This is a genomic window from Paraburkholderia sp. IW21 (assembly GCF_041321145.1).
Lineage (GTDB): Bacteria > Pseudomonadota > Gammaproteobacteria > Burkholderiales > Burkholderiaceae > Paraburkholderia.
The window spans coordinates 228,640-286,310 of the sequence record NZ_JBGGWA010000004.1; the positions used below are offsets into that span (position 1 = coordinate 228,640).

The following is a 57,671-nucleotide window of genomic DNA, read 5'->3' on the forward strand; positions in this document are numbered from 1 at the left end:
ATCTCCGATGCGCCCGCAACGAAAGGCGCGAAGGTTCGCACCACCGGAATGAAACGCGCCAGCACAATAGTCTTGCCACCATGCTTTTCATAGAAGTTATGGGTCTTCTGCAGCGCGGCGCGATCGAGGAAGCGTTCAAGGAAAGGGATGCGCGAATTGAACACCCGCGGTCCGATGGCCCGCCCGATCATGTAGTTGACGGTATTTCCGCCGACCGCCGCGACGAGCAGCAGCACGATCAGCAGACCGATATTCATTTCGCCAGATGCGCAGAAAGCGCCGCCGATAAACAGCAACGAATCGCCAGGCAGAAACGGCAGGACGACCAGCCCGGTTTCGCAGAACACGATCAAAAACAGCACCGCGTAGACCCAGGCGCCGTACACGTGAATAAAGTCTCCCAGAAACTTGTCGATGTGCAGGACAAGGTTGGCGAAATGTAGCAGCGTGTCCAAAAGGCGTCCTTTATTAAGCGAATGTGAGCGTAGCGGGATCGGTGGCGCGAACAGGCCTGCGAGCGACGAGCAGCGAGGGCACGCTCGCCGCCCGAAATTGACCGCGTCATGATACCGAAAGTGCCCGGCCGCGATTAAAAATCTGCGGCGCGCTTCCCGCCATGGGCTCGCATCCGGCCTGCTCGCGTCGAATCGATATAATTTCGCCATGTCAGAATTCTCCGAAACGCCTGCCGGCACCGCCGCAGCGACCGTAATTTCCGCCGCAACGCCCGTCCCACGCCCGTTGCGGGCGATCCAGCCCCTTCCCGATCAGCTGATCAGCCAGATTGCCGCCGGCGAAGTCGTCGAGCGGCCGGCCTCGGTGGTCAAGGAGTTGCTGGAAAATGCGCTCGACGCGGGCGCGCAGACGCTGCGCATCCTGCTCGACGAAGGCGGCGTCAAACGCATCTCGATCACCGACGACGGCTGCGGCATCCCCGAAAACGAACTGGCGCTCGCGCTGATGCGTCATGCGACGAGCAAGATCCGCTCGCTCGCCGAACTGGAAGCGGTTGCCACCTTGGGGTTTCGCGGCGAGGCGCTGGCATCGATTGCATCGGTTGCTCAGATGGCGATCACGAGCCGCACGGCCGACGCGCCGCACGCCGTGCGCGTCGACGCGCAAACCGGTGTGCTGAGTCCCGCCGCCGGCACGCAAGGCACCACGATCGAAGTCCGCGAGCTGTACTTCAACACGCCTGCGCGCCGCAAATTCCTGAAAAGCGAGCAAACCGAACTCGGGCATTGCCTCGAACAGATTCGCCGTGCTGCGTTGGCGCGCCCGGACGTGGCGATTTCGGTGCTGCACAACGGCAAAGCGGTTGAACACTGGAACGCCTGCGAGCCGCCCGTGCGGGTCGCGAAGATTCTTGGCGAGACCTTTGCGACGGCCCATCTACCGCTCGACGAATCTGCCGGACCGCTGGCCGTCTATGGCTGCGCCGGACTGCCGACCGCGAGCCGCGGGCGCGCCGACCAGCAGTATTTCTTCGTCAACGGCCGTTTCGTGCGCGACAAGCTGCTTACGCACGCCGTGCGCGCTGCCTACGAAGACGTTCTGCACGGCGACCGTTACCCGTCCTACGTGCTGTTTCTCGATCTGCCGCCTGAAGCGGTCGATGTCAACGTGCATCCGTCGAAAATCGAAGTCCGGTTTCGCGATTCGCGTTCGATTCACCAGTTCGTGTTCCATGCAGTACAGCGCTCCCTGGCGCGGCACGCGGGCGCGTCGCCGGAAACGACGGCCGGTGGGCATGCGGCGCATCTGGAACCGTCGGCGGGCGGGGCGGCATCGTTTGGCGCTACGCAGCCTGGCGGTGCCGGATTTGGTGGCGGCAATAGCTTCGGCACCGGCGCAAGTGCAGGCGCAGGCAGCCTCGGTGGCGGCATGGGTGGCGGATTCGGTTCATCGCAGCCGGGCAATACCTGGATGCGCCAGGCGCGCATGACGCAAGGCACGTTGCCGGTTGCGCAACCCCTGGCGTTTTACGACGCGCTCTTTGGCCGTAGAGACACGAACACCGGAACAGCGGAAGGCGCGACGCTCTTCGAGGCGCGCGACTCGGCCGCCGAAGCGCTGTCACCGTACAACACGTCCGCGCCTTACGGATCGCCCGCTTTCAATGCTGCCGACGAGCAGCCGCTCGGCTTCGCGCTCGGCCAGATCCACGGCATCTATGTGCTGGCGCAGAACGCGCACGGGCTGGTGATCGTCGACATGCACGCCGCGCACGAGCGCATCCTGTACGAGCAGTTCAAGAACGCGCTGGCCGATCGCACGATTGCCGTGCAGCCGCTGCTGATCCCGCAGACGATGCAAGCCGATCCCATCGAAATCGGCACGGTCGAAGAAGAGCGGGACACGCTCGACGCGCTCGGTTTCGACCTCGCCGTGCTGTCGCCGACGACGCTCGCGATCCGCGCGGTGCCTGCGTTGCTGAAAGACGCCGATCTGCAGGCACTGGCGCGCGCGGTCCTGTCCGACCTGCATGCATTCGGCGGTTCACGCGTGTTGACCGAGCGGCAGCACGAGTTGCTCGGCACGCTGGCATGCCATCACGCGGTGCGGGCGAATCGGCGTCTGACGCTCGATGAAATGAACGCGTTGCTGCGTCAGATGGAGGCGACCGAGCGCGCCGACCAGTGCAATCACGGGCGTCCGACGTGGTATCAATTGACGCTGTCCGATCTCGATCGGCTCTTCATGCGTGGACAGTGACGGTGCGCCTGATTACGCTGATTCAACGCGCGCCGGCTTGCCTATGACTTCACACACGCCCACGCCAGTCCCTTGCCTGCTGGGCCCGACTGCCTCCGGCAAAACCGCTGCCGCGTTGGCGCTGGCCGCGCGGCGCCCGGTGGAAATCATCAGTATCGATTCAGCGCTGGTTTATCGCGAGATGGATATCGGCACCGCCAAGCCGACGCCGGAGGAACGCGCGGTCGCGCCGCATCATCTGATCGATATCGTCGATCCGGCTGATGCCTATTCGGCGGCGCAATTTCGCGCCGACGCGTTGCACCTGATCGGCGAGATCAACGCACGCGGGCGGGTGCCCTTGCTGGTCGGCGGGACCATGCTGTATTACAAGGCGCTCACGCAAGGGCTGAACGACCTGCCTGCCGCCGATGCCGACGTTCGTGCGACGCTCGACGCCGAGGCCGCACGCGATGGCTGGCCGGCCATGCATGCACGGCTGGCTGCCGTCGATCCCGTTACTGCGGCGCGGTTGGCGCCGAACGATTCGCAGCGGATTCAGCGCGCGCTCGAGGTTTTCATGCTGACCGGGCAAGCGATGTCGGCTTTGCTGGCCGCGCCCGCCCGAGTGGATGACGCCGCTTTGGCGTGGCGATTCGTGCCGATTGCGCTGGAGCCTTCCGATCGAAGCGTGCTGCATGCACGCATCCAGAAACGGTTCGATTCGATGCTGGCCACCGGCTTTATCGATGAAGTGGTGAAGTTGCGCGAACGCGGGGATTTGTTGCCCGAGATGCCGTCCATGCGATGCGTGGGATATCGGCAGGTCTGGGAATATCTCGACGGAGCGGTCGATTATTCGACCATGCGGGATAAAGGGGTCTTTGCGACCCGACAGTTGTGCAAGCGGCAGCTTACGTGGCTGCGGAGCATGCCGGAGCGGGTTGTTGTCGACTGCTGCGATCCCAACGCTACCGCGCGAGTCGTCAGCTTGATTGAAGAACTGATTTGAAGTTTTTGCCCGCGCGGCGCTGTTGTCTGTACGCCGCGCGGGCAAATCCGCCTTTTGGTTAAGCGGGTTAAACCACTACCGTTTGAGCTTCACCGGCCGCGCTCTCGCGAATCACGCCAATCTTCCATACCTGCTCGCCGGCAGCCGACAAAAGCCCGATCGCAGCATCCGCATCAGCAGCGGACACCACCACCGCCATGCCGATCCCGCAATTGAACACGCGATGCATTTCAGCATCGGCCACGCCACCCTGCTTCTGCAGCCACGAGAACAGCGGCGGCATCGGCCAGCCACGATGATCGAGCTCGGCCGTCAGACCATCACGCAAAACGCGCGGAATATTCTCGACGAGGCCGCCGCCGGTGATATGCGCCATGCCCTTCACAGCGATCTGCTGCATCAGAGCCAGCAACGGCTTCACATAAATATGCGTAGGCGCCATCAGCGCATCAGCCAGCGAGCGCCCGTCAAAATCCGCGTTCAGATCAGGCTGGGCACGCTCAATGATCTTGCGCACCAGCGAAAAACCATTCGAATGAATGCCGCTGGAAGCCAAACCCAGCACCACGTCGCCCGGGGCGATCGTGCTGCCGTCGATAATCTTGCTCTTTTCCACCGCGCCGACCGCGAAACCGGCCAGATCGTACTCGCCGTCGGGATACATGCCCGGCATCTCAGCCGTCTCGCCGCCGATCAGCGCGCAACCCGCCAGTTCGCACCCCTGCGCGATACCCTTCACGACCGTTGCCGCAGTACCGACGTCCAGCTTGCCGCAAGCGAAATAATCGAGGAAAAACAGCGGCTCGGCACCCTGCACGAGAATGTCGTTCACGCTCATCGCCACCAGATCCTGGCCAACGGTGTCGTGCTTGTTCAGTTGAAAGGCGAGGCGCAGCTTGGTGCCCACCCCGTCCGTGCCCGAAACCAGCACCGGTTCCTTGTATTTCTTCGGCACTTCAAACAACGCGCCAAACCCGCCGATGCCGCCCAGCACGCCGTCGCGCATCGTCTTTTTGGCAAAAGGCTTGATCGCGTCGACGAGAGCGTCGCCCGCGTCGATGTCCACGCCGGCGTCGCGATACGACAAACCTTGGGCCGAATCAGTTGAATGCAGGGCGGATTTCGGTTGATTCATGGGGAAGAGCTCGAAGGTCGGTAAAATGCGATTTTACCCGATGCCGGCCGGCTGGCTGGAATTTGAATCATCCGGTTCCGACGACACCAGAGAAACAATTTTGCAACAGAACTCCTCGATTCTGACACCCGTTCAGCGCCGCGCCTTTATCTGGCTGGCGATCGGGCTGGGCGTCAGCATCCTGCTCTGGCTCCTGAGTCCGGTGCTTACGCCGTTCCTGCTAGGCGCCATTCTCGCGTACATTCTGCAACCGGGAGTCGCGTGGATGGTGCGCCGGCGTGTGCCGCGCGGACTCGCCGCGTTGCTGATGATGCTGCTCTTCACGCTGCTGATGACTTTGCTCGTGCTGCTGGTGCTGGCCGTCATCCAGAAAGAAGGCCCGCAGCTCAAGCAGCAGGTGCCGGTGCTGTTCGCGCACGTGAGCGCGTGGCTGCAACCCAAGCTCGCCATACTGGGCCTCGCGGATTCGCTCGATTTCGCCAGCATCCGCGATCTCGTGACGGGACAGCTGGAAGGCAGCGCGCAGACCGTCGCACTGTACGTTTGGACCTCCATCCGCACGAGCGGCAACGTGATGATGACGGTGGTCGGCAACGCGGTGCTGGTGCCGCTCGTGCTGTTCTATCTGCTGTATGACTGGAACCGCATGCTCGCTCGCATGCAGATCGTGGTGCCGCGCCGCTGGCTCGAAAAGACGCGGCAACTCGCGCGCGACATGGATCAGATGCTCTCGCAATACCTGCGCGGCCAGTTGCTCGTGATGGCGGTGCTCGCGGTCTACTATGCGATTGCGCTGACCGTCGCCGGCTTCGAAATCGCGCTGCCGGTGGGTATTTTCACCGGCCTCGCAGTGTTCATCCCGTACATCGGATTTGCGACCGGTCTCGCGCTGGCGCTGCTCGCGGCATTGCTGCAGTTCGGCGATTGGTACGGCTTCGGCGCGGTCGCGGTGATTTACGGCATAGGTCAGATCGTGGAAAGTTTTTATCTCACGCCGCGCCTGGTGGGCGAACGGATCGGCCTGCACCCGCTCGCGGTAATCTTCGCGTTGCTCGCGTTCGGTCAGCTGTTCGGCTTTTTCGGCGTGTTGCTTGCGCTGCCGGTCAGCGCGATTCTGTCGGTAGCGATGCGCGAGTTGCGCCAAAGCTATCTGGCGAGCACGCTTTACAACAACTGACCGCTCACGAACGTTCAGGGCCCGAGGTTCGGGCCATTTGCGGACCAAGCCTCATTTTCGGCATTAACCTACTGTGCTTCGTCAATTGACGCTCGATCTCGGCACCCCGCCGCCATCGACATTCGACAACTTCTTCGCCGGCGCCAACGCCGAGCTGGTCACGCGGCTGCGCGAGCTGGATAACGCGCTGGCAGCCGGCCCGGTGGCCGATCGCACCTTCTACATCTGGGGCGAGGCCGGCAGCGGCCGCACCCATCTGTTGCAAGCGCTCGTGCATGAAGCACCGCCGGGTCATGCACGCTTTGCCGGCCCGCAGAGCAGTCTCGCCGCCTTCTCCTTCGACCCGCGCGTCGCCCTGTATGCGATCGACGATTGCGACACCTTGTCGGCCGCGCAGCAGATCGCCGTGTTCAACCTGTTCAACGAAGTGCGCGCTCATCCCACCAGCGCGCTGGTCGCCGCCGGCAACGCGCCGCCGATCGGCATGACAGTACGCGAGGATCTGCGCACGCGCCTCGGCTGGGGTCTCGTGTTCCATCTCGCGCCGCTGCCGGACGAAGGCAAGGCCGCGGTGCTGAAACACGCGGCGCGCGAACGCGGCATCGCGCTCGCCGACGACGTCCCCGCTTACCTGCTCACGCATTTTCGCCGCGATATGCCGAGCCTGATGGCGCTGCTCGACGCGCTCGACCGCTTCTCGCTCGAACAGAAACGCGCCGTCACGCTGCCGCTGCTGCGCACCATGCTGGCATCGCCCGACGCCGAGGAACGGCGAACGGCACCCGCCTCATCCGCTTCACCCGCCGCTTCAAGTAAAATAGGCCCCCATGGCTAACCTCGCACTCTTCGATCTCGACCACACACTCATTCCCACCGACAGCGACCACGAATGGGGCCGCTTCATGGTGAAACAGGGCATGGTCGACGCCGAAAATTTCGCCCGTGAAAACGACCGCTTTTTCGCCGACTACAAGGCCGGCAAGCTCGACATTCACGCTTATCTGATCGCCATGCTCACGCCGCTCGCAAAATACACGCGCGCGCAGCTCGCCGACCTTCACGCGCAATACATGCATGAAGTCATCACGCCGGCCATCTTTCCGGTCGCGCTGGAGCTGGTCAGAGAGCATCGCGAAGCCGGCGATCTCTGCTGCGTGGTCACCGCAACCAACGAATTCATTACCCGCCCGATCGCTCAGGCATTCGGCGTCAACGCGCTGATCGCCTGCGAAGCGGAAACCGTCGACGGCGAGCCGCATTCGCCGTACACCGGCCGCCCCACCGGCACGCCGAGCTACAAGGAAGGCAAGATCGTCCGCACCGAGGCGTGGCTGGCTTCGCTCGGCAAGACTTTGAGTGACTTCGAGCACAGCTATTTCTATAGCGACTCGCACAACGACATCCCGCTGCTCGACAAGGTCACCGATCCGATCGCGACCAATCCCGACGACACATTGCGCGCCCATGCGCAGGCCAAAGGCTGGCGCATCCTCGAACTCTTTCAACCCACGTGATCAAAAAACTTATCCGCAAGCTATTCGGCCAGAACCCGGCGCCCGCTGACGACACCACGCCCGCCGAAGCCGAAGCAGACGAAGCCGGCGAGGCACCGGCACGCAACGCGTCCAGCGCCAGCAAAGCGCGCCGCAAGCCGGCACGCCAGCCCGCTGCCAAAGCGGTGCGTGATCCCGACGTGCCGGTCATCATTCCGCACGACGTGCATGGCATCGATCAATCGCTGATCTCGAGGAACGCGATTCGCGTCACCGAGGGCCTGCAAGAAGCGGGGCATCGCGCGTTCATCGTCGGCGGTGCGGTGCGCGATCTCCTGCTCGGCATCAAGCCGAAAGACTTCGACGTCGCGACCGACGCCACGCCGGAGCAGGTGCAAAAGCTGTTCCGCCGCGCACGTATCATAGGCCGCCGGTTTCAGATCGTGCACGTGCAGTTCGGCCAGGAAATCATCGAAACGTCGACGTTCCGCGCGCTGGTCGATCCGCCCGCAGCCGATGCAGCACCGCCGCACCGTCTCAAGCGGGGCGAGCTCGATCGCCGCACGCATGCGGTGGACGCCAGCGGCCGCGTGCTGCGCGACAACGTGTGGGGCGAGCAGCACGAAGACGCCACGCGCCGCGACTTCACGATTAACGCGATGTACTACGATCCGGCCACGCAAACCGTGCTGGACTATCACAACGGCATGGCCGACATGCGCGCGCGTCTCTTGCGCATGATCGGCGACCCGGCCACGCGTTATCGCGAGGATCCGGTGCGCATGCTGCGCGTGGTGCGTTTTGCCGCCAAGCTCGACTTCGAAATCGAAGACACAACCCGCGCGCCGATCGCCAACATGGCCGATCTGATCAACAACGTGCCCGCGGCGCGTCTGTTCGACGAGATGCTCAAGCTGATGCTGTCCGGCCACGCGCTCGCCTGTTTGAAACGTCTGCGCCAGGAAGGCCTGCATCACGGCCTCTTGCCGCTGCTCGACGTGGTGCTGGAGCAGCCGATCGGCGAGAAATTCATCACGCTCGCGCTGACCAGCACGGATACCCGCGTGCGCGCCGGCAAGCCGGTTTCGCCAGGCTTTCTGTTCGCCACGCTGTTATGGCACGACGTCCAGACGCGCTGGCAACAATTTGAGGCGAACGGCGAATATCCGGTGCCCGCCCTGCATCGCGCGATGGACGAAGTCCTCGACATGCAAACGGAGAAACTCGCCATCCACAAGCGCTTCTCGTCGGATATGCGCGAGATCTGGGGCCTGCAGCTGCGCCTCGAAAAGCGCTCGGGAAGAGGCGCGCTGAAGCTGCTGGAACACCAAAGATTTAGAGCGGGGTATGATTTCCTCCTGTTGCGCTGCGAATCGGGCGAACTCGACGAGTCGGTCGGTACGTGGTGGAAGGAGTTCATCGAAGGAGACGTCGTCGCGCGCGAGACATTGCTCACGCAAGGCGGGAAGGACCGAAGCCCCAGAAAACGACGGCGGCGCAGCAGCGGCGCCAGAAGCCGCAAACCGGGCGACGGAATGGAGGACGGCACGCCGGCCGAACGCACAGCCAACGACGCGGGCCATGACGGCTCGCCCGAAGACTGACATAGCGTTGGCTGTTGCCGTCGAACGATAGTCGCAGGAAGTTATGCCATGACGGTTGCTTATCTCGGCCTCGGCGCGAATCTCGGGGACGCGCGCCAGACCCTGAAAGACGCGGTGGTGTGCCTGGCACAACAGCACACCATCACCGTGCTCGCCAAGTCGAGCCTGTATCGCACCGCCCCGATCGACGCGGGCGGTGACGATTATTTCAACTGCGCGGTGAAGATCGAAACGACGCTTCCCGTGCGACAGCTGCTTGCGCTGTGCCACAAGATCGAGCATCAGTTCGGCCGTGAGCGGTCGTTTCGCAACGCACCGCGCACACTCGATTTAGACATCCTGCTATTCGGCGATCAATCGATCGACGAAGCCGATCTGATCGTGCCGCATCCGCGTTTGATCGAACGCGCCTTTGCGCTCGTGCCGCTCGTCGAAATCGACGCGGCGCTGATCATCCCGCAACACGGCCGCGCCGACGCGCTGCTCGGCGGCGTGCGCGATCAACGCATCGAAAAGGTGAAGGGAGCCTGCCAGTGTCCAATGCTCAGTGCATTGACCGCCGGCGCCCCTGCCGGGGACAAAGGCCGTTGCGAATGAATTCGCCGCCGCTCACTGTCACCGCGCCACAACTGCGGCCACCCTTCGGCTACCTCGCGATCGAAGGCCCGATCGGCGTTGGCAAGACCTCGCTGGCACGGCGCCTGGCTCAGCGCTGGTCGATGCAGGAACTGTTCGAGCGGCCACAGGACAATCCCTTTCTCGAACGCTTCTATCGCGACACCGCGCGTTATGCGCTGCCCGCGCAATTGCACTTCGCGCTGCAACGCGCGCAGCAGGCCCAGGACGTCGTGGCCGCACATGTGTCGGGCACGACGCTGATCGCCGATTTCATGACGCAGAAGAATGACATCTTCGCGCGTCTGACGTTGCAGGAAGACGAATGGCAGTTGTATCGCGCGCTCGCTGCGCGGCTCGAGGTGAGCGCACCCGCGCCGGATTTCGTGGTGTACCTTCAGGCCAGTCCCGAAGTGCTGTTCGCGCGTATCCAGAAGCGCGCGGTGCCGATGGAGCTGCAGATTTCCGATGCGTATCTGCACGCGTTATGCGACGCCTACAACGAGTTTTTCTATCACTACGACCGCGCGCCGGTGCTGACGGTCAACGCTGAACATCTGAATCCGCTCGACTCGGACGCGGACCTTGCGCTACTCGCCGAACGCATCGAAACCATGCGCGGCCGCAAGGAATTCTTTGTCAAAGGCACGTCGCTCTAAGCGGCGCGGCCTCTCTTTCCCCAACGGATTCTCCCCATGACCTATTTGCAGGAAGCGAGCCGGAACGCTATCACCGTGCCGAAACTGCAGGCGATGCGCGACGCCGGCGAAAAGATCGCCATGCTCACCTGTTACGACGCGAGCTTCGCCGCGCTGCTGGATCGCGCGGGCGTCGACGTGCTGTTGATCGGCGACTCGCTCGGCAACGTGCTGCAAGGCCAGCCGACCACGCTGCCGGTGTCGCTGGCCGATATCGCGTATCACACCCGCAGCGTCGCGCGGACGCGGCCTTCGGCGCTGGTGGTGGCGGACTTGCCGTTCGGCACCTACGGTACGCCGGAAGACGCCTTCAGGAGTTCGGTGGAACTGATGCGCGCCGGTGCGCAGATGGTGAAGCTCGAAGGTGGTGAATGGCTGGCTGACACGGTGCGCTTTCTGGTCGAGCGGTCGATTCCGGTGTGCGCGCACGTCGGCCTCACGCCGCAATCCGTGCATGCGTTTGGCGGCTTCAAGGTGCAAGGCAAGTCCGAAGCAGGCGCGACCCAGGTGCTGCGCGACTCGCTCGCCGTACAGAATGCGGGCGCCCAACTGATCGTGATCGAAGCAATTCCGACGCTGCTCGGCAGTGAAGTGACGAAGCAATTGCGGATTCCGACGATCGGTATTGGCGCGGGCCTGGACTGCTCGGGTCAGGTACTGGTGCTGCACGACATGCTGGGGATTTTCCCCGGCAAACGGCCGCGCTTCGTGAAGGATTTCATGCAGGGACAGCCCAGCATTCAGGCTGCGGTTGAAGCGTATGTGCGTGCGGTGAAGGACGGCTCGTTCCCTGGGCCTGAGCATACGTTCTGAGCACCCTGTCTGATGGCGGACCGCGTGGCATGCGGGAATCCACATGCCACGCACGCCTGACGGAATGGATTGCTCGCGTACGGCACGTTTGCCACTGTTAGCCGCCGCGGGAGCACGTGCCGCTCAAAACCGGCGGCGTGAAGCTTTCGGCTTCAGTCCACCACCCGTGCGTGTACCGCGCCTCGCAGTGCATTGCACACCAGCAGCGCTTCGGCGTTGCGCACGTCGACTCGGGTCAACACGCGCTCAGCAGCATGAAAGTCGGTGTCCTCGAGAAGCACACCCCGCATGATCCCGGGCAGCACGCCCGACGCTAGCGGCGGCGTCCACCACTGCCCCGCCAGCTTCACAAACACATTCGACCGGCCACCTTCGGTCAACTCGCCTCGCTCGTTGAAGAACAGCATGTCGAACGCGCCCTTCGCTTCCGCTTCGCGCCAGCCGCGATCGTATTCGGCGCGGCGCGTGGTTTTGTGGCGCAGCAGCGGATCGTTGGCTTCGGTTGCGGGGAAGTCGTGGTCTGGCCCGAGCAGCACGCCGACGGTCGAATCGGCTAGCGGCGTCAGCACTGCGGAGGTTATCTGTGCCGTGCCGTTTTTGCTCAGCGCGAGGCGCATGCGGTGCGGGGTTTGCGCCGGCAGCAGCTCACATTTTTCTGCGATTTGCGCGCGGATTCCGTTTTCGTCATCGAGTTTGAAACCCAGCGTCGCGGCGCTCGCCGAGAGTCGCGCGAGATGGCGCGACAGATATCGCACGCCGTCTTCCCGCGTCGCGCGCATCGTTTCGAAGAGATCGAAACCCGGCTCGGCACCGGTCAGAAAGCTGGCCTTCAATTGGCACTCCGCATATTCGTCGGCGGCGACACTGTCGAGTACGATGCCCGCGCCGACGCCCATCTTGCCGTGCAGTTCGCCGGGCTGTTCGGCCGGGCTTAAGGTCAAGGTGCGGATTGCGACGGACAGGCAGAAGTCGCCGCAAGCGTTTTCGCTTTCGCTTTCGCTTGCAGTGGCTGACGACGTGGCGGCTGAAGCAGCGGCAGCGGCAGCGGCAGCGGCGGTAACACCAGCGGCCCCCGCGGCAGTGTTGTTCTTCGTACTGGCGCCGGCACTGGCGGCGACTTCAGCAGCGACCGCCGGCGCATCGAGCCAGCCGATCGCGCCGGTGTAAAGACCACGCGGCGTGCTTTCGAGCGCGTCGATCAATTGCATCGTGCGATGCTTCGGTGCCCCGGTGATCGAGCCGCACGGGAACAGCGCGCGCAGGATGCCGGCGAAAGTCGTGCCGGCGCGCAACGTCGCATGCACCGTCGACGTCATCTGCCAAACCGACGCATACGGTTCGACCGAAAACAGCGCCGGCACACTGACCGAGCCCGTCTGCGCGACGCGCGACAAATCGTTGCGCAACAGATCGACGATCATCACGTTTTCGGCGCGGTTCTTCGGATCGTTCGCGAGGAACTCGGCAGCATGCCGATCGGCCACGGGATCTGCTGAACGCGGCGCCGTGCCTTTCATCGGCCGGGCGCGCAACATGGCGCCTTCTTTCTCGATGAACAACTCCGGCGAGCACGACAGCACCCAGTTGCCGCCCGGCAACGCGATCAGCGCACCATATGGAACCGGCTGACGGGCCCTCAGGCGCCGATAGAGCGCGGTTGGCGAGCCGAATACATCGAAATCAAGCCGATACGTGTAGTTGACCTGATAAGAATCACCCGCACGCAGGGCGGCATGAATCGCATCGATCGCTTCGTTGAATTGCTTTGGATCGACGCTCGCGCGCACGTTCGCCGTACCCGCCACCGACGCCTCGGCCGCGCCGCCGTCGCGCTTCATGAGCCACGCGTCGACCTCGTCGCGCGACAGCTTCTCGCAACGTTCGAACAATAAAAAACGCAGCATGGCATCGCCAGGCTGCGTTTTCAAAGACCGATGGGAATCTTTGTCGAGAAGATTCCGGCCAAACTCATAGTCGGCGAGCACGACAGCATGCAAACCACGCCGTGCGTCCGCCGTCACGGTCTCGCACACGACTTCGAGTTGCGCGGCGTCCGCACAAACCCGTTCGTGCACAAAACCCGTGTACAGACGGCTCGAACGGCGCGCCGCCGTCGCGTCGCAATCGTCGAGCAACGCGAAAACAGCGCCGCGCTCATCTGCCGTCATGCTGATTGCCAACCTCAAACTGCCATTAATCGAAGAAGCTCTTCACCCGGTCGAACCAGCTCTTGCTTTGCGGGCTATGCCGCGCACCGCCTTCCACGAGTGCCTTCTCGAACTGCTGAAGCAGTTCGCGCTGCGGCTCGGTGAGCTTGACCGGTGTTTCGACTTGCACGTGCACATACAGATCGCCGGCAATACTCGAACGCAGCCCCTTGATGCCCTTGCCACGCAGACGGAACGTCTTGCCCGACTGCGTGCCTTCCGGCACCGTGAAGCTGGCGCGCCCCGCGAGGGTCGGCACTTCGATTTCACCGCCGAGCGCCGCCGTGGTGAACGGAATCGGCATCTGGCAATGCAGGTCGTCGCCGTCGCGTTCGAACACCGAGTGTTGCTTGATGTGAATCTCGACGTACAAGTCGCCCGACGGACCACCGTTGATGCCCGGTTCGCCGTTACCGGCCGAGCGGATGCGCATGCCGTCGTCGATACCTGCCGGAATTTTCACTTCCAGCGTCTTGGTTTCCTTCACCTTGCCCGCGCCGTGGCAGTGGCCGCACGGATCAGGGATATAGGTGCCGGTGCCGTGACATTTCGGGCAAGTCTGCTGGATGCTGAAGAAACCCTGCGACATCCGCACCTGACCCGAACCGCTACAGGTCGGGCAGGTTTCCGGTTTGGTACCGGGCTTCGCGCCCGAACCATGACAGATTTCGCACGACACCCAGCTCGGCACGCGAATTTGCGTGTCGTAGCCGTGTGCGGCCTGTTCCAGCGTGATTTCCATGCTGTAGCGCAGATCGGCGCCGCGATACACCTGCGGGCCTGCGCGGCCGCCGCCGCCGCGTGCGGCGCCCCCGGCCGCCTGGCCGAAGATGTCGCCGAAAATATCGCCGAACGCATCGGCAAAACCGCCGAAACCTTGCGCACCGGCTCCGCCCATGTTCGGATCGACGCCGGCGTGGCCGTACTGATCGTACGCGGCACGCTTTTGCGAGTCCGAGAGCATTTCATAGGCTTCCTTCACCTCTTTGAAATGCCCTTCCGCATCCTTGTTGCCCGGGTTGCGGTCAGGGTGGTGTTTCATCGCAAGTTTGCGATAAGCCTTCTTGATTTCCTCGTCGCTCGCGTTCTTTGCGACGCCCAGGCACTCGTAGTAATCCCGTTTCGCCATATCGGTTCAACGCCACTCGCGTAATGGGGCGCGGTGGCTCCTCTTGAATGCTGGAGTCTTGCGACTCGTCCGGCCGCTGTTTCCCGCCGCATTTACGCGACTCGAAACCACGCCCTCCATAAAACAAATGTGCCCGGAGAGCCCCAAAAGGCTCACCAGGCGCGATAACCGCTTGCAGGTTCATGCACCCGGACGGGCGCAAACCGTTGTGCAGCCGGGCCGCACACATCGCTGTGTGCGGCTCTACGGTCAAAATGCGACCTGGCTTTAGTCTTTCTTCACTTCCTTGAACTCGGCGTCGACCACGTCGTCCTGCTGCTGGTGGCTCGCGCCACCTGCCGATGCGCCCGCACCTGCCGCACCCGCTGCCGCTGCTTCGGCACCTTGTGCCGCCTGCATGTCGGCGTACATCTTCTCGCCCATCTTCTGCGAGGCGGTCGCCACCACTTCGATCTTGGCTTCGATCGCAGCCTTGTCGCTCGAACCGCTCTTCAGCGTTTCCTCGAGGTCCTTCAGCGCGGTTTCGATCGCTTCCTTCTCAGCGGCGTCCAGCTTGTCGCCGTATTCGGTCAGCGCCTTCTTCGTGCTGTGGACCAGCGCGTCGCCCTGGTTACGGGCATCGGCCAACTCACGCAGCTTGTGATCTTCTTCCGCGTTCGCTTCGGCGTCCTTCACCATCTTTTCGATTTCGGCCTCGGACAGACCCGAGTTCGCCTTGATCGTGATGCGGTTTTCCTTGCCGGTCGCCTTGTCTTTCGCGCCGACGTGGAGAATACCGTTCGCGTCGATGTCGAAGCTCACTTCGATCTGCGGCGTGCCGCGCGGTGCCGGCGGAATGCCTTCGAGGTTGAATTCGCCCAGCAGCTTGTTGCCCGCTGCCATTTCGCGTTCGCCCTGGAACACCTTGATCGTCACGGCGCCCTGATTGTCGTCAGCCGTCGAGTAGACCTGTGCGTGCTTGGTCGGGATCGTGGTGTTCTTGTTGATCATCTTCGTCATCACGCCGCCGAGCGTTTCGATGCCGAGCGACAGCGGGGTCACGTCGAGCAGCAGAACGTCTTTGCGGTCGCCCGACAGAACCTGACCTTGAATCGCGGCGCCAACGGCCACGGCTTCGTCCGGGTTCACGTCACGGCGCGGTTCCTTGCCGAAGAATTCCTTGACCTTGTCCTGCACCTTCGGCATACGCGTCATACCGCCGACGAGGATCACGTCGTCAATTTCGCCGACCTTCACGCCTGCGTCCTTGATCGCGATGCGGCACGGCTCGATCGTGCGTTCGATCAGCTCTTCAACCAGCGCTTCCAGCTTGGCGCGCGTGATTTTCAGGTTCAAGTGCTTCGGACCCGACGCGTCGGCCGTGATGTACGGCAGGTTGATTTCAGTCTGCTGGCTCGACGACAACTCGATCTTCGCCTTTTCAGCCGATTCCTTCAGGCGCTGCAGCGCGAGCACGTCTTTCGACAGGTCGACGCCTTGTTCCTTCTTGAACTCGCCGATGATGTAATCGATGATGCGTTGGTCGAAGTCTTCACCGCCGAGGAACGTGTCGCCGTTCGTGGACAGCACTTCGAACTGCATTTCACCGTCAACGTCAGCGATTTCGATGATCGACACGTCGAACGTACCGCCGCCCAGGTCATACACCGCGATCTTGCGGTCGCCCTTTTCGGCCTTGTCCAGACCGAATGCCAACGCGGCTGCGGTCGGTTCGTTGATGATCCGCTTCACTTCCAGACCGGCGATGCGGCCTGCGTCTTTGGTAGCCTGACGCTGGCTGTCGTTGAAGTACGCCGGAACCGTGATCACAGCTTCCGTGACCGGCTCGCCGAGGTAGTCTTCAGCGGTTTTCTTCATCTTGCGCAGCACTTCCGCCGAGATTTGCGGCGGTGCCAGCTTGTCGTCGCGCACCTGGACCCATGCGTCGCCGTTGTCGGCCTTCATGATCTTGTACGGCATCAGACCAATGTCTTTCTGCACTTCTTTTTCTTCGAAGCGGCGGCCGATCAGGCGCTTGACGGCGTACAGCGTGTTACGCGGATTCGTGACCGACTGACGCTTAGCCGGCGCGCCGACGAGAATCTCGCCGTCTTCCATGTAAGCGATGATCGACGGCGTGGTGCGCGCACCTTCCGAGTTCTCGATCACTTTGACCGAGTTGCCTTCCATGATCGCCACGCACGAGTTGGTCGTGCCGAGGTCGATGCCGATGATTTTGCCCATTTTCACTAATCTCCTGACTTTGATCGCTGCGGGAATCGCCTGATTTGCCCATCTGGCGGTAAGGCGACCCGCTCTCAATTCATACCTGCACTCAACATAAGTGCATCCGCATCGTTTTCAAGACCTCTTTTACGATGCGGTCTTTAATTTTTTTCAATCAGCCGAACTTTTGCCGCTTTTTTCGTCAGATGGCGCACTGCCGCCTGCATTGGCCGGCCGGATTTTTTCCCGGGCAGCCGCGACTGCCGCCTCGAACTGCCCAAGGCCGTGCCAGCCGGTTGCCCGGCCGAGCCGCTTGCCGCGGTAAAAGAAGAACCAGGTGGGCACGCCGTGAAGCATGAAGCGCCGGCCTAGTTCGCGATGCTCGCATACGTTGCTGTGAAACCAGCGGAGGCCGAGCGCGCGAATTGCGTCCGGCTGCGCCAGCATCGCCTTCTTGGCAATCTCGCAGTTGAAGCAGTCGAGACCCCAGAAAAACACCACGGCCAGATCATCCCCGGCTTCGGCAAGCGCGGCGTCGAACGACTCGGCGCTAAGCGCCTGCATGTCGAAAACGGCGAACGCGGTGGCGTCGACGTGAATGTTGGCCATGATGGCGCCGGTCAAGCGGAACGGCTGATAATCGGCTTGTAACGCGGCCTGCGAGGCTTACTTAGGCGCCGCGACGGTCACAAGGGCCGGACGCAGCACCCGGTCGGCGATCACGAAGCCTTTTTGCAGCACGGCGACGACGGTGTTCGGCTCCTGCTCGGCCGGCACCATCGAAATAGCCTGGTGACGATGCGGGTCGAACTTCTCGCCGACCGGATTCAGGGCGACGACGCGGCCCTTCTCCAGCGCACCCGTGAGCTGGCGCAGCGTGAGTTCGACGCCTTCACGAACTTTCTGCAGATCGTCGGACGAGTGGGTAACCGCTGCTTCGAGGCTATCGATCACAGGCAGCAGATGCTCGGCGAAGCTTTCGATCGCGAACTTGTGAGCCTTGGCGACATCTTCCTGGGCGCGGCGGCGTACGTTTTCAGTCTCTGCCTTCGCCCGCAGGAAGCTTTCCTGCAGCTCGGCGATCTTCGCCTCGGCTTCGGCCAATGCGGCTTCCGCGCCGGCTACCGGCGAGTCGGTGGCGGCGTTTGCGGCCACGTCCTGCTGGGGTGCTGTGGCCTCGGCGGCCTGGTGCGCGGTGTCGTCCGCGGGCGTGGGATTCTGGCTCGTCGGGTTCTCTTGCGTGTTTTCCATGTCGCTGAAAGTCGTTAAAAAGGTAAAAGCCAACGGTGGCGGCGGTATGCAAAGCAAGCGCGATTTGTGCGTTGCAAAATTGCGACAGATAACTTCGTGCGTTACCGCGTATCGAGACGGCAGATGGGGCCGGAAAGACCCAATTCAAGCGCCTCTGCGGAACTTTTCGCACCTCGGATGTGCGGCAGAAATGCGCGGTTACAACCATTATCGAGTCGCAATCAGATTGAGATTGAGTGCGATCAACAAGTGGCCTATGCTCCACTAAAGCATCGGAAAAGACACGTTAACCCTAATCTGACGTAAGCCTTTCCGACATTGTGCAATTCCACCCGATTAGCCCGTTTCCGTCCTGCAGCATCTTCCCAAGGGGGCCACCGTGAAACTGACCTTTGCAATATCGGTGGTCGCATTGGTACTGATCGCGGGCACCACGACCATCTGCCTGTCCGGGGCCGTCAACGACCACACCACCGAGTACGGCGGTGTGCACGCCACGATGGAACAGCTGTTCAATCCCCACCTGAAAGTTTGTCGATAGTGCGCCGGTCACGCTTGGTCGGCCTGCCGTGCAAAGCGGCGGCCGGTTCGCGATAGGTCTTGCGCCGCTCCTGCTCGACCTGCCGCTTCACCTTGCTCTCTTCGGTTTCCGCATAAAGCGTCTGCGCCACACTGGCCGGGCCACGCACATCGCACACGCCCAGCACCTCCACCTGCCACACAATCCGCTCGATCTCGATCTCAACCAGGTCGCCAACCCGCACCTCTTTGGCCGGCTTGACACTAGCGCCGCCGATGCGCACATGGCCTTTGTCGACCGCATCCGCCGCGAGTGAGCGCGTCTTGAAGAAGCGCGCCGCCCAAAGCCATTTGTCGATGCGTAGCTTCGCGCCCGGTTCGGTTGAAATTCTGTAGTTCATGAGCCTGCTCAAGCCCCGGTCGCGTGCGGCACCGGCACCGCTTGCACGGGCCAGCCTTGCAGATTCTGCGCGACGATTTCGCCAAGCGCGGCAATCCATGGCTGCGAGGCGTTCACGCAAGGAATCCGATGAAACTCCTTGCCGCCTGCATGCAGGAACTCGTCGCGCACTTCCATGCCGATTTCTTCGATCGTTTCAAGGCAATCGGCGGTAAAGCCTGGACAGAACACGTCAGCACGCCGCACGCCTGCCGAGCCCAATTCCTTCAGCGTGGGCGCGGTGTACGGCTGCAGCCATTCGGCCTTGCCGAAGCGCGACTGGAAAGTGATGCGGCATTCCACCTGCGTCAACCCTAGCGCCTGCGTCAGCAATGCACCGGTCTGCTGGCATTGCGCGTGGTACGGATCGCCGAGATCCAGCGTGCGCTTGGGCACGCCGTGAAAACTGAGCACCAGCTTGTCGCCCGCCGCGAAGTCGGGCCGACCGTGTTGATGCCAGTACTGATGCACCTGGGCGGCGAGCGCGGCGATGTATGCCGGGTGATCGGCGTACTCACGCACCGTGCGGATTTCCGGCTGGTTGCGCATGCGCTTGAGGGCGGAAAAGGCATCGTCGAAGGCTGTGGCCGTGGTCGAAGACGAATATTGCGGATACATGGGCATCAGCAGCACACGCTCGGCGCCCGCCAGCTTAAGCTGGTTCAGCATGGCCGGAATGCCGGGCGTGCCATAGCGCATCGCGTAGTCGACCAGCACCGTGTAGTCGTTCAATTGCAGCAGATGGCGCAAGCCCTCCACCTGCTTCTCTGTATTGACGCGCAGCGGCGAGCCCTCGGGCATCCAGACCGCTGCGTACTTCTTCGCTGAGGCGCGGCCCCGAAACGGCAAAATCACCAGCCGCAGGATCACCTGCCAGACCAGCGCCGGAATTTCGACCACGCGAGGGTCGGACAGAAACTGCGCGAGATAGCGGCGGACCGCACGCGGCGTCGGCGCGTCCGGCGTGCCGAGATTGATCAGCAACACGGCGACACGGTGTGACGTGGCGTTCTGTGAAGGCCGCTCGAGGTCAAAGCGCATAGGCAGCAGGAGTAACCGCTTTAGGCGGAGAGTCGGTTCAGGTGGAATTCATTATAGCGGCGCGGTCCATGGCGGGGTCCGCCATGGACCCCTGGCCATTCGGCCAATTGGCAAGCCGCGCGCCGTCGCGCATCATTTGCAGCATCAGGACCCGCAGCAAGCCGTGACCGCTGGGGTTACTGCTGGCTGAGGGTCAGGGAAAGCAGCCGCGCGGTGATATCCACAATCGGAATCACGCGGTTGTAGGCCATGCGGGTCGGCCCGATCACGCCGAGCGTGCCGACGATCTTGCCGTTTACCTCGTACGGCGCGGTCACGACGCTCATTTCCTCGATCGGCACGAGATTCGACTCGCCGCCAATGAAAATCTGCACGCCCGCCGCGTGACTCGATACGTCGAGCAACTGAAGGAGACTGGTCTTTTGATCGAACACATCGAACAGCTTGCGCAAGCGCGCCATGTCCGACGAAAGGTCGGCGACTTCAAGGAGATTGCGCTCGCCGGAGATCAGCACGGTCTCGCCAGTGTCGGATTCATCCGTGCTGGCCGTGACCGCCGCGTGCATCAGCGTGGTCATGTCGCCGCGCAGTTCGTCGATTTCTTCGCGCAAGCGGCGGCGCACGTCGTCGAACGAGAGACCCGCGAAGTGCGCGTTGATGTAATTGGAGGCCTCCACCAGCTGCGACGGCGAAAAGTCGCGTTGGGTCGCCATGATGCGGTTCTGCACGTCGCCTTCGGGTGTCACGATGATCAGCAGGATGCGCTTGTCAGACAGGCGCATGAATTCGATCTGCTTGAACACGTGACTGCGCCGCGGTGTCAGCACCACGCCCGCGAACTGCGACAGGTTGGACAGCACGCTGGCCGCCGCGGCGACGATTTTCTGCGGTTCGCCCGCCTGCAGCGTAGTCTTGACGGTACGCGTCACCGCCTCTTCGTCCGCGGCGGATTCCACCGTCAGCATGGTATCGACGAACAGCCGGTAGCCGCGCGGCGTCGGAATGCGGCCCGCGGAAGTATGCGGACTGATCACGAGTCCCAGATCCTCGAGATCGGACATCACGTTGCGGATCGTTGCCGGGCTCAGTTCGAGGCCGGAATAGCGTGACAACGTGCGCGAGCCGACCGGCTGACCTTCGGCGATGTAGCGCTCGATCAGCGTTTTGAGGAGGGTTTGTGCGCGAGGATCTAGCATGACGGAAAATTTTAGCTCAATGACACGACTACAGCGAGCGCTAATGGCGCTAATCACTCACGATCGCGCTGCCTCTCGGCAACGCGGTGCCTGGAATTCGGTGCGGTGCTTCGCCTGCCGCGCTGTCCAGCGTGTTTGCCGGCACTTTGTCCAGCTCCGAGCCCTGCGCCTCGCCGCCCACTCTTCTGGCAAGTCCGCTGGCGCCGCGCCGCCGCACGACAACCGGCGCACATGTCATCAAGGCTTCACCATTCTAACGATAATCGCGCAATGCGCTGGCAGCCCGCGTGCGCCGGCCCGCTACCGTGTCTGTCCACGGTTCTTTTCAGGCCCTACCTATGGTGTAATGCCGGCATGCAAGTGACCAGCCAGTTCAAGACCGTCGCGCTCGTCGGGCGCAACAATACGCCGGGCATCGGCGAGCCGCTGACCGCGCTCGCCTCGTGCATCGCGAAGCGCGGCTTCGACGTCGTGTTCGAAGCCGACACCGCCGCCGAAATCGGCGTCACCGACTACCCGGCGCTGCGTCCCGCCGAGATCGGTGCGCGCGCCGACGTCGCCGTGGTGCTAGGCGGCGACGGTACGATGCTCGGCATTGGCCGCCAGCTTGCGCCCTACCGCACGCCGCTGATCGGTATCAACCACGGGCGGCTCGGCTTCATTACCGACATTCCGATCTCCGACATGCGCGAGATCGTGCCGCAAATGCTCGCCGGCAACTTCGAGCGCGAAGAGCGCACGTTGCTCGAAGCGCGCATCATGCGCGGCGGCAATCCGATCTATCACGCGCTGGCCTTCAACGACGTCGTGGTCAACCGTAGCGGTTTCTCGGGGATGGCGGAACTGCATGTGTCCGTGGACGGGCGCTTCATGTACAACCAGCGCTCGGACGGCCTGATCGTCGCCACGCCTACCGGCTCGACCGCGTACGCGCTGTCGTCGCAAGGGCCGATCCTGCATCCGCAATTGCAAGGCATCGTGCTGGTGCCGATCGCGCCGCATGCGCTGTCGAACCGCCCGATCGTGCTGCCGGACGACTCGAAGGTGAGCATCCAGATCGTCTCGGGCCGCGAAGTGAACGTCAATTTCGACATGCAGTCGTTCACCTCGCTGGAACTGGGCGACACGATCGAAGTGCGCCGCTCGCGTCATACGGTACCGATGCTGCATCCGGTCGGCTACAGCCACTTCGCAACGCTGCGCAAAAAGCTGCACTGGAACGAATACCCGTCGCACGAAGAAGACACCAGGCCTTGAGCGACCGGAACCCCGGACCGCCGGAACACTGGAACGCGAACGCCGCCGCTGCCGAACCCTGAACATCACGCTCATCAGACGACCTCCATGCTTCGCCACCTCTCGATACGCGACTTCGTCATCGTCGCCGCGCTCGATCTCGAATTCGACAGCGGCTTTTCCGTTTTCTCCGGCGAAACAGGGGCCGGCAAGTCGATCCTGATCGACGCGCTGGCCCTCGCGCTCGGCGCCCGCACCGATGCGAGCGTGGTGCGCACCGGCGAGAGCCGCGCGGACATCACGGCCGAGTTCGAGGCGCACGCGCAAGTCGAGCACTGGCTCGACGAGCAGGCGCTCGGCACGACCACCGACGACGGCCATCACGGAAGCACCGTGATGCTGCGGCGCGTGGTGGATGCGAACGGCCGCTCGCGGGCCTTCATCAACGGCACCGCGGCGACGCTCGCGCAGTTGCGCGAAGTCGGCGAGATGCTGGTGGATATTCACGGGCAGCATGCGCACCAGCTACTGATGCGCCCGGACGCACAACGCGAACTGTTCGACACCCATGCCGGCCTGACCGACACCGCCGCAACCGTGACCCGGGCCTGGCGCACGTGGCGCGAGAAAGTCCAGGCCGTCGAGCACGCGCAGACGCGCGACCGTGAGCTGCAACTCGAACGCGAGCGCCTTGCCTGGCAGCTCACCGAACTGGATAAGCTCGCACCGCAACCCGGCGAGTGGGAAGAAGTCAACGCCGAGCACCGGCGGCTGTCGCATTCGGCCAATCTGATCGACGGCGTGCAAGGGGCGCTCGGCGCGCTGTCCGAATCGGACGAGGCGATGATCACGCAGCTGGCCTCGATCGTATCGAAGGTGCGTGACCTGGCAGAGATCGATCCTGCCTTGAACGACGTGCTGGCAGCACTGGAACCGGCCGAGATCCAGTTGCAGGAAGCGGCTTATTCACTCAGCCACTATGCGCAGAAGCTCGACCTCGATCCGGACCGGCTGGCCCAGGTCGAAAAGCGTCTCGACGCGCTGCACTCGGCCGCGCGCAAATTCCGCTTGCGGCCGGAAACGCTGCCTGAAGAACACGAAACGCGCCGCGCGCAACTTGCGGCGCTCGACGCAGCAGCCGACCTCGACAGCCTGCACGCGGCCGAAGCCAAGGCTAAAGAAGCCTTCCTTACCGAAGCGAAAAAATTGTCGAAGGCGCGCGCCAAGGCCGGTAAGGCTCTGGGCGTGGCTGTCACCACCGGCATGCAGGAACTGTCGATGAAAGGCGGCAGCTTCGAAGTGGCACTCGTGCCGTTGCCGGAAGGCGGCGCGCATGGGCTCGAGCAGGTCGAATTCCGCGTCGCCGGACATGCCGGCGTGCCGCTGCGGCCGCTTGCGAAGGTCGCCTCAGGCGGGGAACTGGCGCGGATCAGTCTCGCGCTGGCTGTCATTGCCAGCGCCGCAAGCCCGACGCCTACCCTGATCTTCGACGAAGTCGATACGGGCATCGGCGGGGGCGTCGCCGAAGTGGTCGGACGTTTGCTGCATCAACTCGGACAAGCGCGTCAGGTGCTGTGCGTCACGCACTTGCCGCAAGTGGCCGCACGCGGCGACCATCATTTTCAGGTGGCAAAAGCGGGCAACGGCAAGGGCGGCACGGTCAGCAGCGTGACTTCGCTCGATAAAGCGAGCCGCGTCGAAGAAGTTGCGCGCATGCTCGGCGGCCTGGAAATCACCGCGACCACCCGCAAGCACGCGAAGGAAATGCTGGCGGCTTAAGCACTACGCGGCGCGGGTCCGCTCCGCCGCGCGGGCCGCTTCGCAAAAAAACTCGGGCAGCAAATCACAATAGCCCGCGCCCTAACCGAGCGAGCGCGCCTTACCGCATCAGCCGAACACCCGCTTCCAAAGCGCCAGCACCGCCTCACGCTCGGCGGCCACCAACGCCGGATCGACGCGCGCCTTCTCCATGCCGTCCAAACGCAGCTTGTGCTGCAACTTCCGGTAAGTCCGGTAGGCCGCGCCGACCGTCTCCGCTTCCGCCTCGCTCATCAAGCCGAAGCGCGACACTTCACGCAGCAACGCGATATTGCCGGTATTGCGGATCAGTTCAGGATCGCTCGCCGCATGCAGCAGGACCCAGTACTGCACCGTGAATTCGATATCGACCATCCCGCCGCGGTCGTGCTTCAGGTCGAACAGCGCCGTCTGGTTCGGATGCCCCGCTTCGACACGCTCACGCATTTCGACGATTTCCTTCGCAAGCGGCGCGGCCTCGCGCGGCGTGGTCAGCACCTGCTCGCGGATCTCCTCGAATTTCGCGCCGATTCCGGCGTCGCCCGCGCAGTAGCGCGCGCGGCTCAACGCCTGGTGCTCCCACACCCACGCGGTATTCGCCGCATCGCCTTCGCGCAGTTGATAGCGGCGGAACGCGTCCAGATCGGTAACGAGCAGGCCCGACTCGCCGTTCGGCCGCAGCCGCAAGTCGACATCGAACAAGGTGCCCGCGCCGGTCGCCGTCGTCAGCCAGGTGATGAGGCGGCGGGTGTACGTGGCGTAGACGTCGGCGGCGGCATCGTCGGGATCGTCGTAGAGGAAGATCACGTCGAGGTCGGACGCGTAACCCAGTTCCTTGCCGCCCAGCTTGCCGTAGGCGATCACCGCAAACTTCGGCACCTCGCGGTGGCGTTTGGCCAGTTGCTTCCAGACCGCTTCGAGCGTGACGTCGAGCACGGCGTCGGCGAGCTCGGACAGGCGGTCGCTCACATGCTCGACACTCAGCCTGCCGGCCAGATCGATCAGCAGGATGCGGAACACCTCGGCCTGGTGCGCGTGGCGCAGCAGATCCATCTGTTGCTCGACGCCATCCGCCGCGGCCAGACGCAAGCGCAATGTGCGCTTGAATTCAGGCCAGTCGAACGGACTGTCCATCGCCTCGTCGTCGAGGAGTTCGTCGAGCAATTGCGGGTGGCGAATCAGATAGCCGGCGGCCCAGCGCGAACCACCCAGCACCGACAGCACCCGATGCAGCGCTTGCGGATATTCGGTCAGCAGCGCCAGATACGCGCCGCGCCGGCTCACGGCTTCGAGCAGGTCGAAGAACCGCGCCACCGTATCGCCGCGCCGTTCGGGCGGTTCCAAGGTGCGCGCGGCTTCCAGCGCGCGCTGCGCGACGATGTCGAAACGTTGACGGCTGCGCTCGGCGAGCCCCGCGTAACGCGACGACTGCCAGATCGCGCGCAACCGCGCCAGCAGTTCGCCCGGCTCGGGCACACCCAGTTCGATCAGCCGCGCCTCTAGCGCTTCGCCAGCGCTGTCGTCGGCGAGCGCGCTGCTCCACACCCACGCCGCCGCGCCGTCTTCCGGTGCGCCGCAGCCGTCGCGGCCGCTCACCTTGTCGGCGAAAATCTGGTCGAACTGCTGTTCGACGAACTCGCGGTGCGCGTCGAGCTTGAGCATCAGCGCGGCATAGTCGTCGCAACCCATCGCGTGCGCGAGCGCGCCGCGTTCCTCGGGGTCGACCGGCATCGCGTGAGTTTGCGCATCGTTGCGGTATTGCAGACGGTGTTCGAGTTCGCGCAAGAAGCGGTACGCCTGTGAAAGCTTCACGCAGACCGAGGTATCGATCAGCCCGTGGGTGGCGGCGTGCCGCAAAACGGCGAGCGTCGGACGCACCCGGAACCCGGCATCCTGGCCGCCGCGAATCAGCTGAAACACCTGCGCGCTGAATTCGATTTCGCGGATGCCGCCGCGGCCCAGCTTGATGTCGTCGGCCTTGTCGGGCCGCATCGAGGCGCGCCGCTGCGCCTCCTGGCGAATCTGCAAATGCAGCGCGCGAATCGCGCTGATCACGCCGAAGTCGAGATAACGGCGATAGACAAACGGCGTGACGATCGCGTCAAGCTGCTTCTGCAGCCGCTGCGCAGCGTCGCTCGTCCCCTCGGACACCACGCGCCCTTTGATCCACGCATAGCGTTCCCACTCGCGGCCCTGCACGTAAAAATACTCTTCGAGCATGCCGAGGCTGCACACGAGCGGTCCCGAATCGCCGTTCGGCCGCAAACGCATATCGACCCGGAACACGTAACCGTCGGCGGTCACCTCCGCCAATGCGCCGATCAGGCGCTTACCCAGGCGAGTGAAAAAATCCTGTGTCGCGATTGGCGAACGCTGACCGCCCGCGGTCTCGCCGTCTTCCTCGTAGACGAAGATCAGGTCGATGTCCGACGACACATTCAACTCACGCCCACCCAGCTTGCCCATCCCGACCACGCCGAGCGCGAGCCGCTCGCCCTGCGGTCCGCGCGGCTCGCCGTATAGCGCTTCGAGTTCCGCCGAGAGCACCGTCAAGGCCCGCTGAATCGTCGTCTCCGCCAGATCGGTCATCGCGCCGGTGACTTCGGCGACATCCGCCTCGCTAGTCAGATCGCGCTCCATCACGGCGCAAAACACCTCGGTGCGCAACTGGCGCAAGGCCCGTTTAAGTGCATCCTCACTCAACGGACCGGCCGCCGCGCCGCCAGCCTCCACGCACAGCGCGTCAAGGCGCGCGTCGATGCGCTCACGCGTGAGCGGCGCGGCCGCGAGCGCTTTCACATGCGCCACGAGTGGCGGACGCGCCGCTGCGGCGCGCGCCGCGTAATGTGAATAGCTGGAACTCAGGAGAGTGGCGTCGGTCATCAAGGGGCTGGCTCGCTCGTTGCTTTATTAGCGTTGTTCAGTTCGCTGTATCACAGGGGTCAGGCGGTCTCGCGCAGGACGCGAGGCGGCATGCAGAAAGGGTTTGCAGGAAGTCCTGCCGTCGCTTTCCCGTGTGTTACATTTCGTCGTTAATTCGCAAAACTACCATACGTCCACCCGCCGCAGCATGTCCGAGCGAAACGAATCCGCCGAGCCGCACGAAGCCGGACAGGTCCGGCCAGTGAGCGGAAGCGACCACATCGTGCTGCGTCGGACCTTCCACGTGGTGCTGGCGCTCGCACTCGTCCTCTACTTCATTGCGACGGGGCTCTTTCTCGGCTTGCGTTATGTGGTGCTGCCGCGCGTCGATTCGTTCCGGCCGCGCATCGAAGCCACCGTCTCCGACAAACTGCACACGCAGTTCACCATCGGCAAGCTGGCGCCGCATTGGAGCGGCTTTCAGCCGGGCCTCGACGTCACCGATCTCGTCATCCGCGACCATGATGGCCACGCAGCGCTGACCATTCCGCACGCCACCGCCACGCTCTCGTGGAAGTCGCTCTGGCAGTTCCATCCCGCCCTTTCCAGCCTGATCGTCGATCAGCCCGACGTGCTGGTTTCGCGCAGCAGCGACGGCGTGATTTCCGTGGCAGGTGTCCCGGTGCCGACCCGGCACAGCGGCAACGACACTCTGTCCACGTGGCTATTGCGGCAACAGGCGATCGTAGTGCGCGGCGGCGTGCTGCGCTGGCGCGATGCGCAGCGCGCCGCGCCTGAACTCGCCCTGCGCGACATCCGCATCGCGATTCTCAACGAAGCCTACGATCACCGGCTCGCGCTGCAAGCGCCCGCCGACGGCCACGTCCTCCACGGCCCGCTCGATTTCCGCACGCATTTCAAACACGCGCCGCTCTCCGCGATCGGCAAGCCGGTCAACTGGACCGGCGAGGTCTACATGTCGACCGGTCCGGTCGATCTGCCGACCCTCGCGGACTACGTCAATTTCCCGATCGAGATATTCGCCGGCCGCATCGACAATGCGATCTGGGCCGACTTTGCCGATGGCCATATGAAATCCGCGGGCGGCCAACTGGCCGGCATGGATGTCTCGATGCGGGTGCGCCCGACGCAGCCCAGGCTGCTCGTGCCGGTCGCCAATTTCGCGTGGCGCGTCGAGGCCGACCAGGGCGACTACAAGCTGCAACTGAACAACTTGCACGCCGAACTCGGCCAGCCGCCGCTCGACGACGGCACGCCGCTCACCCGCACCCTCGCGTTTTCCACGCTGAACGGCCGCTACCGCACCGCTTCGCAGCAGCATGGGCAACTCGTCAGCGTCAGCGGCGACCGCGTCGACCTGGGCATCCTCGCCGAATTCAGCCGCACGCTGCCTTTGCCACAGCGCCTGCTGAACAATCTCGTGCGCTTCAATCCACGCGGGCTGGTGGCGAACTATCTGATCGAGGTCGAGCGCGGCAAACCGGAGTCGGGCGAAGCAGGCAGCGACCGCCGGCCGAGTGGCGCCGAGCCGATCGAGCACTATCGTTTCAAGGGCGATCTGCAAGGCATTAGCGTCGCCGCCCAGGAACCGCCGCCGGGACTCACCCCGATGAATCACCCGCGCGCAGGCATACCCGGCATCGAGAACCTGTGGGGCAATGTCGACGCCGACGAAAACCACGGCACGGCGACGCTCGACACCTCCAACGTCGCGATTACACTGCCGGGTGTGTTCGACGACCCGCGCCTGAAGCTCGACCGTTTGCATGGCCGCGCCGATTGGACCATCACACCGAAGGCGCCGGGCGAGAACCACCCCGCCTTCACCGTCAAGCTGGCCGACTTCGGCGTCTCGAACCCCGACGCCACGGCCACCGCCACCGCCGATTACAGCAACCCCGGGCACGGGCGCGGTTCGCTCGACCTGAAAGCCGACTTCCAGCGCGCGCAGGTCACACGCATTGCCCGCTATCTGCCGACCAGCGTCAGCGAGAAGCTGCGCATCTATCTGGGCCACGGGCTGCAAGCCGGCATGTCGCACGGCGCGACGATCGAAATACACGGCGATCTGACCAAATTCCCTTACTCCCGCGCCCCGGACGCCGGGATCTTCCACATCGTCGCGCCGTTCAAGGGTGGCAAGTTCGACCCCTCGCCGTACCCGCCGCGCAAGATGAAGAACGGCACGCCGAACGTATGGCCGCCGCTCGACGGCATCGACGGCGTGTTCGAACTCAAGCAGAACGTGCTGCGTTTCGATATCGACCGCGCGCGTTACAAGCAGGTCGCGCTGACCCGGGTGAACGGCAAGATCGACGACCTGGGCACCAAGGCGTCGAGCCTCGTCATCGACGGCAAGGGCCGTGGGCCGCTTGCCGACATGCTCGACTACGTCAACGAAAGCTCGCTCGGCATCATGGCCAAACATGCGACCGAGAAAGTCCGCGCCGAAGGGTCCGCGTCGCTGGCGCTCAAACTGACGGTGCCGCGCACACCCATGCCGCATATCGGCGTGGAGGGCGCGGTCGGCTTCCAGAACAACCGTTTGACTGTCGAAAACGTGCCGCCGCTGTCGCAACTGAACGGCAACGTGCGTTTCACCGAACACACGGCGCAGGTCGACCGGCTCTCGGGCCAGTTCCTTGGCGGCGACGTGCACGCGAAGGGCGGCCTGAAGCAGGACGGCACGTATGCGCTCGACCTCGGCGGCCACATCGCCGTCGATGCCGCCCGCGGTCTCAATCTGCATGGTCCGGCCGCACAAGTGCTCACGCGCATGAGCGGCAGTGCGCCCTACGCGCTGAACGTCCGTGGCGCCAAGGGAAGGCTGCCGGAAGTGACGGCGAACTCCGATCTGACCGGCCTCGCGCTCGACTTCCCCGCGCCCTTCAACAAACCGGTCGGCACGCCGATGCCACTGCACTTCGCGCTCAGTCCGTCAGCGACAGCGAACGAGTCCGGCCTGGAGCGCGCTGACCTGACTTTCGGCCCGATTGCGGCGACCTATCTGCTGCGCTACAAGCCGAAAGCACCGCCGACGGTCGTGCTGGGCGCCATCGGCGTCAACAGGGCCGCCGACTTGCCGTCCGAAGGCGTAATCGCCGCCGTCGACGTCGAAGCGTTCGACGCCGACGCCTGGCGCGCGCTCGTCACCCAGATGCGCAGCAAGGATGCCCCGGCGCCCGCCGCAGCCGCCGCGCCCAATCCCGCCTTCGCGCAATTCCTGCCGAACCGCTTCGCGGTGCACATTGGCACCCTGACGATGCTCAAGCGCCACTGGGACAGCGTGATCGTGGGTGCATCGCATGCAGACGGCAAATGGCAGGCGAACATCGCGTCGAACCAGGTGTCAGGCCACGTTTCGTGGCTGCCGGGCGCCAACAAGGAATCGCCGGGCACGCTGCAGGCGCGCTTTGCCCGTGTGGTGATTCCGTCGGCCACGGACAAAGATCTGCTCGGCCAGGCCATGTCGGCGCCGGCGCAGAACATGCCGTCGATCGATCTGGTGGTCAATGAACTGATCGTGCGCGATCGCAACATAGGCCGGCTCGAAGTCGACGCGCACAACTTCGAGGAAGACGGCGTGCCAGTCTGGCAACTCGACAAACTCGACGTCAGCAACCCCGCCGCTACGCTGACCGCCACCGCGAACTGGCGCACGTCGACAGGTCTTGGCAACACCGCCGACGAAACCACGCCGCGCCGTACCGTGTTCGATTTCAAGCTCGACATCAAGGACGCCGGCGCGCTGCTGGAGCGCTTCGGCCAGCCGCGCACGCTCAAGGCCGGCAGCGGCACGCTGTCGGGCAAGGTGGTGTGGCGTGGCGGCCCGACCGCGGTCGACTATCCCACGCTCAACGGCAATCTGGCCGTCGATTTGCGCCATGGACAGATTCTCAAGGTCGACCCGGGCGTCGCCAAGCTGCTGGGCGTGCTCAGCCTGCAAAGCCTCGCGCGCTTCGCCACGCTCAATTTCCGCGACGTGATCGGCGAAGGCCTGCCGTTCGAACACGTCACGGGCACCGCCCAGATCCATAACGGCATCGGCCGCACCGAGAACTTCGAGATGGTGACGGCACCGGCCCGCGCTGAAATGAAGGGCTCGGTGGATCTGGCGCAGGAAACTCAGGATCTGCATGTGGCGATCGTGCCGACCGTCAGCGCCGGCGCCGCCGTGATCGCCGCGACCGTGATCAATCCACTGCTCGGTCTCGGCGCGCTGGTGGCCGATCTCGCGTTCACCAAATCGGTCTCCCACGCGTTCGCGCGGGAATACGCGATCACCGGTGCGTGGTCGAAACCGCACATCGAGCGGGTGAAGAGCGATCGCGGTAAGATGGACGCTCCGGCTTCGACCGTGGAAGCGCCCTGAGCTCGATCCGATCCTCTGTTTGATCAGAAGAGCGCCGTGCCGCACTCCAGGCCCCAGCCAGCCTTGAACGACGTTTGCGGCGCAAACGGTTCGCGCCGCCGTCTTGCCGGGAGTTTTTCGAAACGCTCATGAGCGAAACACACGTCTCTTCATCTTCGTCCGCCGCGTCGTCCAGCGGGTTTTCCGAAAGCACGTTCCGTGTCGCCGCGCTGCAAATGGTGAGCACGCCGGATCGCGAGCGCAATCTCGCCGAAGCGGAGCGCCTGATCGCCGAAGCTGCCGCCGACGGCGCGCAACTGGTCCTGTTGCCTGAATATTTCTGCTTTATGGGCTTCAAGGACACCGACAAGCTCGCCGTGCGCGAGCCCTACCGGGACGGTCCGATCCAGCGCTTTCTCGCCGATGCCGCGCGCCGTCACAAGGTTTGGGTGATCGGCGGCACATTGCCGTTGACCGTGCCGCAGGCGTCGCGCGTGCTGAACACCACGCTGGTGTTCGATCCGCAAGGCAATGAGGCCGCGCGCTACGACAAGATCCACCTGTTCAACTTCGAAAAGGGCGAAGAATCGTTCGACGAGGCACGCACCATCTGCCCCGGTGGCGAAGTCCGCACCTTCGAGGCGCCGTTCGGCCGGGTCGGCCTGTCGGTCTGCTACGATTTGCGCTTTCCTGAGCTGTACCGGCGCATGGGCGACTGCGCGCTGATCGTGGTTCCGTCGGCGTTCACTTACACCACCGGCCGCGCGCATTGGGAAATGTTGCTGCGCGCCCGCGCGGTCGAAAACCAGTGTTACGTGCTGGCTGCCGCGCAAGGCGGCAAACATGAAAACGGCCGCCGGACATGGGGCCACAGCATGCTGATCGACCCGTGGGGCGAAATCGTCGCGGTGCGCGACGAAGGCGCCGGTGTGGCGGCCGGCAATCTCGAGCGTGCGCGCATCGACGAAGTGCGGCGAAGTCTGCCCGCCTGGCGTCACCGCGTGTTGAGTTGCTGATTTGTTTCCTGACATTGAAAGTGCGGCGCTTGTCACTCATCTGGTGATCGTGGCGCTAACCGAATTCTTCGTATCGAGCAGAACATACTTCGCATGAATATCATCGAACCCGGTATCCGTAATCTCGCCACCGCCAAGGACATCCTCCTGACGCCCTACGGTCTCGACGAATCCCTGCTCACCCGCACGCTCGCCGAAATCTTCACGCATCGCATCGATTACGCGGACCTGTATTTCCAGGCGACCCGCAGCGAAGCGTGGAGTCTCGAAGAAGGCATCGTGAAATCGGGCAGCTTCAGCATCGACCAGGGCGTCGGCGTGCGCGCCGTGTCGGGCGACCGCACGGCGTTCGCGTATTCGGACGACCTGTCGCCCGAAGCGATCCGTCAGGCGGCCATCGCCACGCGGGCGATCGCCAAGGCCGGCGGCGGCAAGCAGAAGATCAAGGTGGCCTCGTCGCTGACCGGCATCGCCGGGCGCGATCTGTACCTGCCATCCGACCCGCTGCATTCGCTCGACGCGACCGCCAAGGTCAAGCTGCTCGAGCGCGTCGAACAGATGGCGCGTGGCCGCGATCCGCGTATCCAGCAGGTGATGGCAGGCCTCGCCGGCGAATACGACGTGGTGCTGGTGGCGCGCAGCGACGGCGGCTTTGCAGCCGACATCCGTCCGCTGGTGCGGGTGTCGGTCACGGTGATCGCCGAACAGAACGGGCGCCGTGAAATCGGCAGCGGCGGCGGTGGCGGCCGCTTCGACTACGGCTACTTCACTGATGACGTGCTGTCGAGCTATGTCGACGACGCCGTGCATGCGGCGCTGGTGAACCTCGACGCCCGCCCGGCTCCCGCCGGCGCGATGACCGTCGTGCTTGGACCGGGCTGGCCCGGCGTGCTGCTGCACGAAGCGATCGGCCACGGTCTCGAAGGCGATTTCAACCGCAAGGGTTCGTCGGCGTTCGCAGGCCGAATCGGCGAGCAAGTCGCCGCGAAGGGCGTCACGGTGGTCGATGACGGCACGTTGCCGAATCGCCGCGGCTCGCTGAACATCGACGACGAAGGCAATCCGACCCAGTGCACGACGCTGATCGAAGACGGCATCCTGAAGGGCTACATTCAGGACACGCTGAACGCGCGCCTGATGAAGATGCCGGTAACAGGCAACGCGCGCCGCGAATCGTACGCCGCCCTGCCGATGCCGCGCATGACCAACACCTACATGCTCAACGGCGACAAAGACCCGCAGGAAATCATCGAATCCGTGAAGAACGGCTTGTACGCGGTGAACTTCGGCGGCGGCCAGGTCGACATTACGAACGGCAAGTTCGTGTTCTCGGCTTCCGAGGCGTACATGATCGAAAACGGTAAAGTCACCTACCCGGTCAAGGGCGCGACGCTGATTGGCAGCGGCCCGGAATCGCTCAAGTACGTCAGCATGATCGGCAACGACATGAAGCTCGATTCGGGCGTGGGCGTGTGCGGCAAGGAAGGCCAGAGCGTGCCGGTGGGCGTCGGCCAGCCGACACTGCGGATCGACCGGATGACGGTCGGCGGCACCGCCTGATTTTGATGAAAACGCATACTTCGTGCATACAATGCTCGAAGTATGCGGATTTACCGCATTTTTACACCCCACAGCTTGTCAGCTGAGCCTGCACGGGTTATAAAGTCACTCACCCTTTTTGACCAGCGACCTATTTCGCCATGTCCGCCAAGTTTTATTTTTACTTTTTTTGGCATCTCAGACCGCTGGCGGATCGAGAGGGGTGTTAGTGCACGCAAGACACCAGGAATTCACGAAAACCGCCAGCTAGCCTGGCGGTTTTTTTTCGCCTCAACCCTTTAAAACTTTTGTCGTTGAAACCTTTTTGATTGTTGTCCGCCCTGGCATCGCTGCCTGATCGTTGTCTGATCGCAGCCTTCGTTGCCCGTGCGAACACGCTACGAACCGATTCAGGAGAACAACCATGCCCCCGCACAATACCGACGATGTCCGCATCCGCGAATTAAAAGAACTCACGCCGCCCGCTCACCTGATCCGCGAATTCGCCTGCGACGAAACGGTGTCCGACGTGATCTACAACTCGCGCACTGCCATGCATCGCATCCTGCACGGCATGGAAGACCGTCTGATCGTCATCATCGGACCGTGCTCGATTCACGATACGAAGGCGGCGATGGAATACGCCGGGCGTCTGATCGAGCAGCGCAAGCGCTTCGCCGGCGAGCTCGAAATCGTGATGCGCGTGTACTTCGAAAAGCCGCGCACGACGGTGGGCTGGAAGGGTCTCATCAATGACCCGCACATGGACAACAGCTTCAAGATCAATGACGGTCTGCGCACTGCGCGCGAACTGCTGTTGCGCATCAACGAACTCGGCCTGCCGGCCGGCACCGAGTACCTCGACATGATCAGCCCGCAGTACATCGCCGATCTGATCTCGTGGGGCGCGATCGGTGCGCGGACGACCGAATCGCAAGTGCACCGCGAACTGGCATCGGGACTGTCGTGCCCGGTCGGCTTCAAGAACGGCACGGACGGCAACGTGAAGATCGCCGTCGACGCGATCAAGGCCGCCTCGCAGCCGCACCATTTCCTGTCCGTCACGAAAGGCGGCCACTCGGCGATCGTTTCAACCGCCGGCAATGAGGACTGCCACATCATCCTGCGCGGCGGCAAGGCACCGAACTACGATGCGGACAGCGTCAACGCCGCGTGCGCCGATATCGGCAAGGCCGGTCTCGCTGCGCGCCTGATGATCGACGCGAGCCACGCGAACAGCTCAAAGAACCACGAGAACCAGATTCCGGTGTGCGCGGACATTGGCCGTCAGATTGCTTCGGGTGACGAACGGATTGTCGGCGTGATGGTGGAATCGCATCTGGTGGCGGGCCGTCAGGATCTGCAGGAAGGCTGCGCGCTGACGTACGGCCAGAGCATCACCGACGCGTGCATTGGCTGGGACGAAAGCATCGCCGTGCTGGAAGGTCTCGCCGAAGCGGTCAAGCAACGGCGCGTAGCACGCGGCAGCGGCAATTAACAGCCACGACGCGCATCCGCGAGATCGCTGTAGCAGCTTCAACGGAAACCCGGCTCACCGAGCCGGTTTTTTTTTAGCCGAACGGACGAATGGTGCTCTGTGAGCCGCCTCTGTACCGTAACAACTCGTTGCCGGGTCGAATACGACTTGACCAGGTTGGGTGTTGCGTATAAAATTTTGTACATCAAAGGCGGCTATGGAGCAGGAAAAAGAAATTCGCTGGATGGGCTCCAGCTATCACGATTTACTCGCCTTTCCCGAAGAGCCGCGTCGTCGGGCAGGATTTCAGCTTGGCAAGATTCAGGCAGGACTGGACCCGGACGACTGGAAACCGTTTGATTCGGTCGGCGCCGGAACGCGGGAGATTCGCATCAGGGAAGCTGACGGCATTTACCGCGTGATGTATATCACCAAGTTCGTGGAAGCGTTGTATGTGCTGCATTGCTTCCAGAAGAAAACGCAGAAGCTAGGACCGCACGACAGAAAGATTGCCGAGGCGCGGTACCGCGCCATCATCAATGATAGGAAAACTTAACAAATGACGATCGACACAAAAATCCGTCACGTAACCAAGCCCGGTGCAAACCTGTTCCTCGAACTCGGCTTTTCTGCCGAGGAAGCGAAGCGCCTGCATGCCGCGTCGCAGAAACAGATCAACGACACGCGGCTGCTCAAGGAACAGTTAATGACCGAGTTGTCCAGCTGGATCGAACAGCATCACCTGAAACAGGCCGAGGCAGCCGAAATTCTGATGGTGTCGCGTCCGCGCATATCCGACGTGGTTAACAAGAAGACCACCAAGTTCACCATCGATACGCTGGTCGAAATGATGAGCCGGATCGGCAAGCCGGTCACGTTGGCGGTGGGTTGAGGCGCATGGCGCGCCTCCCCCGCTTTTCGCGTGCTTTGACACGCGGCTCGCCATGCGCTCCTGCGTTGTCAATCTACTGATTTACCGATTACTGAACTACGCCTGAACCGAACACCTCGGTGTGAATCCGCCCCGCATCCACCCCGAGCGTGACCAACGCCTCGCACTGAGCACGCATGAACGGCAACGGTCCGCAGATGTAGTAATCCGCATCGGGCACGATCAGCTTGTGGGTGATTTTCGCCACATCGAGTCGGCCTTCGAAGTCGTAGTCGGCGCCGAGACGATCGCTCGCTTCAATCGCTTCGTAGAAGACCGCGCGCGTGACATTGGGATGCGCTGCAACCGTATCGTTCAGCCACTGCCGGAACGCGTGCACGCGGCCATTGCGGCAGGCATGCACGAAGGTCACGCTGCGCTCGCTCTGATCGGCGAGCAACGTGGACAACATCGAGGTCATCGGCGTCACACCCACGCCGCCGCTCATCAGCACCACAGGCGTCATCTTCTTGCGGTCAAGCTTGAAGTCGCCCATTGGCGCGCTCACATGGACCACCGTGCCCACTTCCACACCATCGTGCAGCAGGTTCGACACGTGGCCGGGCGCCGTGTCTTCGCAGCCGGCCTCACGCTTCACCGAAATACGCAGCCATTTGCCGTTCGGCGCATCCGACAAGCTGTATTGCCGCGGCTGATCGACGCCTAGTTCATCTACAAAGCGCTTCACGCTCAGATACTGGCCTGGTTCGAAACCGCAAGCCGGCGAGCCGTCTGCCGACGTCAAATAGAACGATGTGATCTCATCGCTCTCCACTTCCTTGCGCGCGACCTTGAACGGCCGGAAGCCGCTCCACGCCGCGCCTTCGTAGAGCTTTGCCTCCGCACCGACGAAGATATCGGCGAGTTGCCCATACGCGGCTTCCCACGCGCCGAGCGTCTCCTGATCGACTGCGTCGCCGAGCACATCGGCAATCGCGCCTAGCAGGTGGCGTCCCACGATCGGATACTGTTCCGGCCGGATATTCAGACTCACGTGCTTTTGGGCGATGCGCGAGACTGTCGGGCCCAGCGCGCCGAGATTATCGATATTGGCCGCATACGCATACACCGCCTTCGCGAGCGTTTCCGGCTGACTGCCGCTCTTCTGGTGAGTCTGGTTGAACACGTTCTTCAACTCAGGATGCTGCGCGAACATGCGCTTGTAGAAGTGCTTGGTGATGGTCGTGCCGTGCACGGCGAGCACCGGAACGGTGGCTTTGACGCGGGCGATCTGGTCGGCGGTAAGAGCGGTCATGGCTACTTCTCCTTAAAGATTCATTTAGAATACATTTTTAAGGAGAAATTTCACCCCAGACAAATTGTCACAGGGCTCAAAGCGGCCTGCAGAGCGGTTCTAGCCCGCGTTTCGCTCGTGCTGCCACAACACGTCGCTGCCGCCGTCCGCGCGATTGAGCACGCGCGCCAGCACGAACAACAGGTCGGATAGCCGGTTCACATACTGGCGCGGCGCCGGGTTGATCGTCTCGCTCTCACCCAGCGCGACGATCGACCGTTCGGCGCGCCGACATACCGTACGGCACACGTGCGCAAGCGCGGCCGCGCGAGAGCCGCCCGGCAAGATGAATTCCTTCAATGGCGGCAGGGTCGCGTTGTAGTCGGCCAGCCAGTCGTCGATCTGGCCGAGGTGCGTGTCGGTAATCATCGTATGACCGGGGATGCAGAGTTCGCCGCCCAGGTCGAACAGGTCGTGCTGAATCGCGACGAGCGCCGCCCGCACCTTGTCGGGCAGCGTTTCGCAAAGCAACACACCCAGGTTCGAATTGAGTTCGTCGACGTCGCCGATTGCGGCAATGCGCGCACTGTCTTTGCGCACGCGGCGGCCGTCGCCGAGACCGGTGGTGCCGTCATCGCCCGTACGGGTGGCGATCTTGCTCAAGCGGTTGCCCATGATGTCTCCCATGCATTTTCATTCAGTGACGACGCGTCGCGTGGCGCCGGCAACTCCATCCGGCGAATCCACCCGATGCCACCGCGTTTATCCATATTGCGCGCATCGTGAGGTCGCCGTCATTATAGGAGCGACGGTCGGCCTCGACGCCGGCCCGCAAGCGATCGGCGTAAAATGGAGCATAAGCTGTAGAACAGTTCCGCCCCAATATCAGGAGACATGCGTGAACCATCCCGTGCCGCCGGCCCCGCTGCGCCGACCGTTTCCCGCCGAGTTGCTGACCGCGCTCAAAGCCGCTTTCGGCGAACGCGTATCCACGGCCGAGGCTGTGCGCGCTCACCATGGCCGCGACGAATCGCCGTTCGATCCCCAACTGCCCGACGCCGTCGTATTCGCGCGCAATACGGAAGACGTGCAAACCATCGTCAAGCTGTGCGGCCAATACGACGTGCCGATCATCCCCTACGGCACCGGGTCGTCGCTCGAAGGGCATCTGCTGGCGGTGCAAGGCGGCGTGTCGATCGATCTGTCGGAAATGAACCGTGTTTTATCGATCAACGCCGAAGACCTCACCGTCACCGTCGAGCCTGGCATCTCGCGCAAGCAGGTGAACGAAGCGCTACGCGACACCGGCCTGTTTTTCCCGATCGACCCGGGTGCTGACGCGAGCATCGGCGGCATGTCGGCCACGCGCGCCTCGGGCACCAACGCCGTGCGCTACGGCACGATGCGCGAGAACGTGCTCGGCCTCACCGTGGTTCTCGCCGACGGCCGCGTGACCAGGACCGGCACGCGCGCGCGCAAATCATCGGCGGGCTATGACCTCACGCGTCTGTTCGTCGGCTCGGAAGGCACGCTTGGCGTGATTACCGAAATCACCCTGCGCCTGTATCCGCAACCGGAGGCGGTCTCGGCTGCGGTCTGCACGTTCCCGTCAATGGGCGATGCAGTGCGAGCGGTCATCGAAACGATCCAGATCGGCGTGCCGATCGCACGCGTCGAATTCGTCGACTCGCTCGCAATCCGCTCGATCAACCGTCATTCGAATCTGACGTTGCGCGAGGCGCCCACGCTCTTCTTCGAGTTCCATGGCACCGAAGCCGGTGTGAAAGAGCAAGCCGAACTGGTGCAGGAAATCGCCGCGCAGAATGCCGGCGAAGGTTTCGAATGGGCGACGCGGCCGGAAGACCGCAGCCGTCTGTGGAACGCGCGCCACAACGCCTATTTCGCGATGCTGCAGTTGAAGCCCGGTTGCCGCGCCGTCACGACCGATGTGTGCGTGCCGATCTCGCGCCTGGCGGAATGCGTGGTGGAAACGGAGCAGGATTTGAAGGAATCTCCGCTGCCCTGCCCGATCGTCGGCCATGTCGGCGACGGCAACTTCCACGTCGCGATCCTGATCGATCCGAACAAGCCGGAAGAGCTCGCCGAAGCCGAGCGCCTGAATCATCGCATCGTGCAACGCGCGCTGCGCATGGACGGCACCTGCACAGGCGAGCACGGCGTCGGCCTGCACAAGATGAACTTCCTGCTCGAGGAACACGGTGAAGTCGCCGTCGATACGATGCGCTCCATCAAACATGCGCTCGATCCGCGCAATCTGATGAACCCGGGCAAGATCTTTTCCTGGGCAGCTTGAGGCGTCATCAACGCTTAGCTTAGTTGCGGCAGCGGCAGTGGCAAAAGCCGCTGCCGCGCAATCCGACTCGAACGGGCGCGCAGAGTAAAAGGCACCAGGAGACAACTCACATGAATGCCCCCGCTGAACTGACGGCCGAAGTTCTCGCCCAGCGCCAGCGCGAAGTCGTGCAGGCGCTGATGGCCGTGCTGCCTACGCATTGTCTGCTGTATCGCGAAGAAGACACGGTCGCCTACGAGTGCGACGGCCTCGCCGCCTATCGGCGGTTGCCGCTCGCCGTCGCGTTGCCGGAAACGGAATCGCAGGTGCAGCGCATCGTGCAGATCTGCCACCGGCTCGACGTGCCGATTGTGCCGCGCGGCGCCGGCACGGGTTTGTCCGGCGGAGCAATGCCGATTCGTCACGGCGTGGTGGTGTCGCTCGCGCGCTTCCGGAAGATCGTCGAAGTCGACTCGTACGCGCGAACCGCGACGGTACAGCCGGGCGTGCGCAACCTGTCGATTTCCGAAGCCGCCGCGCCGTACGGCCTTTACTACGCACCGGATCCGTCGTCGCAGATCGCCTGCACGATCGGCGGCAACGTGTCGGAGAATTCCGGCGGCGTGCACTGTCTCAAGTACGGCCTCACCGTACACAACGTGCTGCGCGTGCGCGCGGTGACCATGGAAGGCGAAATCGTCGAATTCGGTTCGCTCGCGCCCGACGCGCCGGGGCTCGATCTGCTCGCTGTACTGATCGGCAGCGAAGGCATGTTCGCGATCGTCACCGAAGTCACCGTCAAGCTGATCCCGAAACCGCAAACGGCGCAGGTCATCATGGCCAGTTTCGACGACGTCGTGAAAGGCGGCGAGGCGGTTGCCGGCATCATTGCAGCGGGCATCATTCCGGCCGGTCTGGAGATGATGGACAAACCGGCCACGCGCGCCGTCGAAGAGTTCGTCAACGCGGGCTACGACCTCGACGCGGCAGCAATCCTGCTGTGTGAATCGGACGGTACGCCTGAAGAAGTCGCCGACGAAATCGTGCGCATGACCGCTGTACTGCGCGAACAGGGCGCAACCCGCATCCAGATTTCGCGCTCCGAAAGCGAACGGCTGCGCTTCTGGTCCGGGCGCAAGAATGCGTTTCCGGCCGCCGGCCGCATTTCACCCGACTACTACTGCATGGACGGCACCGTGCCGCGCCGCAGTATCGGGCCGCTGCTCGCGCGCATCGAAGTCATGGAGAAGAAATACGGCCTGCGCTGCATCAACGTATTCCACGCGGGCGACGGCAACATGCATCCGCTGATTCTGTTCAACGGCAACGATATGGATGAGTGGCACCGGGCTGAGGCCTTCGGTTCCGACATTCTCGAAACGTGCGTCGAACTGGGCGGCACGGTGACAGGCGAGCATGGCGTCGGCATCGAGAAAATCAATTCGATGTGCGTGCAGTTCTCGCCCGAAGAGCGCGACGCGTTTCACGCGGTCAAGCGCGCCTTCGACGCGCCCGGTTTGCTCAACCCCGACAAAGGCATTCCCACGCGAGCACGCTGCGCCGAGTACGGCAAGATGCATGTGCGCGGGGGCTTGTTGCCGCATCCGGACCTCCCGCGGTTTTAAGGCGCCTGCGGGGTTGCCCGCACGGGCGCCTCACGCGGGGGCGCTGCCGGCACGACCGCCATGCCGCCACAACTCGCCCACATAGCGGGAGCCCCCACGCCCGCTCCACCCTCGGTTGGCCCGGCCTTTCCGCACCGTCGACGTAACGCGCATATTCCGCGCCGCGCCTGCTTCCCCACTCCCACCTGATTACCCGATGCGGGTCCGCTCCGGGTTGCCAGCGGGCCCCCGCCCGGTACAATCAACCGAAACACAACGAAGCAGGGCACCATGGAAGAGGACGACATCGTCGCCGTTTGGTCTGAACGCGTGGGTTCGGCCAGCGCCGAAGGGCGCACATTGCGTATCCGTGGCGGGGGCACCAAAGACTGGTACGGTCAGACGCTGGAAGGTGACATCCTCGACACGCGCGCTTATCGCGGCATCATCGCCTACGATCCGGCCGAACTGGTCATCACGGCGCGCGCGGGCACGCCCCTGCTGGAGATCGAAGCCGCGCTCGCCGAACACGATCAGATGCTCGCCTTCGAGCCTCCGCACTTCGGGCCGCAGGCTACCTTCGGCGGCTGCATCGCGGCGGGCATCGCCGGTCCGCGCCGCCCTTCTGCCGGTGCCGCGCGCGACTTCGTGCTCGGCGCCGTCATCATGAACGGCCAGGGTCAGACGTTGCATTTCGGCGGCCAGGTGGTGAAGAACGTCGCCGGTTATGACGTCTCCCGTTTGATGGCAGGCTCGCTCGGCACCTTGGGACTGATCCTCGAACTGTCGGTCAAAGTGCTGCCGCTGCCGCAGGCCGAAACCACCCTCAAATTCGATATGAACGGCACCGACGCGGTCCGCAAGCTCAACGAATGGGGCGGCCGGCCACTGCCGATCACGGCTAGCGCGTGGCGTCACGGCACGCTTGCCGTGCGGATGGCCGGCGCGGAAGCCGCGGTCAAAGCGGCACGCCTCGCGCTCGGCGGCGAAGTCGTCGATGCCGTCGAGGCGGACCGCTTCTGGGCAGGCCTGCGCGAACAGACCGACTCGTTCTTTGCGGCGATTCCGCCCAAGGCCGCACTGTGGCGCCTCGCGCTGCCGTCGATCACCGAACCGCTGCAACTGCCCGGCGCGCAATTAATGGAATGGGGCGGCGGCCAGCGCTGGTGGATCACCGACACCGACGCGCAAACCGTGCGCATCAGCGCCAAGCAGGCCGGCGGGCACGCCACCATGTTCCGCACGGGCCACGGCTACGACCGCAGCGCCGGCGTGTTCACGCCGCTGCCCGCGCCGCTGATGAAAATCCATCGCGGCCTGAAAGCCGCCTTCGACCCGGCCCGCATCTTCAATCGCGGCCGCCTCTACCCCGACTTCTGAGCGACGCGATGCAAACCAACCTCGCGGACTTCATTCGCAACACGCCCGATGGTGACGAAGCCGACGCCATCCTGCGCAATTGCGTGCATTGCGGCTTCTGCACGGCGACCTGCCCGACCTATCAGATACTGGGCGACGAACTCGACGGCCCGCGCGGGCGCATCTATCTGATCAAGCAGATGGTGGAAGGCGCCGCGGTCACGCGCAGCACGCAAGTTCACCTCGACCGCTGCCTCACTTGCCGCAACTGCGAGACCACCTGCCCATCCGGCGTGCAATACGGCCGGCTGGTGGAAATCGGCCGCAAGATCACCGAGGAAAAGGTCACGCGTCCGCCGGGTCAGCGGCTCATGCGCCGGTTACTCGCGAGCTTCCTGCCGAACAGCGCGTTGTTCACGCCGACCATGCGCCTCGGTCAGCACGTCCGCCCGCTCCTGCCGAAGAAACTGCGCGACAAGGTACCGGCGCGGCAGCGTCCGCTCGAATGGCCGACCGCGAAACATCCCCGCAAGATGCTGATGCTCGCCGGCTGCGTGCAACCGTCGATGATGCCGAACGTCAACGTCGCGACCGCGCGGGTGCTCGACGCGCTCGGCGTCGAAACGTTGATCGCGCCCGAGGCCGGCTGCTGCGGCGCGATCCGTCTGCATCTGGGCTACAACGACGAAGCGCTCGACGACCTGCGTGCCAACATCGACGCGTGGTGGCCGTATATCGAACAGGGTGTGGAAGCGATCGTGATGAACGCGTCCGGCTGCGGCGCGACGGTCAAGGAGTATGCGCATCTGTTGCGCAACGATCCCGCGTATGCGGAGAAGGCGCGCCGAGTGACCGAATTGACGCGCGACGTCGCGGAGATCCTGCCGGAATTCGAAGAGGCGCTCGTCGCCGTGACGCGCCGCCGCGCGATCCATACGGTGGCGTTCCATCCGCCCTGCACGTTGCAGCATGGTCAGCAGATACGCGGCAAGGTCGAACATCTGCTGGCGGCGCTCGGCGTCGAAGTGCGCCTGCCCGCGGACAGTCATCTCTGCTGCGGCTCGGCCGGCACTTATTCGCTGACGCAGCCGAAGCTCTCTTACGCGCTGCGCGATCAGAAGCTCGAACGGCTGCAGGCGCAGGAGCCGCAGGTGATCGTGTCGGCGAATGTCGGCTGCATCGCGCATCTGCAAAGCGGCACGTCCACGCCGGTCGCGCACTGGATCGAACTGGTCGAGCACATGCTGTCGGCTTGAGGCGATCGTTTCGGACATAAGTCCCGCATGTGGCTTGCAACACGTCACGGCTCATCGCCTCCGCCCTGGCCGCAGGCCGCACGTCGTAAGACAACTGCGTCCGTATAATTCGATACATCGCCTTTCGCAGGACTTCCGGTTCCGTTCCATGCCCGATCTGATTCACAACCTCGAAGCGGTGCAGCAGCGCATCGCCCTCGCCGCGCACGTGGCCGGCCGCGACGCGCGGTCAATCACCTTGCTCGCGGTCTCGAAGACGTTTCCCGCCGAAGACGTGCGCGCCGCCTACACAGCCGGCCAACGCGCGTTCGGTGAGAACTACGTGCAGGAATCCATCACCAAGATCGAAGCGCTGGCCGATCTGCGTGAATCGCTCGAATGGCATTTCATCGGACCATTGCAATCGAACAAAACGCGGCCGGTCGCCGAGCATTTCGACTGGGTGCATTCGGTCGACCGGTTGAAGATCGCGCAGCGGCTGTCGGAGCAACGCCCGGACAACCTGCCGCCGTTGAACGTATGCCTGCAGGTCAACATTAGTGGCGAAGCGTCGAAAAGCGGCGTGAGCATTCCCGAGGCCGTGGAAGTCGCGCAGGAAATCGCCGCGCTGCCGAAGCTGAATCTGCGTGGCCTGATGGCGATCCCGGAACCGGCCGGCAGTATCGACGAGCAACGTGTGCCGCATCGGCAACTGCGCGAGCTGTTCGAGCGTCTGCGCAATGACGGGCTCGAACTCGATACGCTCTCGATGGGCATGTCGAGCGACCTCGAAGCCGCCGTACTGGAAGGCGCGACGATCGTGCGCGTGGGCACCGCGATCTTCGGTGCGCGAGATTACTCTAACTGACCCTGTCGGCCTTTCCCCGGCGCCTGACGGGACATCTTTCGGAACATCATGAAAATTGCTTTTATCGGCGGTGGCAATATGGCTGCCGCGTTGATCGGCGGCCTCATCAAGCGCGGCGTGGCACCCACGGATCTTTACGCGATCGACCCTAACGAAGACGCACGCAAACGCAATGAGCAGCAATTCGGCATCAAGACCGGCGCCGCCGCGGACGCCGCGCTCGCGTCGTACGACGCCGTCGTACTGGCGGTGAAGCCGCAGATCCTGAAGAGCGTCGCTGAGGCACTGGCGCCGCATCTGAAGGCGTCGCAACTGGCGGTCAGCATCGTCGCGGGCATTCGCATGGACGACATGTCGCGCTGGCTGAACGGCCATGCTCGCATCGTGCGCGTGATGCCGAATACGCCGGCGCTGATCGGCATGGGCGTGACGGGCCTCGTGGCGACCGGCAGCGTCGACGAAGCGGGCCGCGCGCTTGCGTCGCAGGTATTGGGCGCGGTCGGCGCAACCGTCTGGTTCGACGACGAAGCGAAGATCGACGCGGTGACCGCGATCTCGGGCAGCGGGCCGGCCTACGTGTTCTATTTCATCGAAGCGTTGCAGGAAGCCGCGCGCCAACTCGGCATGGACGAAACGCAAGGCCGCGCGCTCGCAGTCGCGACCTTCACCGGCGCGGCGCAACTGGCCGCGAACTCGGAAGAGCCGCCGAGTCTGTTGCGCGAACGGGTGACGTCGAAGGGAGGAACCACGGCGGCCGCGCTGACGTCGTTCGACGCAAGCGGGATCAAGGATGCGATCGTGCGCGGCGTGCTCGCGGCCGACGCGCGCGCCAAGGAAATGGGCGACGAGTTCGGCAAGCTGTAAGCGCGATTAGCGGGTGGCGGTAGGCCGTCCGCCGTGCGCAAGTCAGGAAAGGAATACGCTGAAGGACGCTGCGCTCCGGATCAATCCGAGGCGGCGTCCACGGCGCAAAAGAAGTGCGACCGAAGCGCGGCAGAGCTAAAACGAAGCCACCGCGTAATGCGCAGCAATGCCGACAAACAGCGCGCCACCCAGCCAGTTGTTATGACGGAACGCCGCGAAGCACGCCATCCGTTCGCGGTTGCGGATCAGCATGTAGTGATAGATCGCGCAGCCCGCTGCCGCCGCCCATCCCAGCCAGTACAACGCGCCAAAACGGAGCATCACGCCGATGCCGACGTAGATCCCCAGCGTCACCGCATAGCAGAGCATGATCGCCGCCACGTCGAAGCGGCCGAAGGTCAGCGCCGAGGTGCGGATGCCGATCTTGATGTCGTCGTCGCGATCGACCATCGCGTATTCAGTGTCATATGCGACCGACCAGAACACGTTGGCCAGCAACATCACCCAGGCGAGCATCGGCACGTGATCCTGAATCGCGGCAAACGCCATCGGAATGCCAAAGCCGAACGCGATGCCCAGATAAGCCTGTGGAATAGCAAAGAAGCGCTTCGTAAACGGATACGAACCGGCAACGAAGAGCGCCGCCACCGAAAGCTCCTTGGTCAGCGTATTCAGTGGCAGGATCAGCAGAAATGCCAGCAGCGACAAACCGGCCGCCAGCGCCACCGCCTCCCATGCCTTGATCTTGCCCGACGTGATCGGACGGTTTTCGGTGCGCTTTACATAGCGATCGAAGTCGCGATCCGCGTAGTCGTTGATCGCGCAGCCCGCCGAGCGCATCAGCACCGTGCCCACCGTGAAGATCACCAGGAGCGGCCACGAAGGATGGCCGTCGGACGCAATCCACAGCGCGTTCAGCGTCGGCCACAGCAGCAGCAGGCTGCCGATCGGCTTGTCCATGCGGACGAGGCGCAGATACAGGGGAAGTCGGGCGAACATGGGCGGATTCGGTGAAGTGCAGACGGTGCCGCTATTTTACGGGATGCGGACGGCAGACGATCCGTTCGCTCACCGGCGTTTCCAGATCGCTCTATACCTCGTCAAAAAATGCAGGATTCGCACCTCAATATGCCAGGTCGTTGCAATTCCCAGATCACCATTTCCGCCTCAAAGGGACCCTGATGAAACGCTATCCCGGGTATTCAGAGCCGACTCAGTGGAGCTGAAAAATGGCGGCGTACCGCGCAGGCCGACAGCGAGCAGATGGGGTCAGTGTGCCGTTGGCCGTGTCAACATCGAGGTGCGGCGAAAAACGACATGGAAACACCCGAGGACATCAACCTTGGGCCACATCCTGAGTGAACTGCAAAATAATAAACTCAGCTGGACGCACCGCCGCCATGCCTATTTCCGCAATCATTTTTCCTTGCGCAATATCGGTATCCGACATGGTGATGTCTTTGCCTATCCGTACAAAATACGCTTCCTGTTCGGTTGCGCCTGCCAATGCACCTTGCTGCCACAGGCCATACAGGTAGTTGGTAATAGCGCCGCGGACTTTCTCCCACGTGGGTTGATTATTCGGCTCAAATATTAGAGTCTGCATGGCGGCTTTAATTTCCCGCTCCGCACTGTTAAACAGACGTCGCACGGAAATATAACGCCAGTCGTCGCTATCCTTCAGAGTTCGTGCGCCCCAGACAACAAGGCCGCGATCGCCGTTCCTGCGAATCATGTTGATTGCTTTGCCGCTGTTATATTGACTTTGAAGATCATCTGTAACGGCATAGCACGCCTGATAATTAGCCGGTAAAGTGATATTTGCAGGCGCTTTCCATACGCCGCGGGTGCGATCTGATACGCAATATAATGCGGCCATGACGAAGCTGGCCGGAATGATTTGGGTTGCCCAATCTGGCTTGAGGTAGGGATAGTAAACTGCACCAAAAGGGCTTTCCGGATAACTGGCTGCCGCACTGCCGTCAGTTATCTCACCCCGTGGGCCGTCCAGAATGGCAAATAATCCGCTGTCGGGCTGGCAAAGATTAATTATGTCGGTATATATGGTGCCTTCCCCGCCAGCGACCAGCAAAGTTATGTCGTCATATTTTGGCGCCTCAGTCAGGAAGCTTTTATATAACACAACGTAACAAGGTCCTCCACCACACTCAAAATAAGCCCTCATGTACTGACTGTCGTCGGTTGCTGTTCCCATGGACGACTTGCTGAACTCGAGGAAATTGTTGAATTTTTGAGCGGGACCGCTGGGCATGGTCCATAGTGCGATTATCGGTACGGTGGTGGCCGCCGCCTCGACGGCAATCGATAGTGCGGCGTCTTCTGTAACGTAGATACCCGGATAACTGGTTGTCGTAGTCATCTGATTTTTCGCTAGAAAAATTTGGAAAATTGATCGATTTCGGCTTGACTGACTTATTAAGTGGCGCCACATTGATAATTAATGAGCAAATTTTTATCGACCTGATTCGGCGAATTCGTTCGTACAAAATTAGTGGAACGATGTCAATAAAACAAGTGACAAGTTGATGCAGGAGCGTGTCCGGACGCAATGACGAAAAAGGTAGGTGTTTCTTTATTTACGTTATGTGGTAAATCAATCGGCATGTTTCTCGAAATGAAATGACGCGGCGCCGAGGCTAATCACGCATCTCACCAGTACGGCGCCGTCGGCCTGAATTTCATTAGTCGCCCCCCTGAACACCCCGATAGTCGTTTTTGTGGCGCTTGACGCAGAAATGGTGATCTGCAGCACGCATTTGATCTGTCCGACGAAGAGGTCGTCGGGCAACGGGGCACAGAGTCCTTACTGGCAAACCACAAGAGTGCGCCCGCATGGGCGCACAAAACAAAGCCTCCCGCGAAGGGAGGCTTTGTTTTGTCTAAGTTCCGGCTCAACGCAGGCGCTGACGCGCCACGCTGACTTCAAGCGAAAACGCCTATACGCTCACGCCAGCATCGAGCGCAGCATCCATGCGGTCTTTTCATGCGTTTGCATGCGTTGCGTCAGCAGGTCGGCGGTCGGCTCGTCGTTGGCGGCTTCCGTCGACGGGAAAATCGCACGTGCGGTACGCACCACGGCTTCCTGACCTTCCACCAGTTGGCGGATCATTTCTTCAGCAGCCGGTACACCGTCCGCTTCCGGAATCGACGACAGCTTCGCGAATTCCTTGTAGCTGCCCGGCGCATGCACGCCCAGCGCACGGATCCGCTCAGCGATCGAATCGACCGCGAGTGCCAGCTCGTTGTACTGCGTTTCGAACATCAGATGCAGCGTGTTGAACATCGGACCCGTTACGTTCCAGTGGAAGTTGTGGGTCTTCAGGTACAGCGTGTAGGTGTCGGCGAGCAGTCGCGACAGACCTTCTGCAATCTTCTTGCGATCCTTGTCGCTGATCCCGATATTGACGTGCTGTACGGCTTCTTTCTTGGCCATGATGACTCCTTTGAAGAGTGATACGAACCGGTCGGCAAGGGACGGTTTGCGGATAGCAAACTCGAACATCGAACGCTCGACAGTTTAGCTTAGAAAGCCGCTGCGCTCGTGTGACGCGTGGTCGCTTGCCGCACCCGCGGCCACGCGTTCAATCAGCCGTCGAACGCGTGCCGGAGAGTTTGGTCCTCAAGCGACGATCGCGCATTCCACTGCCTTGCGCAGCAGCAAAGCCTGCTGCCTGCTGTTTACTTCTTGCCGCCTTCAGAGAGCTCGGCCATCGCGGCGATCACGCCTTCCGCATAGGCCGGATCGATGCGGCGGAAATGCGCGATCTGACGCGCGACGATCTCCTGCGGCACACCGTCGATATGGCGTGCGATGTTGCCGAACAGACGCTGGCGTTGCGCCGCATCGAAGAGCGCAAACAACATGCCGGGCTGCGTGTAGTAATCCTCGTCCACGCGATGATCGTAACGATCGACCGTCCCCGCCGCGAGCGGCGGTTCCGACGCGTTCGTATCTTGAGCGAAGTCGCCGAAACGATTCGGCTCGTAGTTCACGTTGCCGCCGAGGTTGCCATCCGTGCGCATCGCACCGTCGCGGTGGAACGAATGCGGGCTCGGCACACGGGCCGTATTCACCGGAATCTGATGGTGATTGATACCGAGGCGATAGCGCTGCGTGTCGCCATACGAGAACAAACGCCCTTGCAACAGACGGTCCGGCGAGAAGCCGATACCCGGCACCACGTTGGCCGGCGTGAACGCTGCCTGCTCCACGTCCGCGAAGTAGTTCGCCGCATTGCGGTTCAACTCGATCGTGCCGACGTCGATCAACGGATAGTCCTTCTGCGACCACACCTTCGTGATGTCGAACGGGTTGAAGCGATAGTTCGCTGCGTCCGCTTCCGGCATCACCTGGATGGCGAAACGCCATTTCGGGAAGTTGCCTGCGTCGATGTTGCCGACCAGATCGCGCTGCGCGCTTTCACGGTCTTGCGCCACGACTTGCGCTGCTTCGGCATCGGTGAAGTTCTCAATCCCTTGCATCGACTTGAAGTGGAACTTCACCCAGAAACGCTCGTTGTCCGCGTTGATGAACGAGTACGTATGCGAACCGAAGCCGTGCATCTGGCGGTAGTTTTGCGGAATGCCGCGATCGCTCATGAGGATCGTCACCTGATGCAACGATTCCGGATGACGCGACCAGAAATCCCATGCAGCGATGTTGTTGCGCAGGTTGGTGTACGGATCGCGCTTTTGCGTGTGGATGAAGTCCGGGAATTTCAGCGGATCGCGGATGAAGAACACCGGCGTGTTGTTGCCGACCACGTCCCAGTTGCCTTCTTCCGTGTAGAACTTAATCGAGAAACCCCGCACGTCGCGTTCCGCATCGGCTGCGCCGCGCTCGCCGGCAACCGTGGAAAAACGCATGAAGAGCGGCGTGTCCTTGCCGACCTGGGCGAACACCTTCGCCTTCGTGTAACGCGAGATGTCGTGCGTGACCTTCAGCGTGCCGAATGCGCCGGAGCCCTTCGCGTGAACGCGACGTTCCGGAATCACTTCGCGATCGAAGTGGGCGAGTTTTTCGAGCAGCCATACGTCTTGCAGGACGACCGGACCGCGCACGCCGGCGGTCATCGAATTCTGGTTGTCGGCGACGGGTGCGCCGGCTGCATTAGTGAGCTTGCGTTCGGACATATGTGACTCCTGAGTGGTTTCTTTCAGAAATGGAATGCGGGGAGAGGCGCGGTGCGCTGATGAACACGGCTTACGCGGACAAAGCCCGATCGACCAGCAAGGACAACGCGACCGTGCGCATGCTCCGCACCGAGGCAGCGAAAGCGCCTGGGGCAACACGGGGGGATTGAGCGGCGACAGCGTGGTCTTGCGGCGAGTTTGATGGCTTCATGATTTCCTCCGGGTCTTATGGGATCGGGCGATCCATGGAGGAAACTATCACAACGCTATCGAATTATTGTATTTGATAAATTTAATCTATTCGATAGGGATCACGACGATCAGCGCCTTGGCGCGGTTGCCGGACCGTCCGCCGAGGGCACGGGACGGACCGGCTTAGGCGCGGCGCGCGCTCCTAATTGACAGCAACGGGCAGATCCAGTTTTTTGACGCCCGGCAGATCGCAGGCGTTGATGGCATCGCAAATGGCCTCAATGGCTGGCATCCGCGTGAAGCTCTTGCGCCACGCGAGCACCACGCGGCGGTCAGGCACCGGTTCGTCGAACGCGACATAGCTGAGCAGTCCCGCATCGATACCGCCTGCGTGCGGCTTGACCTCATGCACCGACATGCGCGGCAGCACGGTAATCCCGACGCCGCTCGCCACCATATGGCGAATGGTTTCCAGCGACGAACCTTCGAACGTCTTCTGGATGCCGTCCGCGTTCTGCGAGAAGCGCATGAGTTCCGGGCAGACGCCCAGTACGTGGTCGCGGAAGCAATGACCGCTGCCAAGCAGCAGCATGGTTTCCTGCTTCAGATCTTCGGCGTCGATTTTCGCGCGGTTTTCCCACGCGTGACCGGACGGCAGCGCCACGACGAAGGGTTCGTCGTACAGCGGGCGCTGCATCAGACCCGTTTCCGGAAACGGCAGCGCCATGATGGCGACGTCGATTTCGCCTTGCTTGAGCAACTCGATCAGCTTGAGCGTGTAATTTTCCTGCAGCATCAACGGCATCTGCGGGACACGCTTGATCATCTGTTTGACGAGGGTAGGCAGCAGATACGGCCCGATCGTATAGATGACACCGAGCCGCAGCGGCCCAACCAGCGGGTCTTTACCCTGTTTTGCGATTTCCTTGATGGCGAGCGTCTGTTCGAGGACGCGTTGAGCTTGCGTGACGATCTGTTCGCCGATCGGCGTGACGCTGACTTCGCTGGTGCCGCGCTCGAAAATCTGGACGTTGAGTTCGTCCTCGAGCTTTTTGATTGCCACCGACAGAGTCGGCTGGCTGACGAAACACGCTTCGGCGGCCCGGCCGAAGTGCCGCTCGCGGGCAACCGCGACGATGTATTTCAATTCGGTGAGCGTCATTGGGGGACCAATCAGGACGATAATTCGATAGGTTCTAGTTATACACCTATAGGGTCGGTTCGCCAACCTTTTGGTCTTCCGACGGCGGACGCACTGCAGCAAGGGCTTCACCGCGTTAGGCACACGGACACGAAGCGCCGCCCGGCACGACCCTAAGCCTTCAAATATTGCTCTCGAGCCCCAAGCCACCGCGCGAGATGCTGCATCACCACCTCGGGATACTTCTCGAGCAAAGCCGCGGCAGCATCTCTGGCAGGCTCAATTAGCCACTGATCATTCTCGAGATCAGCAAATCTCAACATGGCCGCGCCCGATTGCCGCGCGCCCAGAAACTCGCCCGGACCGCGAATCTCAAGGTCCCTCCGCGCGATTTCGAACCCGTCGGTCGTTTCCCGCATGGTCTGCAACCGAGCGCGCGCAGTCATCGACAACGGCCCGGTATAAAGCAACACGCAAACCGAAGCCGCACTTCCGCGCCCCACCCGCCCACGCAATTGGTGCAGCTGCGCCAACCCGAACCGCTCCGCGTGCTCGATCACCATCAGCGACGCATTGGGCACGTCGACACCCACTTCGATCACCGTCGTCGCCACCAGCAACTGCACCTCGTTGCGTGTGAACGCCTCCATCACGGCCGCCTTCTCCGCCGGCGCGAGACGTCCATGGACCAGTCCCACATTCAATTCAGGCAACGCGGCCACCAGCGTCTCGTAAGTCTCCACCGCAGTCTGCAACTGCAATGTCTCGCTTTCCTCGATCAGCGGACACACCCAGTAAACCTGCCGTCCCGTCAGCGCGGCCTCGCGCACACGGCCGATCACCTCTTCGCGCCGCGCGTCGGAGACCAGCTTGGTCAGAATCGGCGTGCGCCTAGGTGGCAATTCATCGATCGTCGAGACGTCGAGGTCGGCGTAATAGGTCATCGCCAGCGTGCGCGGAATCGGCGTCGCGGACATCATCAACTGATGCGGCTGGAAATCGCGCGCGCCGTCGGCGGCGTTTCGCCCCGGAGAAACGCCCCCTGGGGGATGCGCCTTGGCGCGCAAGGCGAGCCGTTGCGCCACGCCAAAGCGGTGCTGTTCGTCGACAATCACGAGGCCCAGCCGCGCGAACTCCACCGCGTCCTGGATGATCGCGTGCGTGCCGATCACGAGCTGCGCGGTGCCGAGCGCCGCCGCTTCGAGCGCGGCGCGCTTTTCCTTGGTCTTCAGACTGCCGGCGAGCCACGCGACGCTCACGCCCAACGGCTCCAGCCAGCCGCGCAATTTGCGCGCGTGCTGTTCGGCGAGAATTTCGGTCGGCGCCATCAGCGCGGCCTGGTAGCCGGCGTCGATCGCTTGTGCGGCAGCCAGCGCGGCAACGATCGTCTTGCCACTGCCGACGTCGCCCTGCAGCAGCCGCTGCATCGGGTGAGGTTGCGTCAAATCGAGCGCGATCTCACCGCCCACACGCTCTTGCGCCGCCGTCAGCGTAAACGGCAGCGCCTTCAGCAAGCGCGCCACCAGTGCCGATTCATCGCCCTGTTTCCGGCGCGGCATGGTCGGCGCCGCACGCGTGCGGCGCTCTTCGTGCGCCCGCTTCAACGACATCTGCTGCGCCAGCAATTCCTCGAACTTGATACGCACCCACGCCGGATGCGTGCCGTCGATCAGCGCGGTCTCATCGGACTGCACGCCCGGATGATGCAGCGTGCGCACCGCCTCCATCAGCCCGGGCACACCAAGCGGCTGCAGATAGGCTTGCGCGATCGGCTCGGGCAGCAGTTCCGGCAGCGACGTGCGCGACAACGCGTTGTCGATCGATTTGCGCAGATAGGCCTGCGTCACGCCGGCGGTGCTCGGATACACGGGCGTGAGCGCCTGCGGCAGCGGCGTGTCTTCGTCGACCACGCGCACCGCCGGATGCACCATCTCCATGCCGAAGAAGCCGCCGCGCACGTCGCCGCGCACACGCAACCGCGCGCCGATGGCCATCTGCTTGACCTGCGAGCCGTAGAAATTCAGAAAGCGCAGCACGAGTTCGTCGCCGGCATCGTCGCGCAGTTTCACCAGCAACTGCCGGCGCGGGCGATAGGCGATCTCGTTGTCGAACACCACGCCCTCGGTCTGCGCGATACCGCCCGGCAGCAGATGCCCGATCGGCGTGAGCGACGTCTCGTCTTCATAGCGCATCGGCAAATGCAGGACGAGATCGAGGTCGCGCGTGAGGCCGAGTTTGGCGAGCTTGTCGACGGGTTTGGCCGCGGGTTTGGCCGCGGGTTTGGCGGTGGCCTTGGCAGCAGGCTTCCCGGTGGCTTTGCCCGCGGGCTTGCCGGCGGGCTTGTCACCGAATGGGTCAACCATTTCATCTTCACGCGCGGCCTTGTCGTTCTCCAGCGCGACACCCGCGTCGAGGTCGTTCACGCCCGGCGCCGCTGCTTTGCCCCGCGCGGCGCGGCGCTTGGGCTCGTCGCTCACTTCATCGGTAGCAGAGGGCAATCGGCGTTCGGACAAAGGCATGAGTTGCTTCGCAAGTACAATATCGGCTGTCAAAGGTGTCGCCGCCATATAGCGCGCGGGGTCGCGGGTCGCTCTGGCGTCCCGCAATCATAGCCGCCCGGCTCCGGCTTCGGCTCAATTCAGTCCCAATTCGCTTCCAGTCGTCCGCATGTTTACGCTTTCCGATTTCGATTTCGATCTGCCACCCGAGCTGATCGCGCAAGTAGCGCTTCCCGAGCGCAGCGCCAGCCGTCTGCTCGAAGTGGGCAACGCGGCCGGCTCCGCCGAGGCCGCGCGTCTGATCGACCGCCGCTTTGCCGAGTTGCCCGAGTGCATCGCGGCCGGCGATCTGCTGGTCTTCAACGATACCAAAGTCCTGAAGGCGCGCTTCCTCGGCCAGAAGGCCAGTGGCGGCAAGATTGAAGTGCTGGTAGAACGCCTGACCGGCGAGCGCACAGCCCTCGCGCAGATTCGCGCGAGCAAGAGCCCGCAGCCGGGCACCACGATCCGTCTCGCCGATGCTTTCGACGTCACCGTTGGCGAACGCGTCGAGCCGTTCTACACGCTGCATTTCCCCGACGACTGCCTGACGCTGATCGAGCAATTCGGCCGCCTGCCGCTGCCGCCCTACATCGAGCACGATCCCGACTCGACCGACGAGACCCGCTACCAGACCGTATTCGCGCAGAACCCCGGCGCGGTCGCCGCGCCCACTGCCGGCCTGCATTTCGACAATGCGCTGCTGGCTCGCCTCGACGCCAAAGGCGTCGAACGCGCGACGCTGACGCTGCACGTCGGCGCGGGCACCTTCCAGCCGGTGCGGGTGGAGAACCTGGCGGAGCACAAGATGCACAGCGAGTGGTATCACTTGCCGCAATCGCTCGCCGACAAGATCGCGGCGACGCGGGCGCGCGGCAACCGCGTGATCGCGGTGGGCACCACATCGATGCGCGCGCTCGAAGCCGCCGCGCGCGACGCGGATGCAGCCGGACGCCCGCTCGGCGCGGCGAGCACGGAAACCGACATCTTCATCACGCCTGGCTACACGTTCCGAGTAGTCGACCGGCTGGTGACCAATTTCCATTTGCCGAAGTCGACGTTGTTGATGCTGGTGTCGGCATTCGCGGGCGTCGAAACGATTCGCGCCGCGTACAGGCACGCGATCGAGGAGCGCTACCGCTTCTTCAGCTACGGCGACGCGATGCTGCTCACGCGCCGCGACGTTTGAAATCGGACACGCCGTTTCAAAGTTTTCGTAGTTCCCCAAGCCGCCGCGAGGTTCTCCGGCGGCGTTAAACATTTGCGCCGGACTGTTTTCCGGTAGCACAGGAGTCCCCCCAATGACCGACGGTCATATCCACGATACAAACGGTACCTGCAAAACCTGCGCGAACGTCACCGAGCGTCCGGAAAGCGGCCTCAAATTCGAACTGCTCGGCACCGACGGCCAGGCACGGCGCGGTCGCGTCACGCTAAATCACGGCGTGGTCGAAACGCCGATCTTCATGCCGGTCGGCACGTACGGCACCGTGAAGGCCGTGCAGCCGCGCGAGCTCGAGGAAATGCACGCGCAGATCATCCTCGGCAACACCTTTCACCTGTGGCTGCGCCCGGGCCTCGAAACGATCGAGGCGCACGGCGGCCTGCACGGCTTCATGGGCTGGAAAAAGCCGATCCTGACGGACTCCGGCGGTTTTCAGGTGTTTTCGTTAGGCGATCTGCGCAAGATCACTGAGGATGGCGTCACGTTCGCATCCCCGATCAACGGCGACAAGCTCTTCCTCTCACCCGAAGTGTCGATGCAGATCCAGAAGGTGCTGAACTCGGACATCGTCATGCAGTTCGACGAATGCACGCCGTACGCGACCAACAACGTGCCGACCTCGCACCAGGAAGCCGCCGATTCGATGCGCATGTCGATGCGCTGGGCCAAGCGCTCGACCGACGAATTCAACCGCCTCGGCAACCCGAACGCGCTGTTCGGCATCGTCCAGGGCGGCATGTTCGAAGACCTGCGGGACGAATCGCTGGCGGGCCTGGCGGACATGGACTTCCACGGCCTGGCGATCGGCGGCCTCTCGGTCGGCGAGCCGAAAGAAGACATGATGCGCGTGCTGAACCATATCGGCCCGAAGCTCCCGGCCGACAAACCTCACTACCTGATGGGCGTCGGCACGCCGGAAGACCTGGTGGCGGGCGTGGCCGCCGGCGTCGACATGTTCGACTGCGTGATGCCGACCCGCAACGCGCGCAATGGCTGGCTCTTCACGCGTTTCGGCGACATCAAGATCCGCAACGCGGCACACAAGAACTCGCTGCGCCCGCTCGATGAGCAATGCGGTTGTTACACCTGCCGAAATTTCACTCGGGGCTATCTGCACCATCTGCATCGTGTAGGGGAAATCCTCGGCGCGCAGTTGAACACGATCCACAACCTGCACTACTACCTGGAACTGATGCAGGAAATGCGCGACGCGATCGACGCAAAACAGTTCGAGCCTTTCCGCAAGCGCTTCCACGAGCACCGCGCGCGCGGCATCGACTAGCCGGCAACCGGCCCGAGGCCGACGAATTTGCCAGAGGAATTCGCCGACCCCACACGGAAAACCTTACAATTAACTTTCGCGAACGGCGAAAAAGGCTTTAAAGGGTTGATCGCAAAGCCGATTCGCCGCGCCGATGCCTGTCAGGCGGGTGGTAGAATGACCGGCTGATTTTTTTGATCGTTTTGATTTATAACGGAGAGACCAACGTGTCGTTCATTTCCAATG

47 protein-coding genes (2 of these 47 only partly in view) are annotated in these 57,671 nt (G+C 62.9%); 27 read left to right on the top strand and 20 right to left on the bottom strand.

Going from position 1 to position 57,671, the window contains the following annotated elements; all coding sequences use genetic code 11:
* Positions 1-455, bottom strand: the 5' portion of a protein-coding gene (locus ACAX43_RS11495) for a DedA family protein (RefSeq protein WP_370708517.1). The gene continues 220 nt to the left of window position 1, outside the view; only the first 455 of its 675 coding nucleotides appear in the window; its start codon is at positions 453-455; its stop codon lies beyond the left edge, outside the window.
* 208 nt (positions 456-663) lie between these two features.
* Between ACAX43_RS11495 and mutL the strand changes: the two genes are divergently transcribed.
* Together mutL and miaA are read left to right on the top strand one after the other, a co-directional pair.
* Positions 664-2,715, top strand: a complete 2,052-nt coding sequence (mutL, locus tag ACAX43_RS11500) for a DNA mismatch repair endonuclease MutL (RefSeq protein ID WP_370708518.1) — start codon at positions 664-666, stop codon at positions 2,713-2,715.
* Positions 2,716-2,758: 43 nt separating this feature from the next.
* On the top strand, positions 2,759-3,706 hold the full coding sequence (miaA, locus tag ACAX43_RS11505) for a tRNA (adenosine(37)-N6)-dimethylallyltransferase MiaA (RefSeq protein WP_370708519.1): 948 nt from the start codon (positions 2,759-2,761) through the stop codon (positions 3,704-3,706).
* Positions 3,707-3,773: 67 nt separating this feature from the next.
* Here miaA and purM read toward each other — a convergent pair whose 3' ends face one another.
* Entirely contained in the window at positions 3,774-4,841 is a 1,068-nt protein-coding gene (gene purM, locus ACAX43_RS11510; RefSeq protein WP_370708520.1) for a phosphoribosylformylglycinamidine cyclo-ligase, read from the bottom strand.
* A 100-nt stretch (positions 4,842-4,941) separates the two neighbouring features.
* On the opposite strand from purM, the gene ACAX43_RS11515 reads away from it, so the two are divergent.
* The 7 genes from ACAX43_RS11515 (at position 4,942) to panB (ending at position 11,241) form a co-directional block, all read left to right on the top strand.
* Positions 4,942-6,018 (top strand): AI-2E family transporter, encoded by a 1,077-nt coding sequence (locus ACAX43_RS11515; RefSeq protein WP_370708521.1) that lies wholly within the window; start codon positions 4,942-4,944, stop codon positions 6,016-6,018.
* A 73-nt stretch (positions 6,019-6,091) separates the two neighbouring features.
* Positions 6,092-6,853 carry a DnaA regulatory inactivator Hda gene (gene hda / locus ACAX43_RS11520; protein WP_370708522.1) on the top strand — a complete coding sequence of 254 codons (762 nt, stop codon included), beginning with the start codon at positions 6,092-6,094 and terminating at the stop codon, positions 6,851-6,853.
* On the top strand, positions 6,846-7,532 hold the full coding sequence (locus tag ACAX43_RS11525; protein ID WP_370708523.1) for an HAD family hydrolase: 687 nt from the start codon (positions 6,846-6,848) through the stop codon (positions 7,530-7,532). Before hda ends, ACAX43_RS11525 begins: the two co-directional genes overlap by 8 nt.
* A complete protein-coding gene (gene pcnB / locus ACAX43_RS11530) occupies positions 7,529-9,115 on the top strand; it encodes a polynucleotide adenylyltransferase PcnB (protein WP_370708524.1) in 1,587 nt (528 codons plus the stop codon). The genes ACAX43_RS11525 and pcnB overlap by 4 nt, the downstream gene beginning before the upstream one ends.
* A gap of 48 nt (positions 9,116-9,163) precedes the next feature.
* Positions 9,164-9,712, top strand: a complete 549-nt coding sequence (gene folK / locus ACAX43_RS11535) for a 2-amino-4-hydroxy-6-hydroxymethyldihydropteridine diphosphokinase (protein ID WP_370708525.1) — start codon at positions 9,164-9,166, stop codon at positions 9,710-9,712.
* Positions 9,709-10,389 carry a deoxynucleoside kinase gene (locus ACAX43_RS11540; RefSeq protein WP_370708526.1) on the top strand — a complete coding sequence of 227 codons (681 nt, stop codon included), beginning with the start codon at positions 9,709-9,711 and terminating at the stop codon, positions 10,387-10,389. Before folK ends, ACAX43_RS11540 begins: the two co-directional genes overlap by 4 nt.
* A gap of 36 nt (positions 10,390-10,425) precedes the next feature.
* Positions 10,426-11,241: a 3-methyl-2-oxobutanoate hydroxymethyltransferase gene (gene panB / locus ACAX43_RS11545; RefSeq protein ID WP_370708527.1), complete on the top strand. Its 816-nt coding sequence runs from the start codon at positions 10,426-10,428 to the stop codon at positions 11,239-11,241.
* A gap of 152 nt (positions 11,242-11,393) precedes the next feature.
* Here the strand turns inward: panB and ACAX43_RS11550 are convergent, their stop codons facing one another.
* From ACAX43_RS11550 to grpE, 5 genes are all read right to left on the bottom strand, one after another.
* Positions 11,394-13,409 (bottom strand): chorismate-binding protein, encoded by a 2,016-nt coding sequence (locus ACAX43_RS11550; protein WP_370708528.1) that lies wholly within the window; start codon positions 13,407-13,409, stop codon positions 11,394-11,396.
* Positions 13,410-13,434: 25 nt separating this feature from the next.
* Positions 13,435-14,577, bottom strand: coding sequence for a molecular chaperone DnaJ (gene dnaJ, locus ACAX43_RS11555; RefSeq protein WP_370708529.1), 1,143 nt, complete (start codon positions 14,575-14,577; stop codon positions 13,435-13,437).
* Between the two features lie 267 nt (positions 14,578-14,844).
* Complete coding sequence (gene dnaK, locus ACAX43_RS11560) at positions 14,845-16,800, bottom strand: molecular chaperone DnaK (protein WP_370708530.1); 1,956 nt, start codon at positions 16,798-16,800, stop codon at positions 14,845-14,847.
* A gap of 153 nt (positions 16,801-16,953) precedes the next feature.
* A complete protein-coding gene (locus ACAX43_RS11565) occupies positions 16,954-17,391 on the bottom strand; it encodes a thioredoxin (protein ID WP_370708531.1) in 438 nt (145 codons plus the stop codon).
* A 57-nt stretch (positions 17,392-17,448) separates the two neighbouring features.
* Positions 17,449-18,033, bottom strand: coding sequence for a nucleotide exchange factor GrpE (grpE, locus tag ACAX43_RS11570; RefSeq protein ID WP_370708532.1), 585 nt, complete (start codon positions 18,031-18,033; stop codon positions 17,449-17,451).
* A 379-nt stretch (positions 18,034-18,412) separates the two neighbouring features.
* Here grpE and ACAX43_RS11575 point away from each other — a divergent pair, with 379 nt between their 5' ends.
* Complete coding sequence (locus tag ACAX43_RS11575; protein ID WP_266238390.1) at positions 18,413-18,574, top strand: hypothetical protein; 162 nt, start codon at positions 18,413-18,415, stop codon at positions 18,572-18,574.
* Here the strand turns inward: ACAX43_RS11575 and ACAX43_RS11580 are convergent.
* The 3 genes from ACAX43_RS11580 to hrcA all read right to left on the bottom strand — a co-directional run bounded on the left by ACAX43_RS11580 (position 18,546) and on the right by hrcA (position 21,228).
* Complete coding sequence (locus ACAX43_RS11580; RefSeq protein WP_370708533.1) at positions 18,546-18,953, bottom strand: RNA-binding S4 domain-containing protein; 408 nt, start codon at positions 18,951-18,953, stop codon at positions 18,546-18,548. The two genes, ACAX43_RS11575 and ACAX43_RS11580, sit on opposite strands and share 29 nt — an antisense overlap.
* 8 nt (positions 18,954-18,961) lie before the next feature.
* The gene (gene hemH, locus ACAX43_RS11585) at positions 18,962-20,032 is read right to left on the bottom strand and encodes a ferrochelatase (RefSeq protein WP_370708534.1); all 1,071 of its coding nucleotides are present in this window, start codon (positions 20,030-20,032) and stop codon (positions 18,962-18,964) included.
* 176 nt (positions 20,033-20,208) lie between these two features.
* Entirely contained in the window at positions 20,209-21,228 is a 1,020-nt protein-coding gene (hrcA, locus tag ACAX43_RS11590; RefSeq protein ID WP_106284494.1) for a heat-inducible transcriptional repressor HrcA, read from the bottom strand.
* A gap of 354 nt (positions 21,229-21,582) precedes the next feature.
* On the opposite strand from hrcA, the gene ACAX43_RS11595 reads away from it, so the two are divergent.
* The gene (locus tag ACAX43_RS11595; RefSeq protein ID WP_370708535.1) at positions 21,583-22,485 is read left to right on the top strand and encodes an NAD kinase; all 903 of its coding nucleotides are present in this window, start codon (positions 21,583-21,585) and stop codon (positions 22,483-22,485) included.
* A gap of 87 nt (positions 22,486-22,572) precedes the next feature.
* Positions 22,573-24,243 (top strand): DNA repair protein RecN, encoded by a 1,671-nt coding sequence (gene recN, locus ACAX43_RS11600; protein WP_370708536.1) that lies wholly within the window; start codon positions 22,573-22,575, stop codon positions 24,241-24,243.
* Positions 24,244-24,351: 108 nt separating this feature from the next.
* Here recN and glnE read toward each other — a convergent pair whose 3' ends face one another.
* Positions 24,352-27,144, bottom strand: a complete 2,793-nt coding sequence (gene glnE, locus ACAX43_RS11605) for a bifunctional [glutamate--ammonia ligase]-adenylyl-L-tyrosine phosphorylase/[glutamate--ammonia-ligase] adenylyltransferase (protein ID WP_370708537.1) — start codon at positions 27,142-27,144, stop codon at positions 24,352-24,354.
* Between the two features lie 187 nt (positions 27,145-27,331).
* Between glnE and ACAX43_RS11610 the strand changes: the two genes are divergently transcribed.
* From ACAX43_RS11610 to ACAX43_RS11635, 6 genes are all read left to right on the top strand, one after another.
* The gene (locus tag ACAX43_RS11610) at positions 27,332-31,516 is read left to right on the top strand and encodes a YhdP family protein (protein WP_370708538.1); all 4,185 of its coding nucleotides are present in this window, start codon (positions 27,332-27,334) and stop codon (positions 31,514-31,516) included.
* A 128-nt stretch (positions 31,517-31,644) separates the two neighbouring features.
* Complete coding sequence (locus ACAX43_RS11615) at positions 31,645-32,511, top strand: carbon-nitrogen hydrolase family protein (protein ID WP_370708539.1); 867 nt, start codon at positions 31,645-31,647, stop codon at positions 32,509-32,511.
* A 93-nt stretch (positions 32,512-32,604) separates the two neighbouring features.
* The gene (tldD, locus tag ACAX43_RS11620; RefSeq protein ID WP_370708540.1) at positions 32,605-34,071 is read left to right on the top strand and encodes a metalloprotease TldD; all 1,467 of its coding nucleotides are present in this window, start codon (positions 32,605-32,607) and stop codon (positions 34,069-34,071) included.
* Between the two features lie 403 nt (positions 34,072-34,474).
* Entirely contained in the window at positions 34,475-35,548 is a 1,074-nt protein-coding gene (gene aroG / locus ACAX43_RS11625; RefSeq protein ID WP_370708541.1) for a 3-deoxy-7-phosphoheptulonate synthase AroG, read from the top strand.
* Positions 35,549-35,744: 196 nt separating this feature from the next.
* Positions 35,745-36,083 carry a type II toxin-antitoxin system RelE/ParE family toxin gene (locus tag ACAX43_RS11630; RefSeq protein ID WP_370708542.1) on the top strand — a complete coding sequence of 113 codons (339 nt, stop codon included), beginning with the start codon at positions 35,745-35,747 and terminating at the stop codon, positions 36,081-36,083.
* A 3-nt stretch (positions 36,084-36,086) separates the two neighbouring features.
* On the top strand, positions 36,087-36,419 hold the full coding sequence (locus tag ACAX43_RS11635) for a helix-turn-helix domain-containing protein (RefSeq protein WP_370708543.1): 333 nt from the start codon (positions 36,087-36,089) through the stop codon (positions 36,417-36,419).
* An 88-nt stretch (positions 36,420-36,507) separates the two neighbouring features.
* Here ACAX43_RS11635 and hmpA read toward each other — a convergent pair whose 3' ends face one another.
* Both hmpA and ACAX43_RS11645 read right to left on the bottom strand, forming a co-directional pair.
* Positions 36,508-37,713: an NO-inducible flavohemoprotein gene (gene hmpA, locus ACAX43_RS11640; RefSeq protein WP_370708544.1), complete on the bottom strand. Its 1,206-nt coding sequence runs from the start codon at positions 37,711-37,713 to the stop codon at positions 36,508-36,510.
* A gap of 99 nt (positions 37,714-37,812) precedes the next feature.
* A complete protein-coding gene (locus ACAX43_RS11645) occupies positions 37,813-38,367 on the bottom strand; it encodes a cob(I)yrinic acid a,c-diamide adenosyltransferase (RefSeq protein ID WP_370708848.1) in 555 nt (184 codons plus the stop codon).
* 223 nt (positions 38,368-38,590) lie between these two features.
* Here ACAX43_RS11645 and ACAX43_RS11650 point away from each other — a divergent pair, with 223 nt between their 5' ends.
* From ACAX43_RS11650 to proC, 6 genes are all read left to right on the top strand, one after another.
* Positions 38,591-40,006: an FAD-linked oxidase C-terminal domain-containing protein gene (locus ACAX43_RS11650; protein ID WP_370708545.1), complete on the top strand. Its 1,416-nt coding sequence runs from the start codon at positions 38,591-38,593 to the stop codon at positions 40,004-40,006.
* 110 nt (positions 40,007-40,116) lie between these two features.
* Positions 40,117-41,610, top strand: a complete 1,494-nt coding sequence (locus tag ACAX43_RS11655) for an FAD-linked oxidase C-terminal domain-containing protein (RefSeq protein ID WP_370708546.1) — start codon at positions 40,117-40,119, stop codon at positions 41,608-41,610.
* Between the two features lie 270 nt (positions 41,611-41,880).
* Positions 41,881-42,969 carry a glycolate oxidase subunit GlcE gene (gene glcE / locus ACAX43_RS11660; protein WP_370708547.1) on the top strand — a complete coding sequence of 363 codons (1,089 nt, stop codon included), beginning with the start codon at positions 41,881-41,883 and terminating at the stop codon, positions 42,967-42,969.
* 8 nt (positions 42,970-42,977) lie between these two features.
* The gene (glcF, locus tag ACAX43_RS11665) at positions 42,978-44,204 is read left to right on the top strand and encodes a glycolate oxidase subunit GlcF (RefSeq protein ID WP_370708548.1); all 1,227 of its coding nucleotides are present in this window, start codon (positions 42,978-42,980) and stop codon (positions 44,202-44,204) included.
* Positions 44,205-44,352: 148 nt separating this feature from the next.
* Positions 44,353-45,051, top strand: a complete 699-nt coding sequence (locus ACAX43_RS11670; RefSeq protein WP_370708549.1) for a YggS family pyridoxal phosphate-dependent enzyme — start codon at positions 44,353-44,355, stop codon at positions 45,049-45,051.
* Positions 45,052-45,099: 48 nt separating this feature from the next.
* Positions 45,100-45,915 carry a pyrroline-5-carboxylate reductase gene (proC, locus tag ACAX43_RS11675; protein ID WP_370708550.1) on the top strand — a complete coding sequence of 272 codons (816 nt, stop codon included), beginning with the start codon at positions 45,100-45,102 and terminating at the stop codon, positions 45,913-45,915.
* Positions 45,916-46,050: 135 nt separating this feature from the next.
* On the opposite strand, the gene ubiA is transcribed toward proC, so the two are convergent.
* The 7 genes from ubiA to recG all read right to left on the bottom strand — a co-directional run bounded on the left by ubiA (position 46,051) and on the right by recG (position 54,921).
* Positions 46,051-46,914 carry a 4-hydroxybenzoate octaprenyltransferase gene (gene ubiA, locus ACAX43_RS11680; protein WP_370708551.1) on the bottom strand — a complete coding sequence of 288 codons (864 nt, stop codon included), beginning with the start codon at positions 46,912-46,914 and terminating at the stop codon, positions 46,051-46,053.
* A 337-nt stretch (positions 46,915-47,251) separates the two neighbouring features.
* Positions 47,252-48,295: a phage tail sheath family protein gene (locus ACAX43_RS11685; protein ID WP_370708552.1), complete on the bottom strand. Its 1,044-nt coding sequence runs from the start codon at positions 48,293-48,295 to the stop codon at positions 47,252-47,254.
* A gap of 234 nt (positions 48,296-48,529) precedes the next feature.
* Positions 48,530-48,724 (bottom strand): hypothetical protein, encoded by a 195-nt coding sequence (locus ACAX43_RS11690; protein WP_370708553.1) that lies wholly within the window; start codon positions 48,722-48,724, stop codon positions 48,530-48,532.
* 156 nt (positions 48,725-48,880) lie between these two features.
* Entirely contained in the window at positions 48,881-49,369 is a 489-nt protein-coding gene (locus tag ACAX43_RS11695) for a Dps family protein (RefSeq protein ID WP_027777895.1), read from the bottom strand.
* 245 nt (positions 49,370-49,614) lie between these two features.
* On the bottom strand, positions 49,615-51,069 hold the full coding sequence (locus tag ACAX43_RS11700; RefSeq protein ID WP_370708554.1) for a catalase: 1,455 nt from the start codon (positions 51,067-51,069) through the stop codon (positions 49,615-49,617).
* A 394-nt stretch (positions 51,070-51,463) separates the two neighbouring features.
* The gene (locus tag ACAX43_RS11705) at positions 51,464-52,423 is read right to left on the bottom strand and encodes a hydrogen peroxide-inducible genes activator (protein WP_370708555.1); all 960 of its coding nucleotides are present in this window, start codon (positions 52,421-52,423) and stop codon (positions 51,464-51,466) included.
* Positions 52,424-52,575: 152 nt separating this feature from the next.
* A complete protein-coding gene (gene recG, locus ACAX43_RS11710; protein WP_370708556.1) occupies positions 52,576-54,921 on the bottom strand; it encodes an ATP-dependent DNA helicase RecG in 2,346 nt (781 codons plus the stop codon).
* A gap of 148 nt (positions 54,922-55,069) precedes the next feature.
* Between recG and queA the strand changes: the two genes are divergently transcribed.
* The 3 genes from queA to yajC form a co-directional block, all read left to right on the top strand.
* Complete coding sequence (gene queA, locus ACAX43_RS11715) at positions 55,070-56,128, top strand: tRNA preQ1(34) S-adenosylmethionine ribosyltransferase-isomerase QueA (protein WP_370708557.1); 1,059 nt, start codon at positions 55,070-55,072, stop codon at positions 56,126-56,128.
* Between the two features lie 112 nt (positions 56,129-56,240).
* Positions 56,241-57,446 carry a tRNA guanosine(34) transglycosylase Tgt gene (gene tgt, locus ACAX43_RS11720; protein WP_370708558.1) on the top strand — a complete coding sequence of 402 codons (1,206 nt, stop codon included), beginning with the start codon at positions 56,241-56,243 and terminating at the stop codon, positions 57,444-57,446.
* 206 nt (positions 57,447-57,652) lie between these two features.
* Positions 57,653-57,671, top strand: partial view of a preprotein translocase subunit YajC gene (gene yajC, locus ACAX43_RS11725; RefSeq protein ID WP_007179286.1) — the beginning only. The gene runs 311 nt beyond the window's last position; the window shows 19 of its 330 coding nt (coding positions 1-19); the start codon lies at positions 57,653-57,655; its stop codon lies off the right edge, out of view.

Coding starts and splice junctions, on each gene's coding strand:
- mutL (WP_370708518.1), top strand. CDS start 664: ATGTCAGAATTCTCCGAAACGCCTGCCGGCACCGCCGCAGCGACCGTA.
- miaA (WP_370708519.1), top strand. CDS start 2,759: ATGACTTCACACACGCCCACGCCAGTCCCTTGCCTGCTGGGCCCGACT.
- purM (WP_370708520.1), bottom strand. CDS start 4,841: ATGAATCAACCGAAATCCGCCCTGCATTCAACTGATTCGGCCCAAGGT.
- ACAX43_RS11525 (WP_370708523.1), top strand. CDS start 6,846: ATGGCTAACCTCGCACTCTTCGATCTCGACCACACACTCATTCCCACC.
- folK (WP_370708525.1), top strand. CDS start 9,164: ATGACGGTTGCTTATCTCGGCCTCGGCGCGAATCTCGGGGACGCGCGC.
- ACAX43_RS11540 (WP_370708526.1), top strand. CDS start 9,709: ATGAATTCGCCGCCGCTCACTGTCACCGCGCCACAACTGCGGCCACCC.
- panB (WP_370708527.1), top strand. CDS start 10,426: ATGACCTATTTGCAGGAAGCGAGCCGGAACGCTATCACCGTGCCGAAA.
- ACAX43_RS11550 (WP_370708528.1), bottom strand. CDS start 13,409: ATGACGGCAGATGAGCGCGGCGCTGTTTTCGCGTTGCTCGACGATTGC.
- dnaJ (WP_370708529.1), bottom strand. CDS start 14,577: ATGGCGAAACGGGATTACTACGAGTGCCTGGGCGTCGCAAAGAACGCG.
- dnaK (WP_370708530.1), bottom strand. CDS start 16,800: ATGGGCAAAATCATCGGCATCGACCTCGGCACGACCAACTCGTGCGTG.
- ACAX43_RS11565 (WP_370708531.1), bottom strand. CDS start 17,391: ATGGCCAACATTCACGTCGACGCCACCGCGTTCGCCGTTTTCGACATG.
- grpE (WP_370708532.1), bottom strand. CDS start 18,033: ATGGAAAACACGCAAGAGAACCCGACGAGCCAGAATCCCACGCCCGCG.
- ACAX43_RS11580 (WP_370708533.1), bottom strand. CDS start 18,953: ATGAACTACAGAATTTCAACCGAACCGGGCGCGAAGCTACGCATCGAC.
- hemH (WP_370708534.1), bottom strand. CDS start 20,032: ATGCGCTTTGACCTCGAGCGGCCTTCACAGAACGCCACGTCACACCGT.
- hrcA (WP_106284494.1), bottom strand. CDS start 21,228: ATGCTAGATCCTCGCGCACAAACCCTCCTCAAAACGCTGATCGAGCGC.
- ACAX43_RS11595 (WP_370708535.1), top strand. CDS start 21,583: ATGCAAGTGACCAGCCAGTTCAAGACCGTCGCGCTCGTCGGGCGCAAC.
- recN (WP_370708536.1), top strand. CDS start 22,573: ATGCTTCGCCACCTCTCGATACGCGACTTCGTCATCGTCGCCGCGCTC.
- glnE (WP_370708537.1), bottom strand. CDS start 27,144: ATGACCGACGCCACTCTCCTGAGTTCCAGCTATTCACATTACGCGGCG.
- ACAX43_RS11610 (WP_370708538.1), top strand. CDS start 27,332: ATGTCCGAGCGAAACGAATCCGCCGAGCCGCACGAAGCCGGACAGGTC.
- ACAX43_RS11615 (WP_370708539.1), top strand. CDS start 31,645: ATGAGCGAAACACACGTCTCTTCATCTTCGTCCGCCGCGTCGTCCAGC.
- tldD (WP_370708540.1), top strand. CDS start 32,605: ATGAATATCATCGAACCCGGTATCCGTAATCTCGCCACCGCCAAGGAC.
- aroG (WP_370708541.1), top strand. CDS start 34,475: ATGCCCCCGCACAATACCGACGATGTCCGCATCCGCGAATTAAAAGAA.
- ACAX43_RS11630 (WP_370708542.1), top strand. CDS start 35,745: ATGGAGCAGGAAAAAGAAATTCGCTGGATGGGCTCCAGCTATCACGAT.
- ACAX43_RS11635 (WP_370708543.1), top strand. CDS start 36,087: ATGACGATCGACACAAAAATCCGTCACGTAACCAAGCCCGGTGCAAAC.
- hmpA (WP_370708544.1), bottom strand. CDS start 37,713: ATGACCGCTCTTACCGCCGACCAGATCGCCCGCGTCAAAGCCACCGTT.
- ACAX43_RS11645 (WP_370708848.1), bottom strand. CDS start 38,367: ATGGGCAACCGCTTGAGCAAGATCGCCACCCGTACGGGCGATGACGGC.
- ACAX43_RS11655 (WP_370708546.1), top strand. CDS start 40,117: ATGAATGCCCCCGCTGAACTGACGGCCGAAGTTCTCGCCCAGCGCCAG.
- glcE (WP_370708547.1), top strand. CDS start 41,881: ATGGAAGAGGACGACATCGTCGCCGTTTGGTCTGAACGCGTGGGTTCG.
- glcF (WP_370708548.1), top strand. CDS start 42,978: ATGCAAACCAACCTCGCGGACTTCATTCGCAACACGCCCGATGGTGAC.
- ACAX43_RS11670 (WP_370708549.1), top strand. CDS start 44,353: ATGCCCGATCTGATTCACAACCTCGAAGCGGTGCAGCAGCGCATCGCC.
- proC (WP_370708550.1), top strand. CDS start 45,100: ATGAAAATTGCTTTTATCGGCGGTGGCAATATGGCTGCCGCGTTGATC.
- ubiA (WP_370708551.1), bottom strand. CDS start 46,914: ATGTTCGCCCGACTTCCCCTGTATCTGCGCCTCGTCCGCATGGACAAG.
- ACAX43_RS11685 (WP_370708552.1), bottom strand. CDS start 48,295: ATGACTACGACAACCAGTTATCCGGGTATCTACGTTACAGAAGACGCC.
- ACAX43_RS11695 (WP_027777895.1), bottom strand. CDS start 49,369: ATGGCCAAGAAAGAAGCCGTACAGCACGTCAATATCGGGATCAGCGAC.
- ACAX43_RS11700 (WP_370708554.1), bottom strand. CDS start 51,069: ATGTCCGAACGCAAGCTCACTAATGCAGCCGGCGCACCCGTCGCCGAC.
- ACAX43_RS11705 (WP_370708555.1), bottom strand. CDS start 52,423: ATGACGCTCACCGAATTGAAATACATCGTCGCGGTTGCCCGCGAGCGG.
- recG (WP_370708556.1), bottom strand. CDS start 54,921: ATGCCTTTGTCCGAACGCCGATTGCCCTCTGCTACCGATGAAGTGAGC.
- queA (WP_370708557.1), top strand. CDS start 55,070: ATGTTTACGCTTTCCGATTTCGATTTCGATCTGCCACCCGAGCTGATC.
- tgt (WP_370708558.1), top strand. CDS start 56,241: ATGACCGACGGTCATATCCACGATACAAACGGTACCTGCAAAACCTGC.